Consider the following 54327-nt stretch of genomic DNA (forward strand, 5'->3'; position numbering starts at 1 on the left):
GAGTGTGCGAAGCCGATGTGGACGCTGAAGGGCGACCAGACGAGCTGATTGCGGATGGCATTGTCGAAAGGAACCCGGGTCATGACGCCTGGACGGGGGGCGTCAAGTGGGTCTGCCGTGTTGATGCCACTGGCATTCGCCACAGGTCGGACGTGGCATAGCGAGCTGAACGCAAACGCCCGAGCGTCTGCTTCGGAGATGACCGAAGGACGGCTTCGGGCTGCGGATTCAACCGGTCGATGCAACACATTCGCTGAACATCTCAGCGGGTGTCTGGAAGCCGAGCGTCTTGCGCGGTCTCTCGTTCAATTGTCTCGCGATCGCGTTGAGTTGAAGCTGTGAGAACCCTGAGATGTCCATGCCCTTCGGCATGTACTGCCTGAGCAATCCGTTCGTGTTCTCGTTGCTGCCACGCTGCCATGGGTTCTGCGGATCGCAGAAGTACACCTGGATGTCGGTGGCCAACGTGAACTTCTTGTGAGCGTGCATCTCCGTGCCTCTGTCCCAGGTCAGTGACTTGTAGAGCTCCTGTGGCAGCTTGCGGGCGTTCTTGATGAGTGCGGTGACGACGGTCTGGGAGTCCTTGCCATCCAGCTTGACCAACATCACGTATCGCGTCTGGCGCTCAACGAGCGTGGCGATCTGGCTGTTGGCGCTTCCGAAGAGCAAGTCGCCTTCCCAGTGACCGGGAACTGCTCGATCTTCGACCGTGGCTGGCCGCTCGCTGATGGAGACCGCGTCGACGATTCTTCCGTGGACGTCTGTCTTCTGCGTGTACTGGCGTGAGCGGCGCATGCCCCGGGTGCGTCTGAGATGCTGCAACAGCTCCCTCTTCAAGGCCCCGCGGGCTTGAATGAACAGGCTGCGGTAGATGGTCTCGTGGGACACGTGAGAGGTCTCGTCGCTCGAATAAGTATGCTTGAGCCAACCGGCAATCTGCTCCGGAGACCATTGCAGCCGTAGCTTCTCCGTCACGATGCGGGCTAGCTCCCGGTTCTCAGCCAGCCTGCAGCGCTTGGGTCGAAGAGCCCGATCCCAGGCTGCCTGGTCGGCCTGCGCCGCCCGATAGCACCCTGAACCACCGTTGCGCCTGATCTCGCGGCTGATGGTGGATGGCGCTCGCCCGAGGATCAACGCGATCGAGCGAATCGAGAACCCAGTCGCCATGGCACGCGAGATCTCCTCGCGCTCGACCAGCGTCAGCGCCCTCGATGAACGAGTTCGCTCCGGTGGTCGAATGCCGCCCGTACGGGACAAGATCTTCTGTACGGACGTGTGTGTCCGATCAAACAGTTGAGCGATCTGATGCAGGGTCCACCCCTGCCGCCATCGCTCCCACATCAATGCCTTCTGGCTGTCTGTGTAGTAGGTTCGCGTCCGGTAGGCCATCTGCAACACTCCTTCTGCCAACGGCAGTCATCAGTGTGTTGCATCGACCGGTTGAATCCGCAGCCCGTTGCGGACGTAGCGGCTTCGCGAAAGCGGTCCTTCGAGGCGACCGACGGCTATGGGCCCTAGCCCGCCCCTCGCCAGCGCCCGTCGTACGACAGCAATGCGCGCAGAAGCCGACCTTCGCGTTGCTGTGCGCGCTGCCCGTCACAGCCAGTGGCGACCCCAAGGGCAGACTCGTGTCCCTCCCGCTTCCCATTGCGCTTCAAGCCGCAACCTGGAGGCGTTAGGCAAGCGTCTCCGGCGAAGCATGGCTCAAGAGCCACAGCGCTTCACGACCGCACGCATTCCGCACTCGCACGAGGATGCGGCAAAGTCGCGGTCCAGACGACGAGTGCAACCGCACTCACGGAGGCTCCCAGAATGCACACTCCAGACCAGCCGGCGTGCGCGTACACGGCGGTCGATGCAATCGCGCCCGCCCCGCTGCCCACGGCGTAGAACAACATGTAGCACCCGATCAGGCGACCATGCGATTCGGCCGGCCTTCGGAGAATCATCGCCTGGTTGGTGACGTGCAGGGCCTGGCAGCCTACGTCGAGCAGCAAGATGCCGGCAGCCAGCCACCACAGGGAGGACTGCGTGAAGCCGAGGGGTATCCATGCCAGAAGCAGCAGCACGAGTGCAGCCGCGCTGGTGTGCTGGCCCCAACCCTGGTCGGCCCACCGTCCTGCTCGCCCGGCGAAGAACGCACCGACGGCGCCAAGCAAACCGAACGCGCCAACAGCTGAATGCGACAGTGACAGGGGTGGCGCCGTCAGCGGCAACGCGAGAGCACTCCAGAAGATGCTGAAGACAGCGAACATCAGCAAGGCCAGGGTGCCGCGAGTTCTGAGCACCCGGTCCGTCAGCAACAGGCCCAACGTCGACCGTACGAGCTGGATGTAGGGGAGACGCGAGGCTGTAGCCGGCTGTGCGGGCAACTGCCTCCAGATCAGCGCACCGAGTGCAGCCATCACGGCCGCGGAACCGACGTACACACCGCGCCAGCCGACCCAATCCGCAACGAGGCCCGACCAGACTCTTGCGAGCAACAGTCCGACGACCACTCCCGCTTGCGCGGCCCCGACAACGCGCCCGCGTTCACGGGGGGCAGCGGTGCTCGCCGCATACGCAATCATCCCTTGCGTCATCGCAGTACCGAGAAGGCCGACAGCGAGCATGCCTGCCATCAAGGCGATGGTGCTGCGAGCCATGGCTACGCTGCCAAGAGCGAGGACAAGGCCCATCAGCTGAAGGCGGGCGAGTCGCCGGCGGTCGTACTGGTCGCCCAAAGGAACGAGCAGCAACAAGGCGAGCACCGACCCGGCCTGGGTGGCCGTCACCACACCTCCGATGGCGGCTGGTGCGACGCCGAAGTCCACCGCGAGGCTATCGAGCAATGGCTGTGCGAAGTACACATTCGCGACGCTGGCGCCGCTGGTGCAGGCAAAGAGCGCGACCAGCTTCCGCGGCATGGCCGAGGAACTGGTTGGAGAGAGTGTGGGCATGATTTTCTGGTTTCAATTTAAAACCAGAACGAGTTTAGTCTCTCGGTTTTAAAATGCAACCAGAAGGCGGCCTGTTGCTGCCCGGAGATGCTGATGGCAGAACGAAAGCGGATGAACACGGCCAGATGTCCCGTAGCGCGGGCGCTGGACGTCATCGGCGACCGATGGTCGCTGCTGATCGTGCGAGATGCGTTCGACGGGGTCAGTCGGTTCAGCGACTTTCAAGCGAGCCTGGGCGTCGCTCGCAACATCCTGGCCAGCAGACTCAAGGCGCTGGTGGAAGAAGGCGTGCTGGAGTCCCGGCCGGCCTCCGACGGCACGGCGTACCACCAATACGTTCTGACGCCCAAGGGGCAAGCGCTCTTCCCTGTCATCGTTGGTCTGAGGCAATGGGGTGAAGGCAACCTCTTCCGCCGCGGCGAGCGCCACTCACGGCTTGTCGAAAAAGAGAGCGGCAAGCCGGTCGCACGCCTGGAGGTCTCTGGTGTCGCGGGACGCGCTCTGGCGTTCGGCGATGTCGTTGTGGTCGAGAAGTAGCGGCTCCGCGCCCGCCAAGGCCCTTCGCTGCACCAAGGTGCAATACCGCCGAACCTCTTGCTGAAGGATGATGGAGCGACTTTGCGCAACCGATCACGGTAGTTGGTTGTGAAAAGCGAAACGAAGTTGTAGCCGCGAAAGCGTGCGGTCCGACGACGACTGGACAAGGAGATGCTCATGGCGGCGCACGAAAGTCCCTTCGACATCACGACAAAGCGAGAACGCTCGATGCTGACGGTAGGCCTCCCTGCCATCGTCGTCGGCATTGGCGCAGCAATCATCCTTGTTGTCGTCGTGGCAGCCGCGAGTCTGCTTCAGAAGTTCCTGTGGCAGACCTTGCCGCCAAGCTTTGGCGCTACCGCGACGACGTGGTGGTGGGTACTGGGCATGCTCACCTTGACGGGGCTCGTCGTCGGATTGATCGTGCGCTTCTTTCCGGGGCATGCCGGCCCCGACCCTGCCACCATCGAACTGTTCGGCAAACCTACGCCGTTGTTCGTGCTGCCCGGCCTGGTGCTTGCATTGATCATTGCGCTGGCGGGCGGCGTCAGCCTCGGCCCCGAGAACCCGATCATTGCCACCATCGTGGGCATCGTCGTCGCCATCGGCACCAAGCTCATGCCGCGCGTACAGACCACGGGCTGGGTCATGCTGGCCGCAGCCGGGACGATCGGCGCGATGTTCGGCACGCCGGTCGCGGCAGCACTGCTCTTTTCCGAGATGGTCGTCACTGGCGACAAGGACAAGCCGGTGTGGGACCAGTTGTTCGGACCCTTGGTGGCGGCGGGCGCGGGTGGACTGACGATGTCGCAGTTCGAGGAGTTGAGCTTCGCATTGCCGATTCAGCCGTACACGCAGCCGACGCTCGCCGACATTGGTATCGGCGTTCTGGTCGCGATGGCGGCCGTGGCGATCGGCATGGTGGCGGTCTGGCTTTTCCCGATCTTCCACAGGCTCTTCAAGTCCATGCGAAGCGTGATCCTCGCCATGACCGCGGGCGGTTTCCTGCTCGGCCTGCTGGGAATCGTCGGCGGCCCCATCACCATGTTCAAGGGACTGGGCGAGATGAAGGAACTGACAAGCACCGCCGGCGACTATTCCGTCTCCGCGATGGCGATGATCGTCGTGATCAAGCTGCTGGCCATCCTGATCTCGGGCACCTGCGGATTTCGCGGTGGGCGCATATTCCCGATGGTGTTCGTCGGCGTGGCTTTTGGGCTTTTGGTCCATCAGGTCTTCCCGTCGGTGCCGGGCGCGCTCACCGTCGCGTGTTCGGTCCTCGGCTTCACGCTGGTCGTCACTCGCGACGGCTGGCTGAGCCTGTTCATGGGTGTGGTGATGATCCCTGGCACGGACCTGTTGCCGCTTCTCTGTGTGGCGATCTTGCCCATCTGGCTGTTACTGGCCGGGCGCCCGCTCATGCTGGTCGAACCCGATGCGGCGACGCCGCCAAAGGCCGGCTGAGGCAGATTGCAAGCGCCTCTCCCCGGCCGTTGTACGGCCTCCGCTTCATGACCGCTCGGGCGGCAAACGGCAACGCAGGCGGCCGCAAATGCCTGTTTCGTACCACCGTCTCTATCGAAAAAGGAGTGTCACCACATGGCTACCGGAAATGCTTCAAAAACAAGGGCGTCCAAAGCGGCTTCTGACAAGCCGAACATTCTTGTGATCTTCGGTGACGACATCGGTATTCCGCAGATCAGCGCGTACACGCGCGGCTTGATGGGCTATCAAACGCCCAACATCGATCGCATCGCCAACGAGGGCGCCCTTTGCACGGACTCGTATGGCCAGCAGAGCTGCACGGCGGGCCGTGCGTCTTTCATCCTTGGACAGGAACCCTTTCGCACTGGCCTGCTGACCATCGGCATGCCGGGCGACCCCCATGGCATCACCGACTGGATGCCGACCATCGCCGACGTGATGAAGACACAGGGCTATGCGACCGGTCAGTTCGGCAAGAACCATCTCGGGGATCAGGACCAGCATCTCCCTACCAACCACGGCTTCGACGAATTCTTCGGCAACCTGTATCACCTCAACGCCGAAGAAGAGCCCGAGGGCTACTTCTATCCGAAGGACCCGGAGTTCAAGAAGAGATTCGGGCCGCGAGGCGTGATCCGCTCGGTCGCAGGCGGAAAAATCGAAGATACGGGCCCGCTCAACACCGCACGCATGCCGACCGTCGACGAGGAGTTTCTCGGTGCAGCCAAGGACTTCATCACCAAGAGCGCCAAGGCCGAACAGCCATTTTTCGTCTGGTTCAACACGACTCGCATGCACGTCTTCACGCACTTGAAGAAGGAGTCTCTCGGCAAGACCGGCAAGGGCATGCACGCCGACGGCATGGTCGAGCACGATGGTCATGTCGGCCAGCTCCTCGATCTGCTCGATGACCTGGGGCTCGACGACAACACCATCGTGGTCTACACCACTGACAACGGCGCCGAGCTCGCCTTGTGGCCGGATGGCGCGATGACCATGTTCCGAGGCGAAAAGGGATCGACCTGGGAGGGTGGGCTTCGCATTCCCATGCTGATACGTTGGCCCGGCACGATCAAGCCAGGCACGGTTTACAACGACCCGATCTCGCTGATCGACATGTTCCCCACCTTGTGCGCCGCGGCCGGCGTCCCCGACGTCAAGGAGCAGTTGGCGAAGGGCATGACGCTGGGCAAGAAGAAATTCAAGGTGCACCTGGACGGCTACAACTTCCTGCCGTACTTCCAGGGCAAGGAGAAGGAAGCGCCACGCCAGTCTGTCTTCTATTTCGATCAGGCCGGCAACCTCAACGCACTGCGGTATCGCGACTGGAAGGTCAGCTTCGCGACGCAGCACGGAAACATCGCGACCGGGGTGCGTTCGGTCTCGGCGTGGGCCATGATCACGAACCTGCGCATGGACCCTTACGAGCGTGGCATCGAGGATGGAGGCGGCGCGCTCGACTTCATCGCCCGCCAGATGTGGTTGCTGGTGCCCATTCAGGCCGAGGTGAAGCGATTCTTCTCGGACTTCGCCGACTACCCCTACCAAGCCGGCAGTTCATTGAACGCCGGCGGCATCAACTACGGACTGTTGAAGCAGGAAGACGCGCTCAAACGGCTGAAGGAAGTCGAACTGCTGCAGCATCCAGGGAGTTGAGCGCGGGTCGCTCCGGCGGCTGTCGGCCCCGCGCTTCCGCTCGGGCGGCCAACTCAACGCGATTCGCCAGCCAGTCTCGACCGTCGAGAGGGATTGGCTCGGCGGTAGGTTGCCCACTTCACGGTCAGGATGTCAGCCGCGATCTTGGCCGCGTTGACCCCTGCATAGGATTCGGCCGGATCGAACTGGAAGCCCTCGTGGTATCGGACGACCTCGGCATAGTCTTTGTCGAAGGTCATCGGACCCATGAGTTCCATGGGATCGACTCCAGCCGGGATTGCCAGAAACTTGTTCGGATTCGTGGCGCTTTGGTAAAGGTCGACGCTCATCAGGTTCATATCAGCTGCCCCTCGCCGTGTGGTCAATGGTGAGGTGAACCGCGACGGTTCGAACTCACGGCCGAAGCCCGTGGCCGGGTGGCCCTTGGGTTCCGCGGATGATCTGTCGCGCCGGCAGACCGTGCAATCAGCGTGCGCCTACAACGTGCAGGCCGCCGCCTTCTTGCCGATCGCCGGCGCGAAGGGCCGGTTCTCGTGCCGTACGGTCAGCTAGTCCACGAAGTTCACCAACAGGGGCGAGACCGCGCGCATGAATGCGATCTCGCATGGCTTCATTTCGCAGCGATCCATGGCGAAGTGAGACAGCACCCCGCACGCGGGCCCGTCCATTGGCATCAGCACCAGCCCGCAGTACGAGATGATCGGGCTGATGTGTGCCTCGAGGCGACCGTCCTGGCTGCAATCCGACGAGACAAACTCGCCGTTTGCAAGCGTGAGGTTCCCCAATTCGTTCAGGAGCAAGGCGCTTTGCAGATAGGCGCGGTTCTCGCCGAAACGATCAAAAACGCAAACAGGTATCAAAGCTCCGACGTGAAACCTGTGCAGTGCCGTGTAACGGAACCCCGTCCGGTCATTCAGAAGTTCCAGCGCTGAGTCCAGGCCATGCTGAAGGCGGGTCTTGAACGTCAGTAGCTGATCTTCAAAGGGAATGTCGATCATCGGATGGTGGCGCCCGAAACGGCCCTCGCACGCATAGCTGATCGGCATGGACGAACAGCTGTCCATGATGCGAACCGCGTTTGGGGATGGGTGCGCGGCGCAACTGCGAATACGAAGCTTGGGCCATGACCTCTCAGCCGTCGTGGATCCACGTCTTGAAATCCCGGTTTCGGTCGCCGCTTCAAGGGGGGGGGCTAGAAAATATAGCACCGCATATTCAATCTATCCACCGCCCCGGCGGCGTCAAGGGTACTTAGCGAAACCGCTTGCTGAACTCGCGCACGACGCCCACGACCCTCGCACCATCCAGCGGCTTGATCGGGTAGCGCGAATTGAGAGGCTTCAGATACAGGTCGCCGCCGTCCCTGACGAGCTGCTTGAAGGTGGTGGCTCCGTCGCCGCTCAGCGCGATGACGTAGTCGCCCGGCACGGCGGTCAATTCGGGCTCGACGACGATGATCGAGCCCGGCGGAAACGAATCGCCCGCTTCACTCACCATGCTGTCGCCCTGGACTGCGAGCGCGTAGGTATGGCGCTTGACGGGTACCGACACCGGCACCGTGTCGAATTTGCCCTTCGGCTTGAAATTGTCGATGACGGTGTAGTCGCCTGCCTCGACATCTGACACCAGCGGCACTTCAGTGCGCATGGCAATTCCCTGGCCGATGTTCGAGCCGCCCGACACCAACTCGGCCACGGAAATCCCCAGCAACTCTGCAACGCGATGCTGGTTGCTTCTTTTGGGCGCCGTACCGCCTGGCTTTTCCCATTGTTGGACCGCTCCTCGACTGACTCCTACAGCGTCAGCGAATTGCTGTTCGCTCATTCCAAGGTTCCGGCGCCCTTCCCGGATCAGTCGATGGCTGCTCATGGCCGAAGACTACTGGTGGCGTTGGATAGAAGTTTATTCCACGATAGGCTTTCTTGCGGGGGTAGGACGACGTCGCCAATGACGGATGGAAGAGTGCACAGCCATCACAATCCACCATGGCTTCCCCCTCGGACCAAGAGCAAGTCTGCCCCGTCTGCTTTTCGGCCTTCCGCACGCCAGCCTTCGATCGGAAAAACGTTCGCGAGCTGATCACCGAAGGTCGCCGGAAGCTTGCCATGAGTGTCGGCACCTTCGCCCGGGCGGCAGGCGTGACGCGGGCCGCCGTGCAGCAATGGGAACGGCCCGACGGAACGGCCCCCAATCGCAGCCACCGCCCGACGGTCGCACGGCTGCTCGGCATGTCGATCGACGAATTGCTCTCAGGAGGACCTCGACCCTCGGGCAAATGGCGTCGTCGCGGCGTGCGGGTTCTTTCGGCGGTGGAGGCCGGCGGCTTTGCCAGCATCGACAACTTCGGCCCTCACAGCGAATTGGAAACCGTGTCCGTCACCGTTGACGTCCAGCGGCATACCTTTGCGCTGCGGGTTCACGGCGAAAGCATGCGAGGCAAGGGCGCAAATTCGTTTCCGCCGGGCACCGTCGTCGTGATCGAGCCAGACATGAAAGCCCGGCATGGCGATTTCGTGATCGTCCAGAACCGTGCGAAGCAGGCGACGTTCAAGCAACTCGTATTGATCGACGAAGTGTCGTGCCTGAAGCCGCTGAACAAGCGGTTCAAGACCCGGCCGCTGGGCGACGGCGTCGTCATTGGCGTCGTGCGGGAAGCCATCTGGCACCTTCGATAGACGGCCCAACCTCTAGACGGAACTGGTGCTCTTGAAGGCAATCCACGCGCTCCAGAAGAGACTGGAGAAGAAGCGCAGCGGATTGTCGAAGCCAGCCGCAGCGAGCTTCGCCTCCACTTCAGCCTCGGAGGCCGGAGGGACGGCACCCAGGCGAATCTTGGCAAGCTTTGCAGCGACCTCTTCCTCGCTCGCGCCAGCCATGCGCCAGCGGCACGCCCACGCCTCCAGAAACAAGGGCTGCGATTCATAGACGCACCGATTGCACGCGATGACAAGCGGTGCGCCCGGATGGAGACGCTCGGCCAGTTCGCGCAGAAGCGTGTCCTTTCCTTCATCGCTGGGAATGTGGTGCAGGACTCCGATGAGTGTTGTGGCATCGAACTTGCGCGTCACGGGGAGCGATTCGATGGCCCCGTTGAACCGCTCGACGCGATTGGAAAGCCCTGCGCCCTCCACGCGTTCCATCGCCTGGTCGAGCATCGGGACGGACGGGTCCGCCGCAACGAATGTCCACCGGGGTTCCAGCCTGCCCATGACGAGCATCTCCTGGCCAGTGCCTCCTGCGCCGGCGACCAGTACGTCCTTTGCCTCGGACCCGAGCGAAGCGGACAGCAGGCATGAGGAGAGTTCGTGGCAGGCGTCGTAGCCGGCGAGCGCAATACGGCTTTGCGTCTCGTACTCTGCGGCTCGCGAATGGTCGAATTTGGCGATGGGGTTTGCTGAAGTCATAGGCAGGCATTCTGTCGAGCGCATGCGAACGGCAAAAGCATCGTTTGGAGAACGGGCTCATCTGGGACTGAGAAGGGCCAATGCCGGATGGGCATCGTGCCCTTTCGCATCCGGCAGCATCCGGCCAGAATCGGACTCTCCAGCCTTCGTCGAATCGAGTTCCTATGCCATACCTGCAGTTGGACGTGACCCGCAGCTATTCCGAAAGCGACAAGAAGCAGCTGGCCGCGGCGATGAGCGAGACGTACGCGCAGATGATGTCCGTGGACATCCGGCGAATCAGCGTCGCCATCCGTGAGCTGGGCGCGGGCGGGGTCTGGCGGATACCGGAAGTGGGGGACGAGCCGACCCCCGTCTCGATGCTCATGCTGGACATCCGCAGAGGACGCCCTGCCGAGCTGCGGATGGAACTGGCAAAGGCGCTCTGCCAGCACTGCGTGGACATACTCCACCTGCAGGAGAACCGACTCAATGTCGAGTTCACCCAGCATGACGGGGACGAGATGTACCACCCCGCGCTTGGCGGCTACAGCCCGGACTGGAAGCCCGGCGAGGCGTGAAGGCCGCGGGAAGCGCCTGCGAGGCAAACGCCGCTGATGCGGCTCTGCCGACCGAACATCAAGGCGCAGGCGTACCGAGCGTCGAAGCAAAGCAAGCGGCGGCATTGCCCCCGAAAAGATCCTGCGGGGAGACTGCCATGCCCTTCGTCGCTTCCGCGATGTCGAAGGGGTACGACCACCAGTCACGCTCCTGGACGAGCATGTGCCAGTCGCTGCCGTACATCACGCGTTTGGCGACATTGGGCATTTGAAGGACGGCGCGCAATTTGCCCTGCGCGACCGCGCACCCCTGGCCGTTCGAGCAAGATAGCTTGTCCCAATAGCCGAGGTCAGCGTAGAAGCCCGAGCCTTCGGGTATCCCCATCAGCTTCGCGAAGCGCTGGGTCCAGCCGTTCTGGTCGGTGTCGCCGCCGAAATGGCCGACGTTGGCCCTCGGTGGCTGGGCGTTGCCATTTCGCATGAGGATGGCCTCCCAACCTTCGGGTCCCGCCAATTTGTTGTGTGCATCGTCGGAACCCATCGATGCGCCTCCGTGCGCCATCACGGGGATGTTGTTGGCGATGCACTGGTCCCAGAAATTCCCAAGGACATCATTGAGTTGCTGTGCCGAGGGCCGGCGGGCACCGCGGGGCAAGTCGGCCGGCAGATTGCCGAATGGGCGAAAGCCGTTGGGCGGATAGATCTTCACGCCGACGAAGCCATGCTTGACGGCTTCGACGACACGCCTTGTGGCCCCACCCTGCTCCTCGATGTCCCTCCAGGGGTTGTAGCCAACGAGGGGGCGCATATAGCCGCCCGATAGCTGAGACAACAGGAGGTGCAGCCTGATCTGGTCATCCTGGCCGGAACGTGGGACCGGCTCCAGCCATTTTTCGAAGTCGACCAGCGCACCGAAGGCGTGGTCCATCCCGAAGGCACCTGGCGCCGAGCTGTAAGCCTCGCCAAACTCGCGCACGTTCATCCACCTGGGTGACAACATGCAGCCGACAAACGCCAGGACTCCCTCGGGGTAGGGTTCCTTGGCGAGCATGGCCCGGACTTCATCCGGCAGAGCGCGCGGTCGCTTTCCCAATGCCATGGCGTTGGCGACAGATGAAGGATTCAGGTTTTCATTGAGTTCGAGGAAAGAACGGTCGGAAGGGCGTGCCCGGCGTCGCGTCTCGACGATGCTGTTGTATTCCTTCTCGAACGGCTGATTTCGAACGATGCCGTAGAAGAGCGAAGAGATTCTTTGTTGCTCCGCAAGGACTGTGCTTTCGAGCACATCCGGTCTGCTCCTTGCGTCAAGAAGGCCCGGCTGCGCGGACATTCGTGTCAGGCTCTCGAACTCCTCGCTCGCGGTCGGCGGAATCTCTGCGAGCGCTTGGGCGACAGGGCCCAGCAGGCGTATGAGCCTTCCGATGATTCCGCCTTTTTCATGCGCGACGGGCCCTTCCAGGAACCCGCGCACCGGAACGTCGGTGGCATTGAAGAAGTGCGCGTGGACGTCGATGCAACTTTTCGGGGCTGCCGATGATTTGCGGACGGCCGGCTTCAGCCACTCAGGCCGACTCGGCAACTGCGGGGTTGCGCAGCCTGCCATCCAGCCAAGAGAGCTCCCCGTGAGGAGTTGCGTGAATTGCCTGCGGCTGATGGCAGCAAGGCTGTCGCCATTCTCGATAGAGGGCATCGTGCGGCGTCCGGTCGAAGGGCATCGGACCATAGCTGGACGTGCATCGCCAGTCGTCCCCTGATTTGAGGACTGAAAGAAAAGAGCGCAGGCAGCGAGTCCTCCACAAAAAGTTCGATGCGCCCGGCGGGCCACCGCCCTATGGTCCGGCGTGCCCTAAAACTCTTCAGGAAAACCATGTCTCTTTCCAAGATCGAGCACATCGTTGTCGTCATGATGGAGAACCGTTCACTCGACAACATGTTGGGGTGGCTCTACCCCGCCGGCCAAAGCGGGCCTTTGGCGGTGCTGCCACGGGACAGTTCCCCCACCTTCAATGGCCTCGACCCCGGCATGTCGAATCCGTCGCCCAAACCACCGCCCGCGACGATTCCGGTCACCACGTCGGCTTCAAGTTCCACGACGCCGGACCCGGATCCCCAGGAGACTTTCGACAACGTGACCTTCCAGATCTACGGCGCAGATGGGCCCGACGCGGTCGCCGAGCCCTTTGTGCCCATGGGTGGCTTCGCCATCAACTACGCGACGGTGCAAGGAGCCAATCCGGCGCAGATCATGGAAGCGCACAGCACGGCGCAATTGCAGGTTCTCTCGAAACTGGCCAAGCACTATGCCGTGTCGGATGCATGGTTTGCGTCGGTGCCCAGCCAGACTTGGCCGAATCGCGCCTTCGCCCATGCGGGAACGTCCAACGGCAACGTGAACAACGGAACGGTGCCGGACCCGCTCTGCTGGAATGTTCCGACCATCTTCAATGTCCTGAAGTCGATGGGTGCGACCTGGGGCGTCTACAGCGATGCGCTGATTGCGCCGTCGCTCACCAGAATCATGTTCCCGAAGCTGTGGGATCCCTGGCTGGACGGCCACTTCCATGGTCTTCAGGCGTTCGTGGATGCTTGCGCCAGCAATACGCTGCCCCAGTATTCATTCATCGAGCCGCGCTTCGTCCTCGATCCCAATGACCAGCACCCGCCGCATGACGTCAACGCAGGGGAAGCCCTCCTCTACGAGATCTGGACCGCGGTGAGCACGTCTCCCGGATGGGGGCAAACGCTGCTTGTGATCACCTACGACGAGCACGGCGGTTGCTACGACCATGTGTTGCCGCCGACGAATGCCACACCGCCGGACGCGAAGGGCACGGAGGTCTTCGCGTTCGATCGCTTCGGTGTGCGCGTGCCAACGGTCGTGATTTCTCCGCTGATTGCCAAGGGGACGGTCTTCCGGTCCGATCGAACCGCGCCCTACGACCACACCTCGATCCTCGCAACGCTGCGCGACTGGCTCGGGATCAGCGATCAGGACATGCTCACCAGCGCGCGGATCGCCCACGCCCCCACGCTTGCCCAGCTCATCACGCTCGACGTCGCGCGAACCGATCTGCCGGATATCGCGCCCGTTTCGGCACCGCTTTCGCTCACACCGATGGGCGCGGAGCCGAACGATCTTCAGCTGAGCCTGGTCGCGGGTTCGGCGCGGCGATTCGGCCAGGATCCTGCAGCTGAAGTTGCACGGATCAGCACCAGGCAGCATGTGGTGGACTACTTCAAGCGCCGCCCGTCGCTCATCCATTCGTGAAGCGCGCAACATCAAGTTACAGCATTCGCCCTGTCTGCCACGATCGCGACACAGAGGCCCGTCAACGTGGGAATGCACTATGGCCGTCATAGACAAAGCATTTGCGCCATCCGTCCGTGCAGCACCAGAATGCAAAGTTCCCAATCAACGAACTGGAGACCCCGATGACCCAGAACCCTGAAGCCAAGTGCCCCGTCCACCATGCGGTGGGCCGCGGCACCGTCAACCAACACTGGTGGCCTAACCAGTTGCGAGTCGACCTGCTTCATCAGCATTCCTCCAAGTCCGATCCAATGGGCAAGGACTTCGACTACGCGAAGGAGTTCAAGAGCCTCGACTACGAGTCGCTGAAGAAGGATCTGAGTGCGCTGATGACGGACTCGCAGGCCTGGTGGCCGGCGGACTTCGGCCACTACGGGCCTCTGTTCATCCGCATGGCCTGGCACAGCGCCGGTACCTATCGCACCGGCGATGGACGTGGCGGCGGCGGTCGGGGCCAGCAGCGCTTCGCGCCGCTCAACAGCTGGCCCGACAACGTCAACCTCGACAAGGCGCGGCGCCTGTTGTGGCCGATCAAGCAGAAGTACGGCCGCAAGATCTCGTGGGCCGACCTGATGATCCTGACTGGCAACGTGGCCCTGGAGTCCATGGGCTTCAAGACCTTCGGTTTCGCCGGCGGCCGCCCCGACACCTGGGAGCCCGACCAGGACGTCTACTGGGGCAACGAGACCACCTGGCTCGAAGACAAGAGGTACACCGGCGACCGCGACCTGGAGAACCCGCTCGCTGCGGTGCAGATGGGTCTGATCTACGTCAACCCCGAAGGTCCGAACGGCAACGGCGACCCGGTCTCGGCGGCTCGCGACATCCGCGAGACTTTCGCGCGCATGGCCATGAACGACGAGGAGACCGTCGCCCTCATCGCCGGCGGTCACACCTTTGGCAAGACCCACGGCGCCGGTCCGGCCGAGCTCGTCGGCTCAGCGCCTGAAGCGAATGACCTGGAAGAAATGGGCATGGGCTGGAAGAGCACCCATGCCAGCGGCATCGCTGGCGACGCGATCGGCAGCGGCCTGGAAGTCACCTGGACCCAGCAGCCGACGAAGTGGACCAACCTCTTCTTCGAGAACCTGTTCAAGTTCGAATGGGAGCCGGTCAAGAGCCCGGCTGGCGCTGGGCAGTGGCAAGCCAAGGGCGCGCAGCCGGACATTCCGGATGCGCACGACAAGTCGAAGAAGCGCCTGCCGACCATGCTGACCACCGACCTCTCGCTGCGCTTCGACCCGGCCTACGAAAAGATCTCCCGGCGTTTCCTGGAGAACCCCGACCAGTTCGCCGACGCGTTCTCGCGCGCGTGGTTCAAGCTGACGCATCGCGACATGGGTCCGCGCTCGCGCTACCTCGGCCCGGAAGTGCCGACGGAAGAGTTGCTCTGGCAGGACCCGATCCCGAAGGTCGATCATCCCCTGATCGACGACAAGGACGCCGCGGCTCTCAAGGCCAAGGTCCTGGCATCGGGCCTCTCGGTCAGCGACCTCGCGCTGACGGCCTGGGCGTCGGCTGCGACCTACCGCGGCTCCGACATGCGCGGCGGCACCAACGGCGGCCGCGTCCGCCTGGCGCCTCAGAAGGACTGGGAAGTCAACGAGCCGGCCAAGCTGGCCAAGGCCCTCCAGACGCTGGAAGGCATCCAGGGTGAGTTCAACAAGGCGCAATCCGGCGGCAAGAAGATCTCGATGGCCGACCTGATCGTGCTGGCCGGCTGCGCAGCCGTCGAGCAGGGCGCGAAGAACGCCGGTCACAACGTGACGGTGCCATTCACCCCTGGCCGCATGGATGCGTCGCAGGAGCAGACCGACGTGGAAGCCATGAAGGTGCTCGAACCCGTGGCGGACGGCTTCCGCAACTACCTGAAGAAGGACTATGCGGTTCCCGCGGACGCGCTGCTGGTCGACAAGGCCCAGCTGCTGACGCTGACAGCGCCCGAGATGACGGTGCTGGTGGGCGGCATGCGCGCGCTGGGCGCGAATGTCGGCGCCACCAAGCACGGCATCTTCAGCCAGAAGGAGCATTCGCTGACCAACGAGTTCTTCGTTCGCCTGCTCGACCTGAACACGACCTGGAAGCCCGTGCCCGGCGAGAACAATGTGTACGAGGGCGTTGACCGCACGACGGGCGAGCGCAAGGGCAGTGCGACGCGCGTGGACCTGGCCATCGGCTCCAACTCGGTGCTGCGTGCCGTGGCCGAGGTCTACGGCAGTTCGGACGCGCAGGAGAAGTTCGTGAAGGACTTCGTCGCCGCTTGGACCAAGGTGATGAACCTTGGCCGGTTCGACCTGGCCTAGACAGGCCTCGTGGTAGCCGGGGAGGCCATCGAACGATGGCCTCCTCCCTGTTCGCAAATTGACGCGCTACGCCTATGCAGCCAAGCGCGCAGGAGACAAACGATGACGGCCAGCTATGTAGAAATACAAGGCGCCCAGGCGGATATCGACCTCTGGGACGGGTTGATCACGGATCAGAACGCCCTCATCGGCGTCATGATGCAGAAGATGTCCCAAGTCGGATGCATGGATGCCGCGTGGTTCGACGAGCGAATCACGGAGGCGGAAAGTATCGAAAATCGCCTGGTCGTCGGACTCGACCGCGCCCAGCGCCGATTGCGGACATTGCTCTAGACATCTCGGCTCAGCGGCGTCCGCAACGGGGTAACCTCAGCCCCGATGACCTCGCCACCGGCCCACACACCGTCGATCTGGAAACGCTTCTGGTCGCCCACCAGCCTGCTGGAGCAGGTGCCGGCAGATGCTTCGCCCGCGCAGGCCGAGGCGATCCGGCACCGGAACAACGTCTGGCTCAAGACGTACATGGACATGTACATCCTTCGTTGGGGCGCTCTCTGGGCCGCGACGATGGTGCTGGCAGTGCTTGCGGCGGACGATGATGTGCCGGGGCTGCTGTTCACGGCAGCGCTTGCCGCCGCGATCGGCGCATTCGCGGGCCTGGCCGCCATGATCTTGACCTATCGACGGGCTGCCAAGGCAACCGGGCCGTCGCGCCCCTGAGGCTCGAGCCGATCTCACCTCACCCGGATCGGCTCTTCCGCCGGCGGCTCACCGCACTCGCCAGATCATCCAGCACGGGCACTGTCTGCGCGAAGCTGATGCACGCATCCGTGATCGAGACGCCGTGCCTGGGCGGCACGCCCGGCGTCAGGTCTTGCCGGCCTTCCTCCAGATGGCTTTCGATCATGACGCCGGTGATCCGCGAGTCGTCCGCGGCGATCTGCTCCGCCACGTCGTGCGCCACGGCGATCTGCCGCTGGTGCTGCTTGCTGCTGTTGCCGTGCGAGACGTCGATCATGACCTGCTCGGCCAGCCCATTGGCACGCAGCGCCGCGCAGCTCGCAGCCACGTCGGCAGCCGAATAGTTCGGCGCTTTTCCGCCGCGAAGGATCACGTGGCAGTCGTCGTTGCCGCGGGTCTCGAAGATCGCGGCCATTCCCATCTTGGTCATGCCCATGAACGCGTGCGGAGCCCGCGCGGCAAGGATGGCGTCGGCAGCCACCTTGATGCTCCCGTCGGTCCCGTTCTTGAAGCCCACCGGGCAGCTGAGCCCCGAGGCGAGCTGGCGATGGCTCTGGCTCTCGGTGGTGCGGGCGCCGATGGCGCCCCAGGCGATCAGGTCGGCGATGAACTGGGGACTCAGCAGGTCGAGAAACTCGGTGCCGGTGGGGAGCCCCAGCAGCGTCAGCTCCAGCAGCAGGCGCCGGGCGCGTTCGAGGCCTTCGTTGATCGCGAAGCTGCCGTCGAGGTGCGGATCGTTGATGTAGCCCTTCCAGCCCACCGTCGTGCGCGGCTTCTCGAAATAGGTGCGCATGACGATCAGGAGGTCGTCTTCCAGATCGTCGGCCACCTTCTTCAGCCGGTGGGCGTATTCGATGGCCTGGTCGTGGTCGTGGATCGAGCAAGGTCCGACCACGACGATCAGCCGGTCGTCACGACCATGCAGGATGTTGGCGATCGCCGCGCGGCTTTGCTCGACCAGCGCGAGCGTGGTGTCCAGCACCGGCACCCTCTCCTGCAGGAGCGCCGGCGTCATCAGCGGACGAACCGCGCCGATGCGGACGTCGTCGATGCGCGTGGTGTCGATCGTGCTGTCGCGGGAACCGATCTCGGCGTCGTGGAGGGGGTCGTCGAGCTTGGGCATGTGGTGCTTGTCGGTGGAGGGGGCTGCATTTTCCTTCACCGAAAGCACCATTCCCCGCTTGTATCGAATTGTTCCCGGGTAAAATGTGCCCCCCTATGTCCGACACTCAACTCACCCAGGATGGCCTGCGCTACCTCAAGAAGGCGCCAGGCTCCATCATCACCACGCCACGCGCCGAATCCATGATGTCGTGCTTCAAGTGCGGCAAGTTCGTACTTCGCACGGCGATGACTTCGAAGCGCTTCCTCGGCAAGAACCACCTCGTCTGCGCGCCGAAGTGTGGCTAGTGGCGCGTCCCCGCCGGGACGGCTTCAGGGCCCCGTGAACGGATGCGTGATCAGGCTGTAAATGGTCCGCACGCCATCGACGTAGTTGCCCATGCGCATGTTCTCGTTGCTCGCATGCTGGTTGTTGTCGGCATTGACCAGCGGCACGATCGCAAAGGGAACCTGCAGCGCCCCGACGATCTCCGCGGTGGGCACGGTGCCGCCCATCATGCGGATGCGCACCGGTTCCGGCTTGGCACCGAAGGTGTCGACCATCGCCGTGTAGGCCCACTTGCCGACGGCTGAATCCATCGGCGTGCCGGCCGCATCGCCGCCTTCGGTCTGCATGGCGAAGCTGGCGAGTTTTTCGTAGCGGCTGCGGTCGTCGTCGGTGGGCGTGCCCTTGACGAGGTGGTAGCCCTGCTTCTGGATATGCGCCTCGACCAGCTTGCCGAGGTAGGCCGCATTCGAATCCGGCGTGGTGCGCAGGTCGAGTTCTGCCACCGCCTGGTCGGGAACGATGTTCGCGGCCTTGTCGCCCACCGCCGCCGACGACATGCCACGGACGTTGAGCGACGGGTACTGCATGGCTTCCTGGTAGTTGGCGCCGACCTGGTCCGTCCGCGCAATGCCGAGGCGTCTCTTCAGCGCCGCTTCGTCGTCCGGTACGGCGGCCATGATCTTGCGCTCCGCGTCGCCGAGCTTCACGTGGTCGTAGTAGCCCGGGACCGAGACGCGACCGGTGTCGTCCTTCATCGACGCGAGCAGCGTGGCGAGGCGCTGCGCCGGGTTCGGCGAGTAGTTGCCGTAGTGGCCGCTGTGCAGCGACACCTTGGCGCCGTACACGGTGATCCGGGCCATCGCCGCGCCGCGGTTGCCGAAGATCAGCGTGGGCCGGTTGGTCGCATGCATGGGGCCGTCGTGGATCACGATCGCGTCGCTGCGCAACAGGTCGCGGTGCGCGAGCATGACCTTGCCGATGGAGGGCGAGCCTTTTTCTTCCTCGCTGTCGAGCACGACCTTGACGTTCACGCCCAGCTTGTCGCCGCTTGCCTTCAGGGCGTCGATGGCGGCCAGGAACATCATGATCGGCGCCTTGTCGTCGGCCGAGGAGCGTCCGAACACGCGCCATTCGGGATCGAGCGGGCCGCTGAAGAGCTGCGCCGAGTCGATCTCTTCCCAATCGCCCTTGGCCGTCTTGCGCTTGAGCACGGGCACCCAGGGGCTCTTCTGTGCCCACTGCTCAGGGATGACCGGCTGGCCGTCCAGGTGCATGTAGAAGAGCACGGTCTTGCGCTTCGGGTCGCTGCCCGGCAGCTCCGCAAAGAGCATGGGCTTGCCTTCGTTGGCCAGCTGCGTCGTGGTGAAGCCGCGCTTGCGGAAGGCCGCTTCGAGCCACTCGACGTTCTTGCGGATGTCGGCCGGCACGATGGCGTCGTTGGGCAGCGCCAGGAGTTCGAAGTAGTCGCGGAATGTGGCCTGTGCGTATTGGGTGGCTGTGGCCGGCGCGAGTTCGGCGGCATGCAGGGAGGGGCACGTGGCGCCGACGAACAGCGACGCGACGAACGAGAGGTGGCGGATCGAGCGATTCATGGCCGAAGAAGATAGCACGCGCTCCCGCGCGCACGCCGAGGGCGCGGCACCGCGCGGCGGACGTGGGTTGGTTCGCCAGGCGCGTTGTTTCACAATCGCAAGCCCAGGAGAAACGGAGTGCCTCCATGAACGCCCCCTCCGACAGCACAGCCCTTGCACTGCTGAACGAGCGCCGCGACCTGCTGCATCGCATGTGGGCGCTCACGGCGATCGGCATAACCTCCGGAAGCGCAACGCTGACGGCCTGCGGCGGAGGCTCCGGCGGGACGGCGGCAGTGGCGGTTCCTGCCCCAGGTCCCGCTGCCGGGCCTGCGCCTGCCGCGGTTCCACCACCGCCACCGGCGCCGCCATCTCCGTCTTCACCACCGCCCGCTCCCGCTCCCGCGTCGTCGGCTCCGGCCCTCGGCGCCCACGCGCTCAACTTCAACCGCGACGGCGTGACGTCCTCGTCGCTGTCGACACCCGCCATGTCCACACGCGCGACCGGCAGCACCCTGTTGGCCTGCGTCGGGCGGGGTTTGCTTGCCGCCCCGGCGCCGACGGACAACGTGGGCAATGCCTTCGTCCAGCTTGGCGCGCCGCACATCTACACCCTCTGGCCAAGCTCGGGGACGAGCCTGCATGCCTGTGAGAAGGCCCGGGGCATGGCCGGCCACGTGGTCACCGTCGCGAAGCCCAAGGTCACCGACGAGACGACGCTGAGCGTTGTCGAGATCGCCAATGGCGGCTCCGTGCGCGATGTGCAGTGGCGCGAGGTGCTGTCGGGCCAGCCCTTGACCAGCGCCAGTGTCACCACCATCGGCCCTGCGCTGCTGGTGGCATGGTGGTGGGGCGATGCGGGCGTCGACCAGGACAAGACGGCCGTGCCCGACAACGGCTTCTCGGTGATCGACTCGGTGCTGGCTTCCGGTGCATTGGTGCAAGGCGCGGTTGCCGTGAAGCAGGTGAGCGTGGCCGGCACCTACAACGTGACCTGGGCCTCGACGCCGCAGCAGGGCGCGCAGCTCTGGCTCGTTGCCGTGCAGGCGGGCTGATTTCTCCTTCGGGTTGGCCTAGGTCAGCACTGCCAGCAGGCTGGCGACGCCAATCCCCACCGCCGCCAACGCATCGCCGGCGATCAACCCGCCGCCGAACAACGAAGCACTGCTCATGTCCTCCGGTACGTCGCGCCGCGCGGGCGCGCGCGCCGACCACAGGCTGCCTGCCACCCCGCCCGCGCCGAACCACAGCGCCGTAGGCAGGTTGACAAAGCCGCCGAAAGACAGCGCATAGGGTGAAGGCAACACGATGGCATCGAGCACGAAACTGCGCGGCCGCAGCCACTTGCGCAGCGCCTCGATGCCCAGGCCGGCCGCAATGCCCACGCCGATGGCGGTGCGCTGGAACGGCAGGTCGTCGGTGAGGCTGCGCAGCACGCCCACGAACTTGTAGGTCATGGCCGAGCTCCATTCGGCCGGCTGCTGGTCGGCCTTCAGCACGGTCTGGTCCTGCAGCAGCACCGGATAGGCCGCCATGAACAACCGCGCGAAGACCACCGCCAGCGTGGCACCCACGACGATGCCCAGCACCTGGTAGCGGAACTGCATCACGCGGGGGGTGCCGAGCCTCCAGCCCGTGGAGCGGTCCTGCTGCATGTCGCAGGCGACGCTGGTTGCCACCAGCAGCACCGCACCGGCCATGAGGCCCACGCCGGGATCGCGCAAGCCCATGGCCGCGAGGATGACGATGGTCACGACGAAGGCGGAGGAGATCGGATTGGAATCGCTGACACCGACCGAGATGCCGTTGACCAGGGCAAAGAGAAAGACCAGCGCCACCGCCACCGCGAGGTAGAGCAAGGGCTGTCCCAGCAGCCAATGGCCGCAGGCCACCGTAGCCGCTGCCCAGAAAAGCACCCACCCCACGAGGCGCGCGCTGTTGACGCGCCGCCAGTCGTCGACGGCAGGGGTCGGCGCGTTGCTTGCGGCCTGCCGTCGCGCGCGCGGCAGGGCTCGCGCGAAGATCAGCGCCATGTCCACCAGCGCCGCGCCCATGATGGTTCCCAGCGCAATGAGGAACATGATCTTGCGCGGCGGGTCCCCGGGCTGGAGCCAGCCGATCGAGACGAAGTACGGCTGCAGCAGCACGCCGATCAGGCTCCCTGTCACCGCGGGGATGCCGATGCGCGCGCCGACGACGAGCCCCGCGCCGAAGGTGGACGCGGACAGTCCGATCGCGCCCAGCAGCGGCAGGCGGGCCGAAGCCAGCCCCGCCACCAGGCCGGCGGCCACGCCACCGCCGAGTTGCCGCACCGAACGCCGCAACAGCAAGGGGTCAGTCAGCGCCCGCAGGATGTTGGCGACCGCCAGCCCGGAAGGAAAGGCCAGCCGCATGCGATCCACCAGCACCGGCGTGTAGAGCATGCCCACGCCGACACCGAACATGCCGACACAGGCGAGGTACAGCACCATCTGCCAGGCCGGCGGCTGCGGCAGGCCCATCCACGCCATGGCCTGGAGCAGCACGCCCAGCCCGCTCATGCTGGCCACCGAGGCCGCGGCGGTCTGGATGTAGTTGGCGCCGTGTCGCCCGGCTGCGCCGTAGCCCGCGGTGACCGCGGAACCGAGCAGACCCGCAAGCACCTGGCCGCCGACGAAGAAGCCGAGCGAGAAGTTCATGTAGGCCGCAGTCACGCCGGCCAACGGCCCCAGCACGAACATGCCCGTGCCCGCGAGGAGAAGGTGGTAGCGCCAGCTGCCCTCGATGGGCAACCAGCGCCAGCGGCGCCCTTGGTGTGGATGCATGGACGGCGATGATCTCGCACTCCTGCGCATCAAGCGCCGCACTCAATCCAGCTTGATGTTCGCCGCCTTGATGACACGCGCCCACTTGTCGACTTCGAGCTTCTGAAAGGCCGCCAACTCGGCAGGCGTCATGCCGCCGGGTTCGACGCCCTGCTCCAGCAACTTGGACTTCACATCGGGGTCGTTCACGACCTTGATCAACTCGGCGGAGAGTCTGTCGACGATGGGCTTCGGCACGCCCGCTGGCGCGAAGATCGCCTGCCACGACACCACGCTGAATCCGGGCATGGTCTCGGCGATCGCCGGAACCTCCGGCAGTTGTGCGGCGCGCTTCTCGGACGTCACGGCCAGCGCGCGCAGCTTGCCGGCCTTGATCTGCGGCAGCGCGGGCGCCAGGTTCTCGAAGATCAGTTCGGGACCCTGGCCGGACAGCAATCCATTCAAGGACTCGGCACTGCTCTTGTACGGCACATGCACCATCTTGCCGCCGCTGGTCTGCTCGAAGAACACGCCCGAGAGATGCTGCGACGTGCCATTGCCCGATGACGCGTAGCTGATCGTTCCGGGCTTGCCCTGGATCGCCGCGACCACATCCTGCACGGTCTTGAACGGGCTGTCGGCGCGCACCACCAGCACGTTCGGCATCGACCCGATCATGGTGATCGGCTGGAAGTTCTTGATGGGGTCGTACGGCAGCTTCGAATACAGGCTCACGTTGATCGCATGCGAACTGATGGTGCCGCCCTGGATGGTGTAGCCGTCCGGCGCCGCCTTCGCGGTGAAGTCCGTTCCCATTCCTCCGCCTGCGCCCGGCTTGTTCTCGATGATGAAGCTCGTGCCCAGCGGTGTCGCTGCCTTGGTCGTGACCAGTCGCGCCAGGATGTCGGTGGTCCCACCTGCTCCGAAAGGCACGACGTAGGTGATGGGTTTGCTGGGCCACTTGTCCTGTGCCGCGAGAGGCATCGCGGCGGAAGCGGCGACAACGAACGCCCCGCACAGCATGATTCGACGTTGCATGGGTGTCTCCTGTAATGGCCGGCGGAGCTTCGCAGTTTCGTGACGCGATGGCTCCTCGCGGAAATCCTGATGCGCGTTGCCGAATTGGTGACCATTTCCTACCCCGGGGCTGGGGAATGTCGAACGTCGCGGCCGCCGGACGGGGGTGAGAATCCGCCTATGCACTCTCTCCACTGCCCGTCGCCGCGCTTCCCTGGTTGGCCCCGCTTCGCCCTGATGACATCTGCGATCGCACTTCTGCTGGGGGGCTGCGCGTCAGCGCCGCCCACGGCACCCGCGCAGCCAGCGACTGCGAGCGCGCGAACCGTGCCAGCGCTCCCGGCACCAAAGCCTGCGCCGGCCGCGCCGAGCGACGCGGCATCGGACAAGGGCTTCGCACAGTGGGTCGCGGACTTCCGCACGAGCGCACGTGCAGCAGGCGTGAGCGATGCGACGCTGCGCGCTGCGTTCGACAACGTCCAGTTCCTGCCGCGCGTCATCGAGCTCGACCGCGCGCAGCCCGAGTTCACCCGCACCGTCTGGGACTACCTTGACAACACGGTGACCGCCCAACGTGTCGCGCTGGGCCAGGACAAGCTGCTGCAGGTGCGCGCCGAGGCCGATGCGGCGGCGCGGCGGTATGGCGTGCCGCCGAGCATCCTGGTCGCCATCTGGGGCATGGAAAGCAACTACGGCGGCAACTACGGCAGCACGCCGACCATCGACGCGCTGGCGACGCTCGGCTTCGAGGGGCGCCGCGAGGACTGGGCGCGCAGGGAACTGCTCGCTGCGTTGAAGATCCTCGACAAGGGCGACATCGACCGCGACCGCATGATCGGCTCCTGGGCCGGCGCCATGGGCCAGACGCAATTCCTGCCGTCGAACTTCCTGGCCTACGCCGTCGATGCCGACGGCGACGGGCGACGTGACATCTGGGGCAGCATGGCCGACGTCATGGCCTCGACCGCGAACTTCCTCGCGCGATCGGGCTGGCAAGCGGGCCAGCCGTGGGGCGTCGAGGTGCGCTTGCCGACTGGCTTCGACTACGGCCGCGCCGACACCGCCGTGCGCCAGTCCACCGCCCAATGGGCGGCCGAGGGTGTGCAGACGGTCGGCGGCCAGCCAATGCCGGAGTTCGCCGACGGGACGATCCTGCTGCCGGCAGGCGCACGCGGGCCGGCCTTCCTGGTCGGACCCAATTTCCGGGCCATCCTGCGCTACAACAACTCGACCAGCTACGCGCTGGCCGTCAGCCTTCTCGCACAGCGCCTGAATGGCGGCCCCGACGTGCAGTCACCCTGGCCGCGCGATCTCGCCGCACTCTCGCGCAGCCAGATGACCGAACTGCAGACCGCGCTCAACCAGCGCGGCTTTGCCAGCGGAACGCCCGATGGCGTGATGGGCCCCGCCACCCGTGAAGGCGTGCGCCGCTATCAGCGCAGTGTGGGCTTGCCCGCGGACGGCTATCCGAGCGCGGAGTTGCTGCAGCGCCTGCAACAGCCATGACTTCGGTCCCTTCTCGCTGGCATCAGCGTGAAGGTTCGGCACCCGGCCCGGTTGCTGCCTCGTCATCGATGGCTTTCTGCACCGCCCGGTAGAAGGCTTCCCGCGCCTCGCTGGCGACACGGTCCGTTGCACCGCCGGCCCAGTCGGCGTTGGATGCGATCACGAGCTTGCGCTTCGGGTCGATGAAGATGCCTTGGCCGAAGATGCCGCGCGCCGCGAAGCTGCCGTCGGCGTAGGTCCACCACTGGTAGCCGTAGCCGCGGCCCGGCTGGCCGATGCTCGTGCGTTCGGTGGTGGCGGATTCCAGCCAGCCCTCCGGCACGATGCTCTGGGCGTTGACGCGGGCCCCGCCCAGGATGAAGAGTCCGAATCGCGCAAAGTCCCGCGTCGCGGCCTGGATGCAGCAGCCGCTGATCTCCTGCCCGGTTCGGCTCAGGAGCCAGGTGGCTCTCTGTTCCATGCCGGCTGTCGCCCAGATCTTTTCCGACAGGTACGTGGACAAGGGCTTCTTCGTCGCCTGGCTGACCAGGATGCCGACGAGATTGGTTTCCCCTGTGCTGTAGTGCCAGCGCGTACCGGGCGGCACCTCGCGCGGCAGACGTCGGAGATAGCTCACGAGTGCATCGACGCCTTCCTCCGGTTGATGGTTGTTGAAGCGCGCCACGTCGGAGTTGGGGTCGGCGTAGTCCTCGTTCCATCGCACGCCCGAGGTCATCGTGAGGAGCTGGCGGATGCTGACGTCGTCGTACGCCGAGCCTTTCATCTGGGGGATGTAGACGCTGACCTTGTCGTCCATGCTTTGGATGAAGCCATCGCGGATGGCGGCGCCCACCAGGGTCGACGTGATGGACTTGGCCACCGAAAAGCTCGTCCACCGTCCGCCGCTGTCGAAGCCGAGGCCGTAGCGCTCCAGGCGCAGCTTTCCGTCGTGCACGATCAGGAGGGCCGCGCTGCGTTGGCCGGCCATGTAGGCGTCGACGTCGAGCGGCAGCTTCAGCGGCGGCCCCGGCGGAAGCGGCATCGGGGTGTCGCCCGCCTTCACGACACGCGACTTCGCCAGGATGGGCAAGCGGTCCAGCGCGCGGAATGCCGCATCGCGCTGTGGCTGGCTCCAGAAGAGGAGGTCGCGATTGGTCGGCAGGGTCGCCAGCAATCCGCGTGTCTCCTTGTCGAGGCTCAGCCAACCGGCACTTCCAATGGCCACCACGGCAACCAGCAACCCGATCGCGATCTTCCTGATCTTCATCGCGGAACTCCTCAACGACGGTGACGATAGACCGGATTGGACACGATGCATCCGAGGGTGCGCAGCCTTCGCGGCTCGCCGCGTGTCGGGTTTCCCCGGTAGGCGCCCCCATCCGCGGCCCTTACCGTTGCGGCCTTCTGGAGGAGACGAGACCATGATGCGTAAGGCTTGGTTGGTGGCGGCGTGCGCCGCGCTTCTTTCTCAGGCACCTTGCTGGGCCCACGGGCGTCCGGCAGACGTCGAGCGGAACACGCACTTCGGGAAGGTCGTCGGCATCGACGATTCAGACGCCACGGGGACCTACGCATGGAAAGGGGTGCCCTTCGCGAAGCCACCCGTGGGCAACCTGCGCTGGAAGGCCCCGGTCGACCCCGACCGCTGGAGCCGGCCGAGGGCGACGCAGCAGTTCGGCAATGCGTGTGCGCAGTACGGGCGCATCTACGGCCCCGGCTCCAACAACCGCTACGACCCGACGATCGGCACCACGCTGAACCAGGCGGTCGGCAGCGAGGATTGCCTGTACCTGAACATCTGGCGCCCCGCGAAGGATGACCGAAAGGGCCGCGACCGCGACAACGACAGGGGCCGCGACAGGGGCAACGACAAGGAAGACGACGATCTGCCCGTGATCGTCTTCGTCCACGGCGGCAGCGACGTGTCCGGCTACACGGCGGACCCGGTCTACGACGGCGCCGCGCTGGCCAAGGCCGCGAATGCCGTCGTCGTGACGGTGAACTACCGCGTCGGCATCTTCGGCTTCCTGGATCTGCCGCAGCTCAAGTCCGGCAGCAATGGCGTGGGCGATTCGGGCAACTTCGCCCTGCTCGACATCATCAAGGCGCTCGAGTTCGTTCGGCGCGACATCGACGCTTTCGGCGGCGACCCGCGCAACATCACCCTGATGGGCCAATCGGCGGGCGCCATCAATGTCTATGCGCTGCAGACCTCCCCGCTGATCACGAATGCACGCCATGCGCTCTTCCATCGCGTGGTGCCGCTGAGCGGCGGCATCTCGCTGGCGACGAACCTGCCGCCGGGCCGCTTCCCGACCCTCAGTCCGCAATCGACATATGCGCTTCAAGGCAATGCCTTGCTCACGAATCAACTGATCGCCGATGGCTTGGCCACCGATGCGGCCTCCGCCGCCGCCTACGCGGCCAGTCAGCCGCCCGAGCAGATCGCGGCCTATCTGCGCTCGAAGAGCCCGGCGGCGCTGTTCACCACCCTGCTCACCAAGCTTTCACTGCTCGGCCTCGCGGGTTCGGGGCCGATTCCCGACGGCATCGTGGTGCCGGTCGACCCGATCGCCGCGATCCAGGGGGGCAACTACCTGCGAGTCCCTGTTCTTGCCGGGAACACCCGTGACGAGGCCAAGCTGTTCCCGAGCTTCCTGGCGCTGGCCCCTGTGCTCGGGGGCGTCAGCGGTCGCCTGGTGAGCGATGCGACGCTGTTCTCGACGCAGTTCAGCTACCAACCCGACGCCGCACCCACGGTGAGCATCGAACAGTGGATTCCGGCGCAATACCTTCCGGTGGCGACGCCGGTCACAGGCTTCAACGCGAAGACCGACCTGCTGAACCAGCTCTTCTTCATCGCGAGCCGCGACAACGTCCTCAACGCACTGAAGGCGCAGCAGAACGAGGTCTGGTACTACCGCTTCGACTGGGATGAGGAGCCGGCGCCGTGGAACGATATCTATGGCGCAGCGCACGCATTCGACCTGCCCTTCATCTTCGGCACCTTCGGGCCATCGCTGTTCTCGAACGTCGCGAACTCCACGGCCAACAAGGCTGGCCGACTGGATCTGTCGGACGCGATGATGAAGAGCCTGGGCGCCTTTGCGAGACGAGGCGACCCGAATGCGCCGGCTGCGCTGGGCGTGACCTGGCGTCCGTGGCCCTCGACGCTGATCTTCGACGCCACGCCGACACACAAGGCCATTTCGCTTCAGTAGCCAGTAGCCGTCCTTCGACGGCTGTTCACTCCTGGCCGCGGGTGTCCTCGTGCTCGCGGACCCAGCGCTCCGCCTGCTGCTCGGCATGTCGCAGCGCCTCCGCCTCGGTCGCGTAGGCCTCGGTGTCTCGCGGCAACTCGGTCTGCCGGCCGGGCGTCGAGCCCATGCAGAACACGACCGGCAGGAAGTTGCCGTGCTCATCGGACTGGGCCCCGCAGAGAAATGCCCATCCACGATGCGCAAACGCCTGGAGCTGACTGGGATCCGGAGTGCTCATTCAGGCATTCCCGCTCCGGGGTCGCCGGGTCAGGACCATGGTCAGCAGCGAACTCGCCGCCGCAGCGATCACCACGGCTTGCATGGGTTGTCTGTTCACGAATTCGCAGGTCGCATCGAGCGCGTGATCCAGGCGTTCCGTCAGGGTATGGGCGCGCCGGGGAAGCTTGGCCGGCAACGTCTTGGCGATGACCTGTGCGTCATCCACGACGGCACTCACTTCGTCCGCGACCGTTGGCGCCGTATCGAAACCTTGTGAAATCATCTGGACTCCTTTTCCTGCCTGGATTGACAGCGATCCGATGAAGCATGGAGTGCGTGCTCGGGATGAATGTCAGGCCGGAGGGGTGCACTCTGTAGGAACAATCCGCCCCGGAGATTGTGCACCCGGCCTAGCCTTGCCGGGTCAAATCCCGATCACTCGTCACGGCGAAATAGAACCATTCGGTGCCCGGCAGCGCTGACGCATTCGGAAACACGATGAAGCCGTCGCGGTCGGCATGCAGCACGCTGCCGTCCTCGCGGACGCCGATGGGTTCGCCACGCGCAACCGGGTCGAAGGTGGCCCATTCGCGCACGAACTGGTCGTCCTCGTGGTGGCGATCGGTCACGCTGACGAGCCGCAACAGGGAGGGGGGCGAAGGCGGCTGCGCAGCGGCATCGGGTGCGATCATGCCCAGCAGGCGCAGCGCCGAAAGAATCGCCGCGTGCGCCACATCCGGCGCAGCAGGGTCCTCGTGCTGCCCGCATTCGAGCGTGACGCCATAGCCGCCACGGCTGCGCATGTATTCGTTGGTGCCCCAGCCGAAGGCCAGCGCCGCATCGTCCGCCGCTTGTCCGCCCGCACGCTGCGCCAGCCCCGCGGCGTAGATGTCGAGCCAGCCTTCGACGACGCGCGAAGTGCCGAGGTGCAGCGCCAGCTGGCCTTCCTCGAAGGCGCGCGCGAAGGGTTCGAGCGTACCGGTGTTGTCGCGCGGCCCGATCATCGCGAAGGCGTCGCCCTCGCTCTGGAACGAATGCAGGTCGAGCAGCACCTCGTGCCGGTCGAGCAGCGGACACAGCAGGTTGGTGATGCGGGCTTCGTAGTCGGCAGGCTCGTCGCCCGGCCCGGTGGGAAGGAACAGCCGGTTGAGATTGCGCTCGCCTTCGCGCCGCAGCAGGCGTCGCGCCAGCGGGTTCGCGACGGGCACCATGGTCAGTTGCCCGCGCAGCAATTGCAGCGCCCCCGAATCCAGCTGTGCGACCACCCGCTCGATGCCGACGGTGCCGCAGGTCTCGTCGCCGTGGACGCCGCCCAGCACGATCAGCCGCGGCCCGGGCTGCAGGGACGAGAAGCCGTGGATGCGAAGGGCGTCGGTGGCGGGCTCGGTGCGGGGGGCTGTCATCTCGTCGGCCATCCTACAACGCGGCGTAGGCCGGTCCTACCGTGTTTGCCGCCATATCGTGCGACAACCTGAGGCATGACACAGGAGCAAGCCATGGCCAGCAGGAAGACCCCGGACCCCGCGAAGAACGATGCGCTCAAGGATGCGGGCGGAGGCAAGACGAAGGTCGAGCAGGGCGGCGAATCCGCGCCCCGTCTTCCGCACGAGCGCGACCAGTCGTCGGACAGCCAGCAGAACCAGGACGGCACGGCGCCCCGCGTGGGCCGCCAGGCTTTCAATGACGTGGAGCGAGGCGTGGTCGACACCGACCGCGGCCCGGAGGCGGACCGCGTCTACAACGACAAGGTCAAGCGTTGAGCGAGGCGTCGAGTTGCTCGCGCATCGCAGTCACCACGCTCGCGTAATCCTTTGCATTGAAGATCGCACTGCCGGCAACGAAGGTGTCGGCACCCGCGCTGGCCACGCGCGCGATGTTGTCGACCTTGATGCCGCCATCGACTTCGAGCCGGATGTCGCGTCCGGTTTCCTCGATGCGCTTGCGCGCGAGTTCGATCTTGCGCAGCGCCGAATCGATGAAGCTCTGTCCGCCGAAACCGGGGTTGACGCTCATGATCAGGATGAGATCGATGTCGTCGATGGCCCAGTCGAGCGCTTCGAGCCCGGTGCCGGGGTTGAACACCAGCCCCGCCTTGCATCCCGCCGCCTTGATGGCCTGGATGCTGCGGTGGATGTGCGGCGAAGCGTCGGGGTGGAAGCTGATGTAGTCGGCGCCCGCTTGCGCAAAAGCCGCCGCCAGCGCGTCGACCGGCTGGATCATCAGGTGGACGTCGATGGGCACGGGCGTGCCGTCGGGCTTCTTCGCATGCGGCTTGAGCGCCTGGCAGACCATCGGGCCGAAGGTGAGATTCGGCACGTAGTGGTTGTCCATGACGTCGAAATGGATCCAGTCGGCTCCGGCCGCGATCACGTCGCTCACTTCGGCGCCGAGGCGCGCGAAATCGGCAGAAAGGATGGAAGGGGCAATGCGGAATGGGCTGCTCATGGGGCCTTATTGTCGCAGGAGGGGACCTTCGGGGGCCAGGCCGCCGGTGCGGCGAGTACATGCAGTGACGGAGCGTGGGGCCTATGCACTACCATCGTCCGGATGACCAGCATCCCGATGACCGTGCAGGTCGAGCCCCGATTCCTGCCTGACCAGTCTTCCGCCGAAGACCGCGTCTACACCTTTGCTTACGCGGTGACCGTCACCAACAACGGCAAGGTGGCGGCGCAGTTGATCGCGCGGCACTGGATCATCAACGATGCCTCCGGGCACACGCAGGAAGTCAATGGCCTGGGCGTGATCGGCCAGCAGCCCTTGCTGGCCCCCGGCGAATCGTTCCGCTACACCAGTGGCTGTCGCCTCCAGGCGCCGAGCGGTACCATGCACGGGAGCTTTTTCATCGTGACCGAACAGGGCGAGCGCTTCGACGTTCCGATTCCCATGTTCGTACTGGAAGCCGACGCGGGAGGCATGCCCTCCTCGCGCGTGCTGCACTGAGCCCGCTTTCTCCCTTCGAGCCATGAACGCCTTGCGCGCTCTGGAAGATCGGTTGGGCCCCGATTTGTTCGAATCTGTTTTTGCCTGATGACGTCTTTCTTTTCCAATGATCTGCTGGGCTTCTGGTCCGAGTGGGTTCGACCCTCGGCGGGACTGCCGACCGTGCTGTGGTCGCTGCTGCTGGCGGCCGCGGCTGCTTCCGGCCACCTGGTGCGGCGCTACATGGGGTTGCCCAAGGTGGTCGGCTATTCGATCGTCGGCACCGTGGTCGGCTTTGCCGGCTTCGAGGGCGCGATCTGGCCGCTGCAGGGCATCAGCCTCTTCCTGGTCGAGCTGGGCGTGGCGATCGTGCTCTTCGAGGCGGGTGGTCGCCTGCCGCTGAAGTGGTTCCGCCACAACCCGATGGTGCTGGTGCAGAGCCTGCTCGAAGCCACGCTGACCTACTTCAGCGTGTTCTGGGCGCTGCACTGGCTCGGCATTCCCGATCCGGTGGCCAACCCGATCGCGCTGATGGCGATCGTCGCCTCGCCCGCCGTGCTGAGCCGGGTCGTGATCGACACGCGCGCCTCCGGCCCGGTGACCGAGCGCGCGATGACGCTCGCAACGCTCAACACCTTCTATGCGCTCGCGCTGGGCTACGCGCAGGCCGGACTGATCGAGCGCGCCCCTCTGGGATTGTTCGAAAAACTGTACCCTGTGGCCGTGGTGCTCGGCATGTCCTTCGTGGTGGGGGCACTGATGGCGCTGTCGCTGCGCTCGGCCTTGCGCGTGATGAGCCCGACCAGCGAGAACACCTCCATCCTGCTGCTGGCCATCATTGCCGCCGGCGCGGCGCTGGCCGCGCACTTCGGCGGCTCTGCCCCGCTCGCGGCGCTGATCGGCGGCGTGCTGCTCAAGGCGCTGAATCCCAAGCCCTGGGCCTGGCCGCGCCAGCTCGGCACCGCGGCATCGCTCTTGACGATGCTGATGTTCGTGCTGGTCTCGGTCGTGGCTGCGCAGGCCGACTGGAGCCTGCCGGTCGCCAGCGTGGTGCTGACCGTCATCGGCGTGCGCGCGGTCGCCAAGGTGGCCGGCGTCGCCATTGCCAACCCCGGCAGCGGCGCCAGCTGGAAGCAGGCCTTCTGGGTCGGCTGCGCGATGTCGCCGCTGTCGTCGATCGCGATGTTGATTACGTCCGCTTTCGTCAGCGCATCGCCGCTGCTGGGTGCGATGATCACGCAGATCGCCCTGCCGGCCATCCTGCTGATGGAAGTGCTCGGCGCGGTGATCGCCACCGTCGCCATCCACAGCGCCGGCGAGAGTTCCAAACCCTGGATGCCCGAGGCATTCCGCACGGTGGAGGACACGCAGAGATGAGCACCCGCATGATCGACCTGCAAGCCGATGGTTCGCCCGCGACGCCGGCGAGCCGCATCGTGCCGCTGGAGCGCTTCAACAAGTCCGTGGCGCTCTCGCTCGGCGTCGAGCTGGAACTGCAACTGGTCAACACCCACGACTACGACCTCGCGCCCTATGCCGAGGACATGCTGCGCCTGATGGCGCAGACGCCCCTGCCGGGCAGCGTGGTGCCCGAGATGACCTCGAGCATGATCGAGATCTCGACCGACGTGTGCCACTCCGCGCAGGACGTGATCGCGCAGCTCACGCCGATCCGCGACGCGCTCGTCAAGAACGCCGACAAGCTCAACATCGCGGTGGTCGGCGGTGGCACGCATGCCTTCCAGCAGTGGCACGAGCGGCGCATCTACGACAAGCCGCGCTTTCGCGAGCTGTCGGAACTCTACGGCTACCTGTCGAAGCAGTTCACCATCTTCGGGCAGCACGTGCACATCGGCTGCCCCGATGCCGATGCGGCGCTGCTGATGCTGCACCGCATGTCCCGCTACATCCCGCACTTCATTGCCCTGTCGGCCTCATCGCCCTACGTGCAGGGGCAGGACACGCAGTTCGACTCGGCGCGGCTCAACTCGGTGTTCGCCTTTCCGCTGTCGGGTCGCGCGCCTTTCACCTTGTCGTGGAAGGAGTTCGAGAACTACTTCATGCGCATGACCCGCACCGGCGTCGTCCGCAGCATGAAGGACTTCTACTGGGACATCCGGCCCAAGCCCGAGTTCGGCACCATCGAGATCCGCGTGTTCGACACGCCGCTCACCGTCGAGCGCGCCGCCGCGCTGGCCGGCTACGTTCAGTCGCTGGCGGCCTGGTTCCTGCAGGAGCAGCCCTTCACGCCGACGGAGGACGACTACCTCGTCTACACCTACAACCGCTTCCAGGCCTGCCGCTTCGGGCTGGACGCGCTGTACGTCGACCCCGCGAGCGGCGAGCACATGCCGCTGCGCGACCACATCCTCATGACGATGACGCAGCTCGAATGGCACAGCGAGGCGCTCGACGCCACGCAGGCGCTCGGCGAACTGCGCACCAGCGTAGAGGCCAACCGCAACGACGCCCGCTGGCTGCGCGAGCGGCAGGGCAAGGAACGCCTGCTGGCCGAGGTGGTGCGCCAGGCGGCGCTGCGCTTCCGCAGCTCGGAGGTGTGAGGACACGATGAGCGTCGCCGGCGAATTCGACCTGATCGCGCGTTACTTCACGCGGCCCGCCCGGCGCTCGCCATTGGGCGTGGGCGATGACTGCGCATTGATTGCGCCGGCGGCGGGCATGCAGCTCGCGGTGTCCTCGGACATGCTCGTCGAGGGCCGGCACTTTCTATCCACCGTCGATCCCATGAAGCTGGGGCACAAGGCTCTGGCGGTCAATCTCAGCGACCTCGCGGCCTGCGGGGCGAAGCCGCTGGCGTTCACGCTCGCGCTGTCCCTGCCGACGATGGACGAGACCTGGCTCGAAGGCTTCTCACGCGGCCTCTTCGCGCTTGCCGATGCGCATGGCTGCGAGCTGGTCGGCGGCGACACCACGCGCGGCCCGCTCAACATCTGCATCACGGTGTTCGGGGAAGTGCCGGCCGGTGCTGCCTTGCTGCGCTCCGGCGCGAAGGCGGGCGACGATGTCTGGGTCAGCGGCACGCTGGGCGATGCGCGCCTGGCACTTGAAGTGTTTCGCGGCACCCTCGCGCTGGCCCCCGAGTCGTTCGAGTTGGCGCGTGCGCGCATGGAGCAGCCGACGCCGCGCGTTGCGCTGGGGCTGGCCCTGCGGGGGATTGCGTCCGCCGCGGTCGACATCAGCGACGGGCTGGTCGGCGACCTGGGGCATGTCCTGCGCGCGAGCGGTGTGGGCGCATCCCTCGACGCGGATGCGGCTGCAGGACGGCTGGCGCTGGCGGCTCACGCGCATGGCGCGGCGGCGGGCCTGGATCGCGATACCCGGCGCGCCTGCGCGCTGGCGGGTGGCGATGACTACGAGCTGGCCTTCACGGCCCCCGAGTCAGCGCGCAACGCCGTCGAGCAGGCGGGCCGCGCGACGAACACCCCGGTGGCACGCATTGGCCGCATCGAGGCGGACACCGGCCTGCGCATCGTGGATGCGCAGGGCGCACCCGTGGTGCAGCACTTCGAATCCTTCGACCACTTCGCCTGACGTCAGCCCGCAGGCGCGGGCGCTGCTTCGAGCAGCGCGAACGACGAATCGATCTCGACCTCGTTCAGCACGCACATCAGCCCGTGATAGAGCTGGTTGGGCGACACGGGCTTGTGCAGCAGCGGCACGCCGGTCGCCCGTGCCTCGCGCAAACGCTGCGGCGCCGTATCCCCGGTGATCAGCAACGCAGGCAGGTTCTCGCCGAACTCCGCGCGCAAGGCAGCGATGGCCTCCGCGCCGGTGCGCAGCTCGCGCAACCGGTAGTCGCTGATGACCAGCCCCGGCGGATGGGCGCGCGCCAGTGCCTGCGCCTCCTCGATGGAATCGGCCACGTCGCACACGCAGCCCCAGGCGCTGAGCAACTGGCGCATGCCGGCGCGCACGGCCTCGTCGTCGTCGATCACCAGCACGCGCACGTCGAAGACCCGCGCACGCCCCGGTGCGGCTTCGAGCCGGCCGGTCGCGATACCCATCTTCGCCACGGGCAAGCCGAGCCTGAAGACGCTGCCGCGCCGCGGCTGCGAGACCAGCGTGAGCTCATGGCCCAGCGCACGCGCCAGCCCCTGCGCGATCGCCAGGCCTAGCCCCAGGCCCTTGCGGCGGTCACGCTCCGCGTTGCCGAGCTGGTGGAACTCGCGAAAGATGTCCTCGTGCTGGTCGGGCTCGATGCCGATGCCCGTGTCCCACACTTCGATCAGCACCTCGCTGCCCCGCGCCCTGCAGGCCACGAGCACGCCGCCGTTCTCGGTGTAGCGGATGGCGTTCGAGACCAGGTTGCGCAGGATCAGCGCGACCAGCGCCGGGTCCGAGCGCACCGCCACGCGCGTTTCGCGCGAGCGATAGACGATGCCCTTGGCGTCGGCTTGCGGCGCCAGCTCGTTCTCGATCTTGTTGAGCAGCGGCTGCAGATGAAAGGCCTGCATCTGCGGCTCGACCACGCCCGCCTCGATGCGCGAGAAGTCGAGCAGCGTGTCGAGCATCTCGGCAGAGGCCTGCCAGGTGGCGCGGGCGTTGGCGAGCGCGTCGTACTGCGCCGCGGAAAGCTTGCTGCGCGCCAGCACTTCCAGGAACAGCCCCTGCGCATGGATCGGCTGGCGCAGGTCGTGGCTCGCCGCGGCTAGGAACTTGGACTTGGCGAGATTGGCCTCATCGGCCTTCTGGTGCGCGGCCTGCGCATACTCGGTTTCCACGCGCAGGCGCTCGATCAGCTCGACGTTCTCGAAACGCAGGTCGATGGCCGCGCGCGCCGCCCGCGCGCTGTTGCGGGCCTGCCCGAGCAAGGTGACGACGTACAGCGCACCGGCCACACCGAGCGCGTTGTAGGCCGGGTCGCCCAGGGTCCACAGCTTGGTCGCCACCACGACCAGCTCGACCGCGCCGAATGCGATGAACACCGGCAGCACCGGCGCCAGCGACGACATGGAGCTGCCGGCCACGCCTGCCAGCACGGCCACCACGAGGATGCTGCCGGCGACGGTGGTCGTGCCCAGCGTGACCCATGCGAGCGCGCCCCACGCCGCAGCGTCGATGGCGTTGAGCGCGATCTGCCGCCACACGAGAACGCGCGCACGGTCGTGTGAAATCTCCGACGACAGGATGCGGCGCGCATCCCTCGCGCAGTAGAGCTTGATCAGGATCACCGCGCCGGCCCATGAGCGCAGCGCCAGCGCGTTGCGCTCGTTGGAGAGCACCCACACCAGCAACAGCGCGACCAGGATGGTCGGCACGACCGAGCTGCCGGTGTTGCCCAACTGCAGCCGCAGTTGTTCGACAAGCGTGCGCCCATCGGCGAGGCGCAACGGATTCTTCATCAGCTGACGAGACCCCTGCGGCGTGCCGCGAAGCCCGCCTCCGAACGACTCGACACCTGCAGAGCGGCGAGCACCGCCTGCACGTGGCCGCGCACGGTGTTCTCGGACAGGTTGAGCCGGCGGCCGATCACCTTGTTCGGAAGACCCTGGCACAGCAGGTCGAGCACTTCGAACTGGCGCGGGGTCAGGAGCTGCCGGTCGCCGTCGCCGTCCGGTGCCGAGGCGTGCGCCGGCGAGAGGATGGGCAACCCCTGCCGCAGCTGCTCGATGACGGCGAGGATGTTGTCCGCCGAGTCGGCCTTGGAGACGAAGGCTGCAGCGCCGCGCTCCTGCGCCATCCGCACATTCTGCGGAGCGGCGTCGGAAGACAGGATGACGACCAGGGCCGACGGCCACTTGCGCTTGACCAGCGCGATGCCTTCGAGGCCGTTGAGCCCATGGAGCTGGATGTCCAGCAGCACCAGGGCCGGATCGACCATGGCGCAGCGCATGGCCTCTTCCAGCGACGCCGCCTCGGCCACTTCCAGGTCGGGAATGCCGGAGCTGAGCACCATGCGGAGTCCGCAGCGGAACAGGGCATGGTCGTCGACGAGAAGAATTCGGGCGGGGCGCATCAGGCAAATATTCTGCGCGAAGTCCGCTCGGTCCAAATGGACTATTTACCCGCCGGGAGCTTGTCGCGACCATTCAATCACCAAAGCTCTTTCTTGACGAATTCCTGCCGCCGTCGCGCCGAATGAAGCCCCTGATCGAAATCCAACGCATCGCAACGGATGCCTACGTCTACCGCATCAACGCCAAGGGCGCCGATGCGCAGGACGCCGGCTGCACCTTCGCGTCGCTGGAGCAATGCCTGTTCGACGTGGGCGCTTCGCTGGACCACTACTTTCCGCGTGTCGAGATCAATTTCGACGGCATGTTCCTGGGCGCCTGCGCGACCGACGCGTTGCGCAGCAACCCGAAGGCCGTGGCGCAGCGTATCGAGCAGCACTTCCAGCCGGCCTGAACACTGGCGGGCGCCGCTCCGGATGCGCGACACTGTCGCGTCATGCAAGCTGCTCCTCCCTCCGGCGCCATGCCGAGCCCCCCACCGCGCCGTCCGACGGTGCGTTTCATGTGCGCGCATCCGGCGCATCTCATCGCCCTGGGCTTCGGCTCGGGGCTTCCGCGCTACGCGCCCGGCACGGTGGGCACGTTGTGGAGCTGGGTCGCCTTCCTGCTCATGCAGCGCTGGCTTTCGACGGCAACGATCGGCTGGGTGATCCTGGTGTCCCTGCCGGTCGGCTGGTGGGCCTGCACCGTGACGGCGCGCCACATGAACGTCGCCGACCCGGGCAGCATCGTCTGGGACGAGGTGGTCGCCTTCTGGATCGTGCTGTGGCTCGTGATGCCGGGCGGGTTGCTGGCGCAGGTCTTCGCCTTCGCGCTGTTCCGTTTCTTCGACGCCGCCAAGCCGGGGCCGGTCGGCTGGGCCGACCGATTGTTCAAGCAGCACGACACCGGGAGCGAGGCCACGCGGTGGCGTGCGGCGGGCTTCGGCATCCTGTTCGACGACCTGGTCGCAGCGTTCTGCACGCTGCTGGTGATCGCCGCATGGCGTGCATGGTGAAGACGATGAACGAATCGGTTTCCGGACACGACACCCCCGAGTTGGTGCACCTGCTCGCCGACTTGCTGCAGCAGCAAGGACGAATGATGGCCACCGCCGAGAGCTGCACCGGTGGGCTGATTGCCGGCGCGTGCACCGATCTCTCCGGCTCCAGCAACTGGTTCGAGCGCGGCTTCGTCACCTACTCGAACGAAGCCAAGACGGAGCTGCTCGGTGTCGATGCCGCGCTGATCGCCGACCACGGTGCGGTCAGCGAGGAGGTGGCGCGGGCCATGGCGGAGGGCGCCGTGGCGCGCTCCAGGGCGCAGGTCGCGGTCGCCGTCACCGGCGTCGCCGGACCGACCGGCGGCTCGCCCGAGAAGCCCGTCGGCACGGTGTGGTTCGGCTGGTCGGTGGCCGGGAATGTCCGCACGGAGCGCCGCCGCTTCGACGGCGACCGTGCGGCTGTGCGCGCGGCCACGGTCCGGCACGCGCTGCAAACGCTGGTCGACCTCATGAAGGCTTGAGCCGACGAATGCTCGGCTACGATGGCCGCACCTGCCGCAGCGGCACGAAGGAATCCATGAGCAACGAACAGACCATCCGCCGCTTCTACGACGCCTTCGCGAAGCTCGACGCCGACACCATGGCAGCTTGCTATGCCCCCGACGCGATCTTCGACGACGAGGCCTTCTCGCTGCGCGGCGCGCGCGAGATCGGCGGCATGTGGAAGATGCTTTGCACCGGCACCCAGGCCAAGGGCGCCGCGGTCTGGAAGCTGAGCTACCGCGACGTGCAGGCCGACACCCGCACCGGCCAGGCGCACTGGGACGCGCACTACCTGTTCAGCGCGACCGGGCGCATCGTCGACAACTCGATCGACTCGCGCTTCACCTTCACGCCCGAGGGGCTCATCGCCACGCAGCGCGACCGCTTCGATTTCTGGCGCTGGTCGCGGCAGGCGCTGGGCGCGCCCGGCCTGCTGCTGGGCTGGTCGCCCATGCTGAAGAAAAAGGTGCGCGCCACCGCAGCGGCGAATCTCGCGACCTTTCTCGCACGCACATCCTGATCCAACCACACGACACACGACTACCGCATGACCGACATCACGATCACCAACAAGCCCGACCTGCACCGCTACGAGGCCTCCATCGGCGGCGAACTCGCGGGCTACTGCGAATACAACCTGCTGAGCGAAGCGATCATGTTCACGCACACCGAAGTGCTGCCTGCGCACGAGGGCAAGGGCGTCGGATCGGCCATCGCGCGGCACGTGCTCGACGAGGCGCGTGCACAGGGCAAGCACGTGATCCCCGTCTGCCAGTTCATCGCGGGCTGGATCCGCAAGCACCGCGACTACGCCGACCTGGTTCGGGCGGACGTGCAGAGGGCTTTCAAGATCTGAGGCGGCTTTCCCGCCCGGGATCAATATCAGTATTGATGACGACAACGCCACGGCGTGGCGCGATGGTGTCGTTCGGTTGCAAGCATTCGCAACCGGTCGAACACACGAAGGAGGTGTCGCATGCTCCGCATCGCTGCAGTCGTTGTCGCCGGTCTGGTCGCCGGCCCATGTCTCGCACAGTCCGACCTGGAAGGAAACTGGACGGCCACGTACGCCACGCCAACGGGCGTGCAGCGCGAGGCCCGTGTTTCCATCAAGGGGGAGGAGGGCACGTGGAAGATGGCCACGGCCAGGACCAATCGCGAGGATCCGTGCCCGGCCCTGGCCGTCCCGTTCACCATCTCCAAGACCGAAGAGGTCTACGCATTCGCGATGTCGCCTTCGAAGGCCATGGCCGGATGCGGATCGGACTACACGCTGAGAGTCCGCAAGGTGGACGACAAGACCATGAAGGGGAATTTCCGGGACGGTCGGGAGTACGTCCTGTCCCGGAACTGAGCGATCGGGCGCTGGCTAGGTCCAGCGCACCGTCAGGATGGACGCCGGCTGCACACCGAATGCACGATGGAACAGGCCCGGGCCCCAGATGACGAAGTCGCCATGACGGCGCAGGGTGTGGACCAGGGTCGCTTCCGGCGCAAAGTCCGCATCGAACGAGAACTCGATCCGGAACTCGCTGGCCGGGCTCACCAGGACGGACATCGTGCGGCCGTCGCTCAACGGCTTGGACTCTCCGTCGGGATTCCCTGCAGGGTGGGCAAACCACTTGACGCACAGCCCGGCGGAAATCTCGTCGGCCGGGACATGGCGAAGACTGCTTGCCGGTCCCCGGGTCCAATCGCTGAACCCGACGAACCAGCCTGTGCCGTGGGTGTCCACCTCGCCCGCGTTGCCGAACTCGACGTGCTGCTCGAAACGTTGCTTCGAAGGCATGCCGGACTCAGGCGACTTCGCCGAGCTTGCCCAATGCTGCCGTGATGTGCAGCACCTGCACGCTCTCGGGCAGCTCGATCAGGAATTCCGCATCCCGCTCCAGGTGGTGGATGCGGCGCGGGTCCTTGCCGGCGAAGCGCGACATGGCATCGACGCTCTCCCAATAGGAGATGGTCACGAACTCCGTTTCGCCCTCGCGGTCCTCGCGGAACATCTGCACGCCGAGCGCCTTCTCGGCGAGCGGCTTCACGCCGACGTCGTACAGGTAGCTGGCGTAGGCATCGGCCTTCGCGGCTGTGGTGCGCCCGCGCCAGATGCGGGCGATGGTGGGTCGAAGGCTGACGTCCGGCGATGCGGCCATGGGAGCGGCTCCTTTCGTGGCGTTGCGAAAGTCGCAGTGGTAACGCACCCGCCCTGGCGCGTCAATCGACCGGGGCAGGAGGTGGCGGCCGTACCTTCAGGCCCGTGGCCGTGTACAGAACCCTGAAGCGCTCGCACGCCACCGGCATCGCCTGGCTGGGTTCCCGGCCCAGGCGCGTGCACTCGCGGCCGAAATAGGCCCAGTGAACACGGCGCCAGTAGTCCAGCGTTCCGTCGCCTTCACCTTCGCTGGCGGCGAATCCGGCGCTCACCTGGTCGAACGGCAAGACCTCGACTTCCAGGGTCTCGATCACGCACGCGGGCTTTCCGTCCCAGTAGGTGACGACGCTGAGCGCGCCGGGCTGCGGCGGCGAGCGGCCTTGATTCTCGAAGGACCAGACCAGGCTGGCCGTGGCCCGCTTGACGCCTGCAAGCACGAGGTCCGCCAGTGCGTTGGCATCGGCTTCGTTGTCGTCGAAGTGGAAGGCCTCGAAGAACCGGGCGGAGGCGTCTTTGCCGGCCTCGGCACAGAAGGCGTCCCAGAACGTGGCGATGCTGGAAGGTATGTTCATGCTCGATCGCGGCCGAAGCTCGCCGCGGCCTTGCCTTTCGTCACAGGTCTTGCGGCCTTTGTCGCCGGAGCCCGCCATCCCGGTTTTGGGCATCGCCCGGTCCCATCGTAGCGATGACTGAGTTGAAGCCGGCGTGAAAGCGCGCCTCTGATCCGAGCCAGGCGACGCCTGGACGCAACATCCAACACCGGAATCAAGGAATCTTTAAGCATTTTTGGTAAGTAAATGCGGCAATGATGTTGAGACTGATTATCATTTGGGCGCTTTGGGGCCCTGCCCGCCCCTGGGTCTCATAGCCACTCCGAACCGTCAGGACCAGCCAAGAGAGACCAGCCTCTTCTGTTCTCGCCTTTTGGAGTTTTCATGGCCTATATCAAGAGCCGCAAGCACTCGCCTGCGCGCTACCTTCCCAGCCGCGCCGCTGCAGGCGCTACCGCCACCATCGTGGCGCTCGGCGCGTCGATGACGGTGCACGCCCAGTCCACCCTGTCCGAAGTCCGCGTCGAAGCGGCGTCGGACTTCAAGGTCGACCAGTCGGCGTCGCCCAAGATCACCGCGCCGCTGCTGGACACGCCCAAGTCCATCACGGTGATCCCGCAAGAGGTCATCCGCCAGACCGGCGCGACGACGCTCGTCGACGCGCTCCGCACGACGCCCGGCATCACCTTCGGCGCCGGCGAAGGCGGCAACCCCGTCGGCGACCGTCCCTTCATCCGCGGGTTCGACTCGCAGAGCGACATCTTTGTGGACGGCGTGCGCGATGCCGCCGCCCAGACGCGAGAAATCTTCAACGTCGAATCCGTGGAAGTCCTGAAGGGTCCGAGCTCGGCCTTCGGCGGCCGCGGCTCGGCGGGCGGCGCGGTGAACATCATCACCAAGGCGCCGCAGGCGCAGAACTTCTTCAGCGGAACCGTCGGCCTGGGCACCGATTCGTACAAGCGCGGCACGATCGACCTGAACCGCGTGCTGTCCGAAGGCGTTGCGGCCCGGCTGAACATGGTCGGCTTCGAGACCGACATCGCCGATCGCGGCCCGGTCAACCAGAAGCGTTGGGGCGTGGCACCTTCGGTGACCTTCGGCCTCGATTCGCCGACCAAGCTCACGCTGAGCTACTACCACTATCAGTCGGACGACCTGCCCGACTCCGGCATTCCGTACAACAACCCCTTCACGACCGGACCGAACCTGGCCCGCAACGGCGACGGCCAGCCCGTCTCGGTGCCCCGGGGCACCTACTACGGCCTCGTCGACCGCGACTACCAGAAGACCCAGGCCGACTCCGGCACGATCGATTTCAGCCATGACTTCGGCAACTCGATGGTGCTGCGCAACGTCACGCGCTACAGCACGTCCAGCAACGACTACATCTGGACGCAGCCGGACGACAGCCGCGGCAACTTCCTGCTGAACGGCACCGTCTGGCGGCGCCCGAACAACCGGATCTCCGACACGGATGCATGGGTCAACCAGACAAGCCTCACGGGCAAGCTGGAGGCCGCGGGCTTCAAGCACAGCTACGCAGGCGGCGTGGAATTTGGCAACGAGAAGACCAGCAAGAGCAACTACCTGTTCCAGAGCCGCATCGGTGCGCCGTATGAAACGTACCCGCGCTCGACCATCACCGGCGCGAACTGCTCGGTCGGTGCGGGCGCCGCGAGCAACTACAACTGCACGACGCTGCTCAACCCGAATCCGTACGACCCATGGAGCTACGTCATCACGCAATCGCCGGCCATGACGAACGTGAAGACCGACACGAAGTCCGTCTACGCCTTCGACACGATGGAGATCAACGACAAGTGGTCCGTCAACCTCGGCCTGCGCTGGGATGACTACTCCACGACCGCCGTGACGCCGGCCTATCGCGCGCCGATCGTGACGAGCGCCACCATCCCGAACAATTCGGCGACGGGCTCGACCACCATCAGCGTGCCTGTCGGCGGCCTGGTGCCGCCGCTCGAGCTGCGCAACAAGTCCAACTTCCTGAACTACCAGGCGGGCCTGGTCTACAAGCCGGCTCCGAATGGCAGCATCTACGTGTCCTACGGCACCTCGTCGACGCCTCCGGGCACCGACGCCGGCGACGGCGCCGATGGCATTACCGCCGCCATCCGCAATCTGGAGCCTCAGGACAGCCGCAGCGGCGAAATCGGGACCAAGTGGGAAGTCCTGGACCGCAAGCTGGTGCTGACCTCGGCCATCTTCCAGACCAAGATGAACAACGCCCGCGTCGTCGCGCAGGACGGCTCGACGCAGAACGTCGGCCGCAAGGAAGTGAAGGGCATCGAGTTCGGCGCAGCCGGCGCCATCACCCGCGAATGGCAGGTGTTCGGCGGCTACACGTACCTGGATTCCACGCTCAAGGACAACGGCTTCGTGTCGGGCGCGCCTTCGCCGTTCAACGGCAATGTGTTCCCGAACACGCCGCGCAACAGCGCGACGCTGTGGACCACCTACCTGATCATGCCGGGCCTGACGATCGGCGGCGGCGCGACCTACGTGGGCAAGCAGTACGGCAACGTCAACAACACGAAGTGGATTCCGTCGTACATCAAGTACGACGCGATGGTCAGCTACGTGGTCAACAAGAACTTCAGCCTGCAGCTGAACCTGAACAACCTGACCGACAAGTACTACTTCGACAAGGCCTACGCCTCGCACTACGCGACGGTTGCACCGGGCCGCTCGGCCACGCTGACGGGTTCGTTCTCGTTCTGACCGGAACCTTGGACTCTGCTGAAAAGGGCGGCCCACGGGTCGCCCTTTTTTTATTGTTCGGGGCTCGAACGCGCTGCGTCGATGAACGCGCGGAGTTTCGGCGCCAGAGATGCCCGCTGCGGGAAATAGAGAAAGAGGCCCGGCTCCTCGATCGCGGTCTGCGGCAAGAGCCACTGCAGGCGCTTCTCGCCGATGTCGCCACGCACCAGCGGCTCGAAGATGTAGGCGATGCCCACGCCAGCGAGCGCCAGGTCGCGTGCGAAGGTGGCGTCGGTGATGACCGCCGTGCCTGAGGTCCGGAAGGAAACCGGGCTGCCGCCGTCCGACAGATCCCATTCGTAGAAGCTGCCCGAGGCCAGCAGCCTGAACCCGATGCAGTTGTGCGAAGCGAGGTCGGCAATGGACTGCGGCGTGCCGCGGGCCTGGAGGTAGTCCGGTGCGGCGACCATGACCGCCTTGAAGGGCGGCGTCAGCCGCACCGTGACCATGTCCTGCTGAACCGCCTCCCCCAGGCGGATGCCGGCGTCGAAGCCCTGCGCAACGATGTCGACGAAGGCGTCGTTGGTGTGGACTTCGACGATCAGCCGCGGATGGGCTCGCGCGAGCCTGGCGAGCACCGGCGTCAGCGCCATCTTGACCGCCACCCTCGGCGCATTGATGCGCAGCACGCCGGTGACCTCTCCCCTGTCCGCGGCCAGCCCTTCGACCGCCTTGCCGATGTCGTCGAGTGCCGGCGACACGCTCGCGATAAAGCGCTCGCCCGCTTCCGTCAGCGACACGCTTCGCGTGGTGCGTGCGAACAGCGGTTCCCCCAGGCGGTCTTCGACCGCGCGCACGGCGTGGCTCACGGCGGACGGACTCATGTTCAACGCCGCGGCAGCAGAGGCGAAGCCTCGGTGAGCGGCCACGCTGACGACAACAGGCAGATGGGCGAGCAGGTCGCGGTTCATTCATGCACCTTATCGCATGACGCTTGCGATTCCGGCCACTTTATCTCACCAGACCATTTCAAGACACTGGACTTACTTTCACATCCTTCAGGAGAACACCATGAGCAGCACCCGTCCCACCTGGTTCATCACCGGCGCTTCTTCCGGCTTCGGCATGGCATTCGCACGCTACGCGCTGGCGCAGGGCTACAACGTCGTCGCGACGGCCCGCACGCCGGGCAAGCTCGCCGACCTGGCGGCCAGCGCGCCGGATCGCGTGCTGGTCCAGTCCCTCGACGTCACGGTGGCCGGCGATGCCGCGAAGGCGGTTGCCGCCGCCGTCGCGCGCTTCGGCCGCATCGACGTGCTGCTCAACAACGCGGGCTACGGAATCGTCGGTGCGCTGGAGGAAACACCGGATGCCGAGTTGCGCGCCCAGATGGAGACGAACTTCTTCGGCGCCGTCGATGTCACGAAGGCAGTGCTGCCGCAGTTGCGCGCGCAAAAGGCCGGCGCCATCGTCAACATCTCCAGCCTCGGCGGGCAGTTGTCGTTCGGCGGGTTCAGCGCCTATTCCGCGTCCAAGTTCGCGCTCGAAGGCCTGTCCGAAGCGCTGGCGCAGGAGGTCGCGCCCTTCGGCATCAAGGTTCTGATCGTCGAGCCCGGCGCCTTCCGCACCGGCTTCGCCGCCGACGCGCTCCGTCACATGCCGGTGATGGACGCCTACCGCGATGTGGTCGGCGGCACGCGGACGTTCGCGCAGGGCATGCACGGGACGCAGGAGGGCGACCCCGCCAAGGCCGCCGCCGCCATCGACGCGGCCTTGCGCTCGGAGAGCACGCCGCTGCGGCTGCAGCTGGGCGCCGATTCAGTGAACGCGGTGCGCGTGCATGCCGAGCAGCTCCTGAAGGATCTGGCGGCGTGGGAACGCGTCGGGCTGGACACCCGCGTCGATCAGGCCGACGCGCAAGCCCTCACGCGTTCGTCATGAAACACGCTCAGTCCCGATCGCCGCGGCCATCCCAGTCGCGACCGTGATGGTGCCGATGGCGCCAACGCTCGCCTCGTCCGTCGTAGTACGGCGCTGGCGGGCCGTAGTACACGGGTGCGGGCGCGTAGTAGGCCGGCGGAGGCGGCCGCTGGTAGTACACCGGAGGCGCGGGCTGGTAGTAGATCGGCGCCGGACGCGAATACACGGGAGCGGGCTCGTAGTAGATCGGGGCCGGCTCGGCGACGCCGACAGCCACCCCCGGGACGTTGATGCCGACCGACCAGTTCACCTCGGCGTTTGCCGACGCGGCGACGAAAAGCGCACCCGCCGCAATCGCGGTGGCGGCAGCCCACTTCGGGAAGGAATTGAAATTCACTGAGACTCCGGGGGCAGCGAATGCCGCCCTATGCCGTACACAACGTCCGCACCATCGGTGTGGCGGACATGCCCTCTGTGAAGTTGGTTGCCAAACGTCAGCAACCGCGCAGGGCGCTCAGTCGCACCGGTAGGTGACTTCCCCTGCCGGAACGCCCGGCCCCTTGGGATCCAGAAAGCGCATCGGCGCGCCGAAATTGCGGCAGTAGGCCTCCGCCTCCTGCGCGGTGGGCGACTTGAACACGCCGTCGCCGAGCCAGGTCACGCGGGGAGCGGTGCGCGACGCGCAGCCGGCGACCAGCGCCGTGAGGATCAGAATGAGAAGGGTGGCGAAACGCCGGATCGGGAAGGGCATTGCAGCGAGCGTCAAAGCAGGAAGCTCGCGACTTTACCGACTTCCGACACCGGGGGAGCCACTCGTCCGACAGCCGACGCCCGCTCGAGCGCGCACAGTGAGGCCACCATGGAACATGCAGCCGGCATTCCGATGAAATTGCTAGGCGCCCTCGCGCTGGCTTGCGCGCTGCTGACGGGCTGCGCGAGCGACCCATCACGCGTGCAGCCCGGCACGGGCCGCGACCAGGTCCTGCAGCAATTGGGCGCACCGACCGCGATCTACCGCACGCCGACCGGCGAACGCCTCCAGTACTCGCGCGGGCCGGCTGGATTCGAGGTGAGTAACGTCGATCTCGACTCCGCGGGCCGCGTCTATTCGGTGCGGCAGGAACTCAACGAAGGTCTGTTCGCCAGCACCATCAAGCCGGGTGAATGGCGCGTGGAGGACGTTCTCTTCACCTACGGCCGGCCGTACCAGCAGACGCGCGTGACCTCGTTCAACGGCACCGTATGGTCCTGGCGGTATCTGCAGATCAACAACCGGCGCTTTCTCTACATCTACGTCGATCCGACGGGGCGGGTGGACCACTACAACGTCGGCGACGACCTGGAGTTCGACCGCCGCCGTTGGTGGTGAGGGCTACGCGCCGGGCGCCGGTAGCCGGGCGAATGCGATCGTTGCGGTGACCAGCAGCACGGCGATGGTCGCCAGCACAGCGCTGTAGGGCTCCACGCCATGCGCGATGGCGACCGAAGCGGCCACGCCCGTGACCCACTGCATCAGGGCCACGCCGAGGAACATCGCCATCGTGAAGACTGCCATTGCACGTCCGGTGATGGCCGCGGGGTACGCGACCCGCACATCGGCGTACTGCCAGACGATGAAGCCCGAGAGCAGCCCGATCAGGATGGTGCCGCCGACGTCAATCCACGCCGAGGTGAAGAAGGCGATGGCAAGGAAAAGACCTGCATACGCCAGGCTGCAGGCCACGATCCGCCGGCGCCGCACCGGACCGTCTCTGTCCAGGCGGCCGAAGAGCGGCGGCCCGAAGAGCGAGATCACCGACACGATCAGCGCCACGTTGCCGCTCTGCACCAGCGAATAGCCGTGCCGTTCGATCAGCAGGGGCCCCAGCCAGAGGCCGCGCAGCGAGATGAAGGCCGCATAGGTCACGGCGCCGAGCACCATGATGCCGAGCGTGTGCGGCATGGCGAAGAGCGAGCCGAACTGCCGCAACGCCCCGAGCACCGACTCGCGCGGCTGCGTCCCCTGGGGCAGCGGCTCGCGCACCCACCAGAGAATGGACAGCCACGCCAGCGCCGAAGCCACGGCCAGCACGACGAAGCCCATCCGCCATGAGCGCTCCTGCACCAGCCAGGCGAGCGGCGTGCCGGTCAGCAGCATCCCGAGGCCGCCGATGCCGAGCACCAGCCCTGACACCGAGGCGAAGCGTGCCGCCGGGAAGTGCCGCGCGATGAACACGGTGCAGACCAGGAAGGCCGGCGCGCAGCCGACACCGATCAGCACCTGTCCGCCCACCAGCACCAGGTAGTTCGTCGACAGAGCCGAGACCACCGCACCTGCGATGGCGAGCGGAAAGGCCGTGAGCACGGTGCGGCGCACGCCATGCAGATCGATGCCGATGCCCATGAAGAGCTGCATCGCGCCGAAGGCGAAATGAAAGGCGCCCGAGAACACACCGAGTGCCTGCGCCGACAGCTTGAACTCCGCCTGCAACTGGCTCGCCATGATGGCGCCCACCGTGCGGTAGGCCTGGCTCAGCGCGAACGCCGTGCACAGCGCCAGCACCATGGTCCAGGCCGTGCGTGCAGGAAGCGCGGCGGGCGCGCGGTTCGGCGAAGCCTCAGCCGGCACCGTGGCACTTTTTGTATTTCTTGCCGCTGCCGCAGGGACAAGGATCATTGCGTCCCGGCGTCGCTTCCTTGCGGATCGTCTCGACACGCGGCCCCATGCTGCGCCAGAGCTGGCGCAGGTCGTACACGGCCCAGATCGCCGCCCCGAAATCGTCGACGCGCTCCTGGCTCACGCTCGGCGGGCCGTCCTCGGCGTACATGGAGAGCACGGGCTTGCCCTTGTCGTCCTCGGTGAGGGTGACGATCGCGTCGAGCGCCTCGTCGAGCATCTGCGCGGCTTCCTTGTCGCGCGGCGGCGCCCAGTCGTCGGGCCAGTTCTCGACCGCGAACATGAAGCCCAGGGCCCAGACCTGCGCGAAGGAAGGGATGGCTTCGCCATCCATCTCCCCGCGCTCTTCTTCCGGCAGGGCGGCGATCGCGCCGCGCGTGTCCAGCACCTCGGGTTGCCAGGTGCGTTCGTCGTCCAGGGATTGCACGTCGGCGTCGAGGCCGGTCTCGATCTCGCTCCAGCGCCGCTTCCAGCGCCAGATGAATTCCATGTGCCGGGCCGGCACGAAGCCGTCGCCCAGCAGCACGGGCCAGTATTCGGAAGGCTCGATCGGCCTGCGGGAGCAGACCAGCGCGGCCATGAAGCCCTCGCAGAATTCCCATTGCGGGATCTCCTCGTCATGCTCGCGCATGGCGTCGAGGGCGTGGTCGAGGGCATCGAAATCGTCGGGGCCGAGCGGTGCGTTGTCGGGCTGGGCGGGGGTCGGGGTGTCGGCTTGGGTTGTCATGGCATTGCGGAGGCAGCCCTCTATGATGCAGCAAGGTTCCCGGAGACCCTCTATTTCTACCCTGATGATTCCGCCGTTTCCGGCGCGTTACACCGCGTTTGCGCTATGCGTGGCCGGCCTTGCCACCAGCCTCGCCGCAGTTCTCGTCATGCCGCACCTGTGGACGGCATGGATCGCCCTCATCGTCTTCGCCGTGCTCACCGGCACCGGCGTGCACGACCGGCGCCAGGCCCGCCACGCGATCCTGCGCAACTATTTTCAGCCCTTGACCCTGTCCCTATGAATCCACTGAGACGGGGCGGGTCGTCCACCCGCGTGCAGATGCGCAAGAGCATGGCCTCGGCACCCATGCCGCTCGAGCCGGGCGCACCGCCGCCGCAACCCGAGGACTACGCGGAGTTCCTGCGCACCACCCTGCCGCAGCAGACGAAGCTGGTCGCGAGCCACCGCTTCGGCAACGAGCGCGTATGGCTCAAGAAGGCCGGACCGCGCCACGGCAAGATGCGCTACCACCTGCTCGCGGCGATCGCCGGCACCTTGCGGCTCGACGTGCTGTCGCCGGTGCCCAACCCGGGCGGCGAGGCGGCGATCGAGATCGAGGCGCGCCGGCTCAAGGCGCTCGGCGTCGCCGGACTGCGCGTGCCCGCGGTGCTGGCGCAGCAGGCGGACGGCCTGCTGATCTCCGACCTGGGCGAGAGCGGCCGCCCGTCCGTGGTGCTGCAGGAGCGTCTCGACCAGGCCGCTGCCGCTGGGCCGGCCGCCCTGCTCGCGGTGTGGCATGACGGCCTCGATGCCATCGCCACCGTGCACGCGCGCGACGCCTACCTGAGCCAGGCCTTCGACCGCAACATGGTCCAGTGCCCCGACGGCACCATCGGCTACATCGACTTCGAGGACGACCCGGGCGAGACATTGCCGCTGGCCGAATGCCAGGCGCGCGACTGGCTCAGCTACCTGCACTCGACCGCGATGCTGGTCGATGCCGCATCGCCGCACGCCGCCGCCGCGCACTGGCATGGCGTGCTGGCCGATGCCAGCGACGAGGTGCGCCAGCGCCTCGCCGTGGCGGCGCGGCGCATGCGCTGGCTGCGGCACCTGCCGTCAGGCCGGCGCTGGGGACGCGACACGCAGCGCGTGCGTGCCGTGGCGAGCCTGCTGGCGCGCTGGTACGGCAGCGAGCCGCGCCAGGCCGCGGGCTAGTCGCGCGACACCACGACACCCAGCGCCGCCAGCCGCTTTCGCAACGACAGCACCGCCCGGTCCTTGCTCAGCAGCCGGGCGCGGTGCGCAACCGCGAGGTCGATGAATATCTGGTCATCGGGGTCGCGGCAGATGCAGGACGCGCGGACGGGCACGCCGTCGACCACCTTGGCCTGGGCGTCGAAAGCCGCAAGCACCTCGTCGGCGCCCCGCCCCTTGGCGGCGAGGCGCCCGACGATCAGGGGGTAGTCCAGCACGCGCGCGAGTTCGTCGCGCATCGCCCGGGTGGCGAGCCAGCTCAGCTCGCCGGCAGCGAGCGCCGCGGCCAGCGGCGCGCGCTCGGGGTCGTCGAACACCAGCAGATCCAGGACGATGTTGGTGTCGAGGACAACGGTCATGCCGGACGCGCGTGATCAGCCGCGGCGCGGAATGCCCAGGCCCGCGACCACCGCAGGCCGGGCCACGAAGGCGGCGAGCACGCGATTCACGTTCGGAAAATCCTGGATGCCCACCAGATCGCCCGCTTCATAGAAGCCGACCAGGTTGCGGACCCACGGGAAGGTCGCGATGTCGGCGATGGTGAAGTCATCGCCCATGATCCAGGCGCGGCCCTTCAGGCGTTGCTCCAGCACGTTGAGCAGGCGCTTCGATTCGGCGACGTAGCGGTCGCGCGGGCGCTTGTCCTCGTAGTCCTTGCCGGCGAACTTGTTGAAGAAACCCAGCTGGCCGAACATCGGCCCGATGCCGCCCATCTGGAACATCAGCCACTGGATGGTCTCGTAGCGGCCTGCGGCATCCTGGGGAATGAGCTTACCGGTCTTGTCGGCCAGGTAGATCAGGATGGCGCCCGATTCGAACAGCGCCAGCGGCTTGCCGCCCGGCCCGTGGGGGTCGAGGATGGCCGGGATCTTGTTGTTGGGATTGAGCGAGAGAAACGCCGGCGACGTCTGGTCGTGCGTCTCGAAGCTCACCAGATGCGGCTCGTAGGGCAGGCCCGTCTCCTCCAGCATGATCGACACCTTGACACCATTGGGCGTGGGCAGCGAATAGAGCTGGAGCCGGTCCGGGTGCACGGCGGGCCATTTTTTCGTGATGGGGAAAGCGGACAGGTCGGTCATGGAGTGATGCGTGTTCGGTTCGGGATGGGCGTGCATTCTGTCCCAGGTGCGCGCCGGCTGCTTGTTCGCTACGCTCTCGCCCTGATCATTCGGAGACATCACCATGACCCGCCCCCTCTTCAGCTCGACCATCGCAGGCAGCCTGCCCAAGCCCGCGTGGCTGGCCGAAACCCAAAAACTCTGGCCTCAATGGAAATCGGAAGGCACCGACCTCGCGCAGGCCAAGGCCGACGCCACGCTGCTGTGGATCAAGGCGCAGGAAGACGCCGGCCTCGACGTGATCGGCGACGGCGAGCAGTCGCGCCAGCATTTCGTTCACGGCTTTCTCGAACAGGTCGCAGGCATCGACTTCGAGCACAAGGTCAAGATGGGCATCCGCAACAACCGCTACGACGCGATGGTGCCGCAGGTGGTGTCGGAGCTGCGGCTCAAGGGCCGCGTGCACGCGACGGAAGCCCGGCTGTTGCGCGCCCACACCACGCGCAAGATCAAGTTCACGCTGCCCGGCCCGATGACCATCGTCGACACCGTGGCCGACCAGTTCTACGGCGACCGCGTGAAGATGGCGATGGCCTTCGCCGACCTGCTGAACCAGGAGGCACTGGCGCTACAGGCCGACGGCGTGGACATCATCCAGTTCGACGAGCCCGCCTTCAATGTCTACATGAAGGACGCCGCCGACTGGGGCGTGCAGGCGCTGGAGCGCGCCGCGCGGGGACTCACCTGCACCACGGCCGTCCACATCTGCTACGGCTACGGCATCAAGGCCAACGTCGACTGGAAGGCTTCGCTCGGCGAGGAATGGCGCCAGTACGAAACGGTGTTCCCGGCGCTGGCGAAGAGCAGCATCGACCAGGTGAGCCTGGAGTGCTTCCACTCGCACGTGCCACCGAACCTGATGCGCCTGCTCGAAGGCAAGGACGTGATGGTGGGCGTGATCGACGTGGCAAGCGACACCATCGAGACGCCCGAGCAGATTGCCGACACCATCGGGGACGCACTGCAGTACGTGCCGAAGGGAAAGCTCCTGCCGTGCACCAACTGCGGCCTGGCGCCCATGGACCGGGAGGTTGCGCTGAAGAAGCTGCAAGCACTGGCCGAGGGCGCCGCGCTGGCGCGCAAGCGCTACGGTTGAAGGTCGCGGCGCGTCTTTGCCAGCCGGGGAACCTCGTGACCCCGGTGACTCCAACAAGCTCGATTCATTTCACTTGGGAGATCTGATGCGACGTTCATCATTGGCAGCCTTTGCCGTTTCAGCAGCCTTTTTCCTTACGCCTCTGCAAAGCCTTGCGCAGGCGACCCCAACGACCCAGCAGGAAGCCAATCGCCAGGCGGTGCTGGCTTTCTATGAGAAGGGGCTGAACCAGAAGGATGCCGAAGCGGCCTTGAAGTATGTCGGCAACCGCTACGTGCAGCACAACCCCAATGCGGCGGACGGGCCCGAAGGCTTTCGCAAGTTCATTGCGTTCCTGCAGGACAAGTTTCCGAAGTCGCACAGCACCATCCAGCGCTCCTTCGTGGATGGCGACTACGTGATCCTGCATGTGCACGCGGTGCGCGAGCCGGGCACGCGCGGCACCGCGATCATCGACATCTTCAAGCTCGAGAACGGCAAGATCGTCGAGCACTGGGACGTGGCGCAGCCGGTTCCGGAAAAGGCTGCCAACGACAACGGCATGTTCTAGGAACACACCGCGCCGGGCATCAGCGGAACGAGCCGGACTTGAGGTCGAAGCGGAACAGCCGGCACTCGATCGGCCCGTTCCACATCGGCACGCGGCGCGATTCCTTCAGGCGCATGCGCTTGGGCAGTTGCAGGTCCGGCGTGAGCACCCAGGCGCTCCAGCCGGAGTAGCTCTTCTTCCAGTGGCTGGCGAGCTGCACGAAGAACTCGCCGCCGTCCTCGGTCTGCGCTTCCTCGCGTCCGCGTGCGGCAACGGGGGCTTCGTCATTGCCGCCGTTGCGCCGGCCGCGTGCGACGCCGCCGACCTCGATGCGCTCGCCATACGGTGGGTTCAGCACGATCACGCCGGACTCGGCCGGCGGCATGCGCTGCAATGCATCGCCGCCGCGGAACTGCACCGCTTGCGCGACCCCAGCACGCTCGGCATTCCGCTCGGCGAAATCGACCATGCGGTGCGACACGTCCGAGCCGAAGATCACGGGCTCTTTCACGGCGGCGTCAGGTGCCGGCGCGGCTTCGGCCTTCAGCGCCGCCCAGACGTGC

Annotated in this window: 60 protein-coding genes (1 of these 60 only partly in view); 31 read left to right on the top strand and 29 right to left on the bottom strand. The window is 65.9% G+C overall.

Annotation, left to right across the window (positions count from 1 at the left end; translation table 11 throughout):
• Positions 1–228: 228 nt before the first annotated feature.
• Positions 229–1389 carry an IS30 family transposase gene (locus QTH90_RS10655; RefSeq protein ID WP_286664525.1) on the bottom strand — a complete coding sequence of 387 codons (1161 nt, stop codon included), beginning with the start codon at positions 1387–1389 and terminating at the stop codon, positions 229–231.
• Positions 1390–1721: 332 nt separating this feature from the next.
• Positions 1722–2939: an MFS transporter gene (locus QTH90_RS10660; RefSeq protein ID WP_286664526.1), complete on the bottom strand. Its 1218-nt coding sequence runs from the start codon at positions 2937–2939 to the stop codon at positions 1722–1724.
• Between the two features lie 93 nt (positions 2940–3032).
• Here QTH90_RS10660 and QTH90_RS10665 point away from each other — a divergent pair, with 93 nt between their 5' ends.
• The 3 genes from QTH90_RS10665 to QTH90_RS10675 all read left to right on the top strand — a co-directional run bounded on the left by QTH90_RS10665 (position 3033) and on the right by QTH90_RS10675 (position 6617).
• Positions 3033–3476 carry a winged helix-turn-helix transcriptional regulator gene (locus tag QTH90_RS10665; protein WP_286664527.1) on the top strand — a complete coding sequence of 148 codons (444 nt, stop codon included), beginning with the start codon at positions 3033–3035 and terminating at the stop codon, positions 3474–3476.
• Between the two features lie 177 nt (positions 3477–3653).
• Complete coding sequence (locus QTH90_RS10670) at positions 3654–4940, top strand: ion channel protein (RefSeq protein ID WP_286664528.1); 1287 nt, start codon at positions 3654–3656, stop codon at positions 4938–4940.
• Positions 4941–5075: 135 nt separating this feature from the next.
• Positions 5076–6617 (top strand): arylsulfatase, encoded by a 1542-nt coding sequence (locus QTH90_RS10675; RefSeq protein WP_286664529.1) that lies wholly within the window; start codon positions 5076–5078, stop codon positions 6615–6617.
• A gap of 53 nt (positions 6618–6670) precedes the next feature.
• Here QTH90_RS10675 and QTH90_RS10680 read toward each other — a convergent pair whose 3' ends face one another.
• The 3 genes from QTH90_RS10680 to QTH90_RS10690 all read right to left on the bottom strand — a co-directional run bounded on the left by QTH90_RS10680 (position 6671) and on the right by QTH90_RS10690 (position 8486).
• Positions 6671–6955 (bottom strand): hypothetical protein, encoded by a 285-nt coding sequence (locus tag QTH90_RS10680; RefSeq protein ID WP_286664530.1) that lies wholly within the window; start codon positions 6953–6955, stop codon positions 6671–6673.
• Positions 6956–7165: 210 nt separating this feature from the next.
• A complete protein-coding gene (locus tag QTH90_RS10685) occupies positions 7166–7663 on the bottom strand; it encodes a hypothetical protein (protein WP_286664531.1) in 498 nt (165 codons plus the stop codon).
• A gap of 205 nt (positions 7664–7868) precedes the next feature.
• A complete protein-coding gene (locus QTH90_RS10690) occupies positions 7869–8486 on the bottom strand; it encodes a LexA family protein (RefSeq protein ID WP_286664532.1) in 618 nt (205 codons plus the stop codon).
• A 116-nt stretch (positions 8487–8602) separates the two neighbouring features.
• Between QTH90_RS10690 and QTH90_RS10695 the strand changes: the two genes are divergently transcribed.
• Positions 8603–9292, top strand: a complete 690-nt coding sequence (locus QTH90_RS10695; protein ID WP_286664533.1) for a LexA family protein — start codon at positions 8603–8605, stop codon at positions 9290–9292.
• Positions 9293–9304: 12 nt separating this feature from the next.
• Here the strand turns inward: QTH90_RS10695 and QTH90_RS10700 are convergent, their stop codons facing one another.
• The gene (locus QTH90_RS10700) at positions 9305–10021 is read right to left on the bottom strand and encodes a class I SAM-dependent methyltransferase (RefSeq protein WP_286664534.1); all 717 of its coding nucleotides are present in this window, start codon (positions 10019–10021) and stop codon (positions 9305–9307) included.
• 164 nt (positions 10022–10185) lie between these two features.
• On the opposite strand from QTH90_RS10700, the gene QTH90_RS10705 reads away from it, so the two are divergent.
• Positions 10186–10581 carry a tautomerase family protein gene (locus QTH90_RS10705; protein WP_286664535.1) on the top strand — a complete coding sequence of 132 codons (396 nt, stop codon included), beginning with the start codon at positions 10186–10188 and terminating at the stop codon, positions 10579–10581.
• Between the two features lie 58 nt (positions 10582–10639).
• Here QTH90_RS10705 and QTH90_RS10710 read toward each other — a convergent pair whose 3' ends face one another.
• Positions 10640–12385, bottom strand: coding sequence for an amidohydrolase family protein (locus QTH90_RS10710; RefSeq protein WP_286664536.1), 1746 nt, complete (start codon positions 12383–12385; stop codon positions 10640–10642).
• A 6-nt stretch (positions 12386–12391) separates the two neighbouring features.
• On the opposite strand from QTH90_RS10710, the gene QTH90_RS10715 reads away from it, so the two are divergent.
• The 4 genes from QTH90_RS10715 (at position 12392) to QTH90_RS10730 (ending at position 16893) form a co-directional block, all read left to right on the top strand.
• Complete coding sequence (locus QTH90_RS10715) at positions 12392–13828, top strand: alkaline phosphatase family protein (protein WP_444814721.1); 1437 nt, start codon at positions 12392–12394, stop codon at positions 13826–13828.
• Between the two features lie 164 nt (positions 13829–13992).
• Positions 13993–16173 (top strand): catalase/peroxidase HPI, encoded by a 2181-nt coding sequence (katG, locus tag QTH90_RS10720; RefSeq protein ID WP_286664537.1) that lies wholly within the window; start codon positions 13993–13995, stop codon positions 16171–16173.
• A gap of 102 nt (positions 16174–16275) precedes the next feature.
• Positions 16276–16506 (top strand): hypothetical protein, encoded by a 231-nt coding sequence (locus QTH90_RS10725; RefSeq protein ID WP_286664538.1) that lies wholly within the window; start codon positions 16276–16278, stop codon positions 16504–16506.
• A 45-nt stretch (positions 16507–16551) separates the two neighbouring features.
• Positions 16552–16893 carry a hypothetical protein gene (locus QTH90_RS10730; protein WP_286664539.1) on the top strand — a complete coding sequence of 114 codons (342 nt, stop codon included), beginning with the start codon at positions 16552–16554 and terminating at the stop codon, positions 16891–16893.
• Between the two features lie 19 nt (positions 16894–16912).
• Here the strand turns inward: QTH90_RS10730 and QTH90_RS10735 are convergent, their stop codons facing one another.
• Complete coding sequence (locus QTH90_RS10735) at positions 16913–18037, bottom strand: 3-deoxy-7-phosphoheptulonate synthase (RefSeq protein ID WP_286664540.1); 1125 nt, start codon at positions 18035–18037, stop codon at positions 16913–16915.
• Between the two features lie 95 nt (positions 18038–18132).
• Between QTH90_RS10735 and QTH90_RS10740 the strand changes: the two genes are divergently transcribed.
• Positions 18133–18324: a hypothetical protein gene (locus QTH90_RS10740; RefSeq protein WP_286664541.1), complete on the top strand. Its 192-nt coding sequence runs from the start codon at positions 18133–18135 to the stop codon at positions 18322–18324.
• A gap of 24 nt (positions 18325–18348) precedes the next feature.
• Here QTH90_RS10740 and QTH90_RS10745 read toward each other — a convergent pair whose 3' ends face one another.
• Positions 18349–19896 (bottom strand): M20/M25/M40 family metallo-hydrolase, encoded by a 1548-nt coding sequence (locus QTH90_RS10745; protein WP_286664542.1) that lies wholly within the window; start codon positions 19894–19896, stop codon positions 18349–18351.
• 125 nt (positions 19897–20021) lie between these two features.
• Between QTH90_RS10745 and QTH90_RS10750 the strand changes: the two genes are divergently transcribed.
• Positions 20022–20930 (top strand): hypothetical protein, encoded by a 909-nt coding sequence (locus tag QTH90_RS10750; RefSeq protein WP_286664543.1) that lies wholly within the window; start codon positions 20022–20024, stop codon positions 20928–20930.
• 18 nt (positions 20931–20948) lie between these two features.
• On the opposite strand, the gene QTH90_RS10755 is transcribed toward QTH90_RS10750, so the two are convergent.
• Together QTH90_RS10755 and QTH90_RS10760 are read right to left on the bottom strand one after the other, a co-directional pair.
• Positions 20949–22679 (bottom strand): OPT/YSL family transporter, encoded by a 1731-nt coding sequence (locus tag QTH90_RS10755; protein WP_286664544.1) that lies wholly within the window; start codon positions 22677–22679, stop codon positions 20949–20951.
• 42 nt (positions 22680–22721) lie between these two features.
• Entirely contained in the window at positions 22722–23696 is a 975-nt protein-coding gene (locus tag QTH90_RS10760; RefSeq protein WP_286664545.1) for a Bug family tripartite tricarboxylate transporter substrate binding protein, read from the bottom strand.
• A gap of 159 nt (positions 23697–23855) precedes the next feature.
• Between QTH90_RS10760 and QTH90_RS10765 the strand changes: the two genes are divergently transcribed.
• Complete coding sequence (locus QTH90_RS10765) at positions 23856–25181, top strand: lytic murein transglycosylase (protein ID WP_444814716.1); 1326 nt, start codon at positions 23856–23858, stop codon at positions 25179–25181.
• A gap of 22 nt (positions 25182–25203) precedes the next feature.
• Here QTH90_RS10765 and QTH90_RS10770 read toward each other — a convergent pair whose 3' ends face one another.
• Entirely contained in the window at positions 25204–26427 is a 1224-nt protein-coding gene (locus QTH90_RS10770; RefSeq protein ID WP_286664547.1) for a serine hydrolase domain-containing protein, read from the bottom strand.
• A 154-nt stretch (positions 26428–26581) separates the two neighbouring features.
• Between QTH90_RS10770 and QTH90_RS10775 the strand changes: the two genes are divergently transcribed.
• Positions 26582–28381 carry a carboxylesterase/lipase family protein gene (locus QTH90_RS10775; RefSeq protein WP_286664548.1) on the top strand — a complete coding sequence of 600 codons (1800 nt, stop codon included), beginning with the start codon at positions 26582–26584 and terminating at the stop codon, positions 28379–28381.
• 25 nt (positions 28382–28406) lie between these two features.
• Here the strand turns inward: QTH90_RS10775 and QTH90_RS10780 are convergent, their stop codons facing one another.
• The 3 genes from QTH90_RS10780 to QTH90_RS10790 all read right to left on the bottom strand — a co-directional run bounded on the left by QTH90_RS10780 (position 28407) and on the right by QTH90_RS10790 (position 30042).
• A complete protein-coding gene (locus tag QTH90_RS10780; RefSeq protein WP_286664549.1) occupies positions 28407–28658 on the bottom strand; it encodes a hypothetical protein in 252 nt (83 codons plus the stop codon).
• Positions 28659–28922, bottom strand: coding sequence for a hypothetical protein (locus QTH90_RS10785; RefSeq protein ID WP_286664550.1), 264 nt, complete (start codon positions 28920–28922; stop codon positions 28659–28661).
• A gap of 127 nt (positions 28923–29049) precedes the next feature.
• Positions 29050–30042: a succinylglutamate desuccinylase/aspartoacylase family protein gene (locus QTH90_RS10790; protein ID WP_286664551.1), complete on the bottom strand. Its 993-nt coding sequence runs from the start codon at positions 30040–30042 to the stop codon at positions 29050–29052.
• Between the two features lie 93 nt (positions 30043–30135).
• On the opposite strand from QTH90_RS10790, the gene QTH90_RS10795 reads away from it, so the two are divergent.
• Positions 30136–30399 (top strand): hypothetical protein, encoded by a 264-nt coding sequence (locus QTH90_RS10795; RefSeq protein WP_286664552.1) that lies wholly within the window; start codon positions 30136–30138, stop codon positions 30397–30399.
• Here QTH90_RS10795 and rpe read toward each other — a convergent pair.
• Positions 30389–31084 (bottom strand): ribulose-phosphate 3-epimerase, encoded by a 696-nt coding sequence (rpe, locus tag QTH90_RS10800; RefSeq protein ID WP_286664553.1) that lies wholly within the window; start codon positions 31082–31084, stop codon positions 30389–30391. The two genes, QTH90_RS10795 and rpe, sit on opposite strands and share 11 nt — an antisense overlap.
• 102 nt (positions 31085–31186) lie before the next feature.
• On the opposite strand from rpe, the gene apaG reads away from it, so the two are divergent.
• From apaG to thiL, 4 genes are all read left to right on the top strand, one after another.
• Positions 31187–31582, top strand: a complete 396-nt coding sequence (apaG, locus tag QTH90_RS10805; protein WP_286664554.1) for a Co2+/Mg2+ efflux facilitator ApaG/CorD — start codon at positions 31187–31189, stop codon at positions 31580–31582.
• Between the two features lie 87 nt (positions 31583–31669).
• Entirely contained in the window at positions 31670–32938 is a 1269-nt protein-coding gene (locus QTH90_RS10810; protein WP_286664555.1) for a cation:proton antiporter, read from the top strand.
• Between the two features lie 59 nt (positions 32939–32997).
• Positions 32998–34122 carry a YbdK family carboxylate-amine ligase gene (locus QTH90_RS10815; RefSeq protein ID WP_286665399.1) on the top strand — a complete coding sequence of 375 codons (1125 nt, stop codon included), beginning with the start codon at positions 32998–33000 and terminating at the stop codon, positions 34120–34122.
• Positions 34123–34129: 7 nt separating this feature from the next.
• A complete protein-coding gene (gene thiL / locus QTH90_RS10820; protein WP_286664556.1) occupies positions 34130–35113 on the top strand; it encodes a thiamine-phosphate kinase in 984 nt (327 codons plus the stop codon).
• A 2-nt stretch (positions 35114–35115) separates the two neighbouring features.
• On the opposite strand, the gene QTH90_RS10825 is transcribed toward thiL, so the two are convergent.
• Together QTH90_RS10825 and QTH90_RS10830 are read right to left on the bottom strand one after the other, a co-directional pair.
• A complete protein-coding gene (locus QTH90_RS10825; RefSeq protein WP_286664557.1) occupies positions 35116–36924 on the bottom strand; it encodes an ATP-binding response regulator in 1809 nt (602 codons plus the stop codon).
• The gene (locus QTH90_RS10830; protein ID WP_286664558.1) at positions 36924–37538 is read right to left on the bottom strand and encodes a response regulator; all 615 of its coding nucleotides are present in this window, start codon (positions 37536–37538) and stop codon (positions 36924–36926) included. The genes QTH90_RS10825 and QTH90_RS10830 overlap by 1 nt, the downstream gene beginning before the upstream one ends.
• 122 nt (positions 37539–37660) lie before the next feature.
• Here QTH90_RS10830 and QTH90_RS10835 point away from each other — a divergent pair, with 122 nt between their 5' ends.
• From QTH90_RS10835 to QTH90_RS10860, 6 genes are all read left to right on the top strand, one after another.
• Positions 37661–37930, top strand: coding sequence for a hypothetical protein (locus tag QTH90_RS10835; RefSeq protein ID WP_286664559.1), 270 nt, complete (start codon positions 37661–37663; stop codon positions 37928–37930).
• 69 nt (positions 37931–37999) lie between these two features.
• Positions 38000–38533: a phosphatidylglycerophosphatase A family protein gene (locus QTH90_RS10840; RefSeq protein ID WP_286664560.1), complete on the top strand. Its 534-nt coding sequence runs from the start codon at positions 38000–38002 to the stop codon at positions 38531–38533.
• Positions 38534–38538: 5 nt separating this feature from the next.
• On the top strand, positions 38539–39039 hold the full coding sequence (locus QTH90_RS10845) for a CinA family protein (protein ID WP_286664561.1): 501 nt from the start codon (positions 38539–38541) through the stop codon (positions 39037–39039).
• Positions 39040–39047: 8 nt separating this feature from the next.
• On the top strand, positions 39048–39581 hold the full coding sequence (locus tag QTH90_RS10850; RefSeq protein ID WP_286664562.1) for a nuclear transport factor 2 family protein: 534 nt from the start codon (positions 39048–39050) through the stop codon (positions 39579–39581).
• 27 nt (positions 39582–39608) lie between these two features.
• On the top strand, positions 39609–39917 hold the full coding sequence (locus tag QTH90_RS10855) for a GNAT family N-acetyltransferase (RefSeq protein ID WP_286664563.1): 309 nt from the start codon (positions 39609–39611) through the stop codon (positions 39915–39917).
• A gap of 120 nt (positions 39918–40037) precedes the next feature.
• Positions 40038–40415, top strand: a complete 378-nt coding sequence (locus QTH90_RS10860) for a hypothetical protein (protein ID WP_286664564.1) — start codon at positions 40038–40040, stop codon at positions 40413–40415.
• A gap of 15 nt (positions 40416–40430) precedes the next feature.
• On the opposite strand, the gene QTH90_RS10865 is transcribed toward QTH90_RS10860, so the two are convergent.
• The 3 genes from QTH90_RS10865 to QTH90_RS10875 form a co-directional block, all read right to left on the bottom strand.
• Positions 40431–40850, bottom strand: a complete 420-nt coding sequence (locus tag QTH90_RS10865; RefSeq protein WP_286664565.1) for a hypothetical protein — start codon at positions 40848–40850, stop codon at positions 40431–40433.
• A 7-nt stretch (positions 40851–40857) separates the two neighbouring features.
• Complete coding sequence (locus QTH90_RS10870; protein WP_286664566.1) at positions 40858–41211, bottom strand: antibiotic biosynthesis monooxygenase family protein; 354 nt, start codon at positions 41209–41211, stop codon at positions 40858–40860.
• Between the two features lie 61 nt (positions 41212–41272).
• Positions 41273–41782, bottom strand: coding sequence for an ASCH domain-containing protein (locus tag QTH90_RS10875; protein WP_286664567.1), 510 nt, complete (start codon positions 41780–41782; stop codon positions 41273–41275).
• 363 nt (positions 41783–42145) lie between these two features.
• Between QTH90_RS10875 and QTH90_RS10880 the strand changes: the two genes are divergently transcribed.
• Entirely contained in the window at positions 42146–44500 is a 2355-nt protein-coding gene (locus tag QTH90_RS10880; RefSeq protein WP_286664568.1) for a TonB-dependent receptor, read from the top strand.
• A gap of 50 nt (positions 44501–44550) precedes the next feature.
• Here the strand turns inward: QTH90_RS10880 and QTH90_RS10885 are convergent, their stop codons facing one another.
• On the bottom strand, positions 44551–45450 hold the full coding sequence (locus QTH90_RS10885) for a LysR family transcriptional regulator (RefSeq protein WP_286664569.1): 900 nt from the start codon (positions 45448–45450) through the stop codon (positions 44551–44553).
• A 100-nt stretch (positions 45451–45550) separates the two neighbouring features.
• Here QTH90_RS10885 and QTH90_RS10890 point away from each other — a divergent pair, with 100 nt between their 5' ends.
• Complete coding sequence (locus QTH90_RS10890; protein WP_286664570.1) at positions 45551–46420, top strand: oxidoreductase; 870 nt, start codon at positions 45551–45553, stop codon at positions 46418–46420.
• A 7-nt stretch (positions 46421–46427) separates the two neighbouring features.
• Here QTH90_RS10890 and QTH90_RS10895 read toward each other — a convergent pair whose 3' ends face one another.
• Positions 46428–46796, bottom strand: coding sequence for a hypothetical protein (locus tag QTH90_RS10895; RefSeq protein WP_286664571.1), 369 nt, complete (start codon positions 46794–46796; stop codon positions 46428–46430).
• Between the two features lie 117 nt (positions 46797–46913).
• Positions 46914–47150 carry a hypothetical protein gene (locus tag QTH90_RS10900; RefSeq protein WP_286664572.1) on the bottom strand — a complete coding sequence of 79 codons (237 nt, stop codon included), beginning with the start codon at positions 47148–47150 and terminating at the stop codon, positions 46914–46916.
• A 108-nt stretch (positions 47151–47258) separates the two neighbouring features.
• Here QTH90_RS10900 and QTH90_RS10905 point away from each other — a divergent pair, with 108 nt between their 5' ends.
• Complete coding sequence (locus QTH90_RS10905; RefSeq protein WP_286664573.1) at positions 47259–47768, top strand: hypothetical protein; 510 nt, start codon at positions 47259–47261, stop codon at positions 47766–47768.
• Positions 47769–47771: 3 nt separating this feature from the next.
• Here the strand turns inward: QTH90_RS10905 and QTH90_RS10910 are convergent, their stop codons facing one another.
• Both QTH90_RS10910 and QTH90_RS10915 read right to left on the bottom strand, forming a co-directional pair.
• Entirely contained in the window at positions 47772–48944 is a 1173-nt protein-coding gene (locus QTH90_RS10910) for an MFS transporter (protein WP_286665400.1), read from the bottom strand.
• 52 nt (positions 48945–48996) lie between these two features.
• Positions 48997–49782, bottom strand: a complete 786-nt coding sequence (locus tag QTH90_RS10915; protein ID WP_286664574.1) for a UPF0149 family protein — start codon at positions 49780–49782, stop codon at positions 48997–48999.
• A gap of 22 nt (positions 49783–49804) precedes the next feature.
• Between QTH90_RS10915 and QTH90_RS10920 the strand changes: the two genes are divergently transcribed.
• Entirely contained in the window at positions 49805–50065 is a 261-nt protein-coding gene (locus QTH90_RS10920) for a hypothetical protein (RefSeq protein WP_286664575.1), read from the top strand.
• The gene (locus QTH90_RS10925) at positions 50062–50982 is read left to right on the top strand and encodes a BUD32 family EKC/KEOPS complex subunit (RefSeq protein WP_286664576.1); all 921 of its coding nucleotides are present in this window, start codon (positions 50062–50064) and stop codon (positions 50980–50982) included. The genes QTH90_RS10920 and QTH90_RS10925 overlap by 4 nt, the downstream gene beginning before the upstream one ends.
• Here the strand turns inward: QTH90_RS10925 and QTH90_RS10930 are convergent.
• The gene (locus QTH90_RS10930) at positions 50979–51380 is read right to left on the bottom strand and encodes a putative toxin-antitoxin system toxin component, PIN family (protein WP_286664577.1); all 402 of its coding nucleotides are present in this window, start codon (positions 51378–51380) and stop codon (positions 50979–50981) included. The two genes, QTH90_RS10925 and QTH90_RS10930, sit on opposite strands and share 4 nt — an antisense overlap.
• A 15-nt stretch (positions 51381–51395) precedes the next feature.
• Positions 51396–52100 carry a glutathione S-transferase C-terminal domain-containing protein gene (locus QTH90_RS10935; RefSeq protein ID WP_286664578.1) on the bottom strand — a complete coding sequence of 235 codons (705 nt, stop codon included), beginning with the start codon at positions 52098–52100 and terminating at the stop codon, positions 51396–51398.
• Positions 52101–52203: 103 nt separating this feature from the next.
• On the opposite strand from QTH90_RS10935, the gene QTH90_RS10940 reads away from it, so the two are divergent.
• Together QTH90_RS10940 and QTH90_RS10945 are read left to right on the top strand one after the other, a co-directional pair.
• On the top strand, positions 52204–53235 hold the full coding sequence (locus QTH90_RS10940) for a methionine synthase (RefSeq protein ID WP_286664579.1): 1032 nt from the start codon (positions 52204–52206) through the stop codon (positions 53233–53235).
• Positions 53236–53320: 85 nt separating this feature from the next.
• Positions 53321–53785: a nuclear transport factor 2 family protein gene (locus QTH90_RS10945; RefSeq protein ID WP_286664580.1), complete on the top strand. Its 465-nt coding sequence runs from the start codon at positions 53321–53323 to the stop codon at positions 53783–53785.
• A gap of 19 nt (positions 53786–53804) precedes the next feature.
• On the opposite strand, the gene QTH90_RS10950 is transcribed toward QTH90_RS10945, so the two are convergent.
• A protein-coding gene (locus tag QTH90_RS10950; protein ID WP_286664581.1) for a THUMP domain-containing class I SAM-dependent RNA methyltransferase crosses the window boundary here: on the bottom strand, positions 53805–54327 show its end. Its footprint extends 734 nt past the window's final position; only the last 523 of its 1257 coding nucleotides appear in the window; its start codon lies off the right edge, out of view; the stop codon is at positions 53805–53807.

The sequence above is a fragment of the Variovorax flavidus genome, assembly GCF_030317145.1.
GTDB classification, from domain to species: Bacteria; Pseudomonadota; Gammaproteobacteria; order Burkholderiales; family Burkholderiaceae_C; genus Variovorax; species Variovorax flavidus.

Bases quoted from the DNA above. Each gene is read 5' to 3' on its own strand.
- QTH90_RS10925 (WP_286664576.1), top strand. From the start codon at position 50,062: ATGAATCCACTGAGACGGGGCGGGTCGTCCACCCGCGTGCAGATGCGC.
- QTH90_RS10850 (WP_286664562.1), top strand. From the start codon at position 39,048: ATGCTCGGCTACGATGGCCGCACCTGCCGCAGCGGCACGAAGGAATCC.
- QTH90_RS10875 (WP_286664567.1), bottom strand. From the start codon at position 41,782: ATGAACATACCTTCCAGCATCGCCACGTTCTGGGACGCCTTCTGTGCC.
- QTH90_RS10810 (WP_286664555.1), top strand. From the start codon at position 31,670: ATGACGTCTTTCTTTTCCAATGATCTGCTGGGCTTCTGGTCCGAGTGG.
- QTH90_RS10730 (WP_286664539.1), top strand. From the start codon at position 16,552: ATGACCTCGCCACCGGCCCACACACCGTCGATCTGGAAACGCTTCTGG.
- QTH90_RS10870 (WP_286664566.1), bottom strand. From the start codon at position 41,211: ATGGCCGCATCGCCGGACGTCAGCCTTCGACCCACCATCGCCCGCATC.
- QTH90_RS10760 (WP_286664545.1), bottom strand. From the start codon at position 23,696: ATGCAACGTCGAATCATGCTGTGCGGGGCGTTCGTTGTCGCCGCTTCC.
- QTH90_RS10835 (WP_286664559.1), top strand. From the start codon at position 37,661: ATGAAGCCCCTGATCGAAATCCAACGCATCGCAACGGATGCCTACGTC.
- QTH90_RS10790 (WP_286664551.1), bottom strand. From the start codon at position 30,042: ATGACAGCCCCCCGCACCGAGCCCGCCACCGACGCCCTTCGCATCCAC.
- QTH90_RS10750 (WP_286664543.1), top strand. From the start codon at position 20,022: ATGAACGCCCCCTCCGACAGCACAGCCCTTGCACTGCTGAACGAGCGC.
- QTH90_RS10865 (WP_286664565.1), bottom strand. From the start codon at position 40,850: ATGCCTTCGAAGCAACGTTTCGAGCAGCACGTCGAGTTCGGCAACGCG.
- QTH90_RS10935 (WP_286664578.1), bottom strand. From the start codon at position 52,100: ATGACCGACCTGTCCGCTTTCCCCATCACGAAAAAATGGCCCGCCGTG.
- QTH90_RS10655 (WP_286664525.1), bottom strand. From the start codon at position 1,389: ATGGCCTACCGGACGCGAACCTACTACACAGACAGCCAGAAGGCATTG.
- QTH90_RS10735 (WP_286664540.1), bottom strand. From the start codon at position 18,037: ATGCCCAAGCTCGACGACCCCCTCCACGACGCCGAGATCGGTTCCCGC.
- QTH90_RS10770 (WP_286664547.1), bottom strand. From the start codon at position 26,427: ATGAAGATCAGGAAGATCGCGATCGGGTTGCTGGTTGCCGTGGTGGCC.
- katG (WP_286664537.1), top strand. From the start codon at position 13,993: ATGACCCAGAACCCTGAAGCCAAGTGCCCCGTCCACCATGCGGTGGGC.
- QTH90_RS10715 (WP_444814721.1), top strand. From the start codon at position 12,392: ATGGTCCGGCGTGCCCTAAAACTCTTCAGGAAAACCATGTCTCTTTCC.
- QTH90_RS10930 (WP_286664577.1), bottom strand. From the start codon at position 51,380: ATGACCGTTGTCCTCGACACCAACATCGTCCTGGATCTGCTGGTGTTC.
- QTH90_RS10675 (WP_286664529.1), top strand. From the start codon at position 5,076: ATGGCTACCGGAAATGCTTCAAAAACAAGGGCGTCCAAAGCGGCTTCT.
- QTH90_RS10855 (WP_286664563.1), top strand. From the start codon at position 39,609: ATGACCGACATCACGATCACCAACAAGCCCGACCTGCACCGCTACGAG.
- QTH90_RS10830 (WP_286664558.1), bottom strand. From the start codon at position 37,538: ATGCGCCCCGCCCGAATTCTTCTCGTCGACGACCATGCCCTGTTCCGC.
- QTH90_RS10690 (WP_286664532.1), bottom strand. From the start codon at position 8,486: ATGAGCAGCCATCGACTGATCCGGGAAGGGCGCCGGAACCTTGGAATG.
- rpe (WP_286664553.1), bottom strand. From the start codon at position 31,084: ATGAGCAGCCCATTCCGCATTGCCCCTTCCATCCTTTCTGCCGATTTC.
- QTH90_RS10785 (WP_286664550.1), bottom strand. From the start codon at position 28,922: ATGATTTCACAAGGTTTCGATACGGCGCCAACGGTCGCGGACGAAGTG.
- QTH90_RS10845 (WP_286664561.1), top strand. From the start codon at position 38,539: ATGAACGAATCGGTTTCCGGACACGACACCCCCGAGTTGGTGCACCTG.
- thiL (WP_286664556.1), top strand. From the start codon at position 34,130: ATGAGCGTCGCCGGCGAATTCGACCTGATCGCGCGTTACTTCACGCGG.
- QTH90_RS10740 (WP_286664541.1), top strand. From the start codon at position 18,133: ATGTCCGACACTCAACTCACCCAGGATGGCCTGCGCTACCTCAAGAAG.
- QTH90_RS10685 (WP_286664531.1), bottom strand. From the start codon at position 7,663: ATGCCGATCAGCTATGCGTGCGAGGGCCGTTTCGGGCGCCACCATCCG.
- QTH90_RS10900 (WP_286664572.1), bottom strand. From the start codon at position 47,150: ATGCCCTTCCCGATCCGGCGTTTCGCCACCCTTCTCATTCTGATCCTC.
- QTH90_RS10780 (WP_286664549.1), bottom strand. From the start codon at position 28,658: ATGAGCACTCCGGATCCCAGTCAGCTCCAGGCGTTTGCGCATCGTGGA.
- QTH90_RS10945 (WP_286664580.1), top strand. From the start codon at position 53,321: ATGCGACGTTCATCATTGGCAGCCTTTGCCGTTTCAGCAGCCTTTTTC.
- QTH90_RS10745 (WP_286664542.1), bottom strand. From the start codon at position 19,896: ATGAATCGCTCGATCCGCCACCTCTCGTTCGTCGCGTCGCTGTTCGTC.
- QTH90_RS10660 (WP_286664526.1), bottom strand. From the start codon at position 2,939: ATGCCCACACTCTCTCCAACCAGTTCCTCGGCCATGCCGCGGAAGCTG.
- QTH90_RS10725 (WP_286664538.1), top strand. From the start codon at position 16,276: ATGACGGCCAGCTATGTAGAAATACAAGGCGCCCAGGCGGATATCGAC.
- QTH90_RS10880 (WP_286664568.1), top strand. From the start codon at position 42,146: ATGGCCTATATCAAGAGCCGCAAGCACTCGCCTGCGCGCTACCTTCCC.
- QTH90_RS10915 (WP_286664574.1), bottom strand. From the start codon at position 49,782: ATGACAACCCAAGCCGACACCCCGACCCCCGCCCAGCCCGACAACGCA.
- QTH90_RS10775 (WP_286664548.1), top strand. From the start codon at position 26,582: ATGATGCGTAAGGCTTGGTTGGTGGCGGCGTGCGCCGCGCTTCTTTCT.
- QTH90_RS10670 (WP_286664528.1), top strand. From the start codon at position 3,654: ATGGCGGCGCACGAAAGTCCCTTCGACATCACGACAAAGCGAGAACGC.
- QTH90_RS10765 (WP_444814716.1), top strand. From the start codon at position 23,856: ATGCACTCTCTCCACTGCCCGTCGCCGCGCTTCCCTGGTTGGCCCCGC.
- QTH90_RS10860 (WP_286664564.1), top strand. From the start codon at position 40,038: ATGCTCCGCATCGCTGCAGTCGTTGTCGCCGGTCTGGTCGCCGGCCCA.
- QTH90_RS10700 (WP_286664534.1), bottom strand. From the start codon at position 10,021: ATGACTTCAGCAAACCCCATCGCCAAATTCGACCATTCGCGAGCCGCA.
- QTH90_RS10940 (WP_286664579.1), top strand. From the start codon at position 52,204: ATGACCCGCCCCCTCTTCAGCTCGACCATCGCAGGCAGCCTGCCCAAG.
- QTH90_RS10825 (WP_286664557.1), bottom strand. From the start codon at position 36,924: ATGAAGAATCCGTTGCGCCTCGCCGATGGGCGCACGCTTGTCGAACAA.
- QTH90_RS10755 (WP_286664544.1), bottom strand. From the start codon at position 22,679: ATGCATCCACACCAAGGGCGCCGCTGGCGCTGGTTGCCCATCGAGGGC.
- QTH90_RS10665 (WP_286664527.1), top strand. From the start codon at position 3,033: ATGGCAGAACGAAAGCGGATGAACACGGCCAGATGTCCCGTAGCGCGG.
- QTH90_RS10680 (WP_286664530.1), bottom strand. From the start codon at position 6,955: ATGAACCTGATGAGCGTCGACCTTTACCAAAGCGCCACGAATCCGAAC.
- QTH90_RS10695 (WP_286664533.1), top strand. From the start codon at position 8,603: ATGGCTTCCCCCTCGGACCAAGAGCAAGTCTGCCCCGTCTGCTTTTCG.
- QTH90_RS10905 (WP_286664573.1), top strand. From the start codon at position 47,259: ATGGAACATGCAGCCGGCATTCCGATGAAATTGCTAGGCGCCCTCGCG.
- QTH90_RS10885 (WP_286664569.1), bottom strand. From the start codon at position 45,450: ATGAACCGCGACCTGCTCGCCCATCTGCCTGTTGTCGTCAGCGTGGCC.
- QTH90_RS10795 (WP_286664552.1), top strand. From the start codon at position 30,136: ATGGCCAGCAGGAAGACCCCGGACCCCGCGAAGAACGATGCGCTCAAG.
- QTH90_RS10920 (WP_286664575.1), top strand. From the start codon at position 49,805: ATGATGCAGCAAGGTTCCCGGAGACCCTCTATTTCTACCCTGATGATT.
- QTH90_RS10890 (WP_286664570.1), top strand. From the start codon at position 45,551: ATGAGCAGCACCCGTCCCACCTGGTTCATCACCGGCGCTTCTTCCGGC.
- apaG (WP_286664554.1), top strand. From the start codon at position 31,187: ATGACCAGCATCCCGATGACCGTGCAGGTCGAGCCCCGATTCCTGCCT.
- QTH90_RS10705 (WP_286664535.1), top strand. From the start codon at position 10,186: ATGCCATACCTGCAGTTGGACGTGACCCGCAGCTATTCCGAAAGCGAC.
- QTH90_RS10840 (WP_286664560.1), top strand. From the start codon at position 38,000: ATGCCGAGCCCCCCACCGCGCCGTCCGACGGTGCGTTTCATGTGCGCG.
- QTH90_RS10910 (WP_286665400.1), bottom strand. From the start codon at position 48,944: ATGGTGCTGGCGCTGTGCACGGCGTTCGCGCTGAGCCAGGCCTACCGC.